General features: G+C 38.4%; 39 protein-coding genes and 1 other RNA gene (2 of these 40 only partly in view). 26 read left to right on the plus strand and 14 right to left on the minus strand.

Features of this window, described 5'->3' with window-relative positions; all coding sequences use genetic code 11:
- Nucleotides 1-101, minus strand: partial view of a DUF3817 domain-containing protein gene (locus tag DUT68_RS00285; protein ID WP_113634704.1) — the beginning only. Its footprint begins 199 nt before the window's first position; 101 of the gene's 300 nt are visible here — the first part of the coding sequence; the start codon lies at nt 99-101; its stop codon lies off the left edge, out of view.
- Between the two features lie 204 nt (nt 102-305).
- Here DUT68_RS00285 and DUT68_RS00290 point away from each other — a divergent pair, with 204 nt between their 5' ends.
- Entirely contained in the window at nt 306-536 is a 231-nt protein-coding gene (locus DUT68_RS00290; RefSeq protein ID WP_113634706.1) for a hypothetical protein, read from the plus strand.
- Between the two features lie 82 nt (nt 537-618).
- Here DUT68_RS00290 and fsa read toward each other — a convergent pair whose 3' ends face one another.
- Both fsa and ffs read right to left on the minus strand, forming a co-directional pair.
- Nucleotides 619-1,278, minus strand: coding sequence for a fructose-6-phosphate aldolase (gene fsa, locus DUT68_RS00295; protein ID WP_113634708.1), 660 nt, complete (start codon nt 1,276-1,278; stop codon nt 619-621).
- 90 nt (nt 1,279-1,368) lie between these two features.
- An RNA gene (ffs, locus tag DUT68_RS00300) (signal recognition particle sRNA small type) lies at nt 1,369-1,468 on the minus strand.
- A gap of 334 nt (nt 1,469-1,802) precedes the next feature.
- Here ffs and gltB point away from each other — a divergent pair.
- Nucleotides 1,803-6,311, plus strand: coding sequence for a glutamate synthase large subunit (gene gltB, locus DUT68_RS00305; RefSeq protein ID WP_113634710.1), 4,509 nt, complete (start codon nt 1,803-1,805; stop codon nt 6,309-6,311).
- Nucleotide 6,312: 1 nt separating this feature from the next.
- Nucleotides 6,313-7,782 carry a glutamate synthase subunit beta gene (locus DUT68_RS00310; protein ID WP_113634712.1) on the plus strand — a complete coding sequence of 490 codons (1,470 nt, stop codon included), beginning with the start codon at nt 6,313-6,315 and terminating at the stop codon, nt 7,780-7,782.
- Nucleotides 7,783-7,993: 211 nt separating this feature from the next.
- Here the strand turns inward: DUT68_RS00310 and DUT68_RS00315 are convergent, their stop codons facing one another.
- Together DUT68_RS00315 and queA are read right to left on the minus strand one after the other, a co-directional pair.
- On the minus strand, nt 7,994-8,671 hold the full coding sequence (locus tag DUT68_RS00315) for a 2-C-methyl-D-erythritol 4-phosphate cytidylyltransferase (protein WP_113634714.1): 678 nt from the start codon (nt 8,669-8,671) through the stop codon (nt 7,994-7,996).
- Between the two features lie 114 nt (nt 8,672-8,785).
- Nucleotides 8,786-9,835, minus strand: coding sequence for a tRNA preQ1(34) S-adenosylmethionine ribosyltransferase-isomerase QueA (queA, locus tag DUT68_RS00320; protein WP_113634716.1), 1,050 nt, complete (start codon nt 9,833-9,835; stop codon nt 8,786-8,788).
- A 419-nt stretch (nt 9,836-10,254) separates the two neighbouring features.
- On the opposite strand from queA, the gene DUT68_RS00325 reads away from it, so the two are divergent.
- Nucleotides 10,255-11,499 carry an ABC transporter permease gene (locus DUT68_RS00325; protein WP_198659518.1) on the plus strand — a complete coding sequence of 415 codons (1,245 nt, stop codon included), beginning with the start codon at nt 10,255-10,257 and terminating at the stop codon, nt 11,497-11,499.
- A 196-nt stretch (nt 11,500-11,695) separates the two neighbouring features.
- Here DUT68_RS00325 and DUT68_RS00330 read toward each other — a convergent pair whose 3' ends face one another.
- Nucleotides 11,696-12,892 (minus strand): pyridoxal phosphate-dependent aminotransferase, encoded by a 1,197-nt coding sequence (locus DUT68_RS00330; protein ID WP_198659507.1) that lies wholly within the window; start codon nt 12,890-12,892, stop codon nt 11,696-11,698.
- Between the two features lie 196 nt (nt 12,893-13,088).
- Between DUT68_RS00330 and DUT68_RS00335 the strand changes: the two genes are divergently transcribed.
- The 3 genes from DUT68_RS00335 to DUT68_RS00345 are packed head-to-tail and all read left to right on the plus strand — an operon-like array spanning nt 13,089 to nt 15,404.
- Nucleotides 13,089-14,066, plus strand: coding sequence for a cation diffusion facilitator family transporter (locus DUT68_RS00335; protein WP_113634720.1), 978 nt, complete (start codon nt 13,089-13,091; stop codon nt 14,064-14,066).
- Entirely contained in the window at nt 14,063-14,506 is a 444-nt protein-coding gene (locus tag DUT68_RS00340) for an NUDIX domain-containing protein (protein WP_113634722.1), read from the plus strand. Before DUT68_RS00335 ends, DUT68_RS00340 begins: the two co-directional genes overlap by 4 nt.
- 4 nt (nt 14,507-14,510) lie before the next feature.
- Nucleotides 14,511-15,404 (plus strand): CPBP family intramembrane glutamic endopeptidase, encoded by an 894-nt coding sequence (locus DUT68_RS00345; protein ID WP_113634724.1) that lies wholly within the window; start codon nt 14,511-14,513, stop codon nt 15,402-15,404.
- Between the two features lie 41 nt (nt 15,405-15,445).
- Here DUT68_RS00345 and DUT68_RS00350 read toward each other — a convergent pair whose 3' ends face one another.
- The 3 genes from DUT68_RS00350 to DUT68_RS00360 form a co-directional block, all read right to left on the minus strand.
- Nucleotides 15,446-16,180 carry an MIP/aquaporin family protein gene (locus DUT68_RS00350; protein WP_113634725.1) on the minus strand — a complete coding sequence of 245 codons (735 nt, stop codon included), beginning with the start codon at nt 16,178-16,180 and terminating at the stop codon, nt 15,446-15,448.
- A gap of 72 nt (nt 16,181-16,252) precedes the next feature.
- Nucleotides 16,253-17,740, minus strand: a complete 1,488-nt coding sequence (gene glpK / locus DUT68_RS00355; protein WP_113634727.1) for a glycerol kinase GlpK — start codon at nt 17,738-17,740, stop codon at nt 16,253-16,255.
- 25 nt (nt 17,741-17,765) lie between these two features.
- The gene (locus DUT68_RS00360; RefSeq protein ID WP_113634728.1) at nt 17,766-19,361 is read right to left on the minus strand and encodes a glycerol-3-phosphate dehydrogenase/oxidase; all 1,596 of its coding nucleotides are present in this window, start codon (nt 19,359-19,361) and stop codon (nt 17,766-17,768) included.
- A gap of 149 nt (nt 19,362-19,510) precedes the next feature.
- Here DUT68_RS00360 and DUT68_RS00365 point away from each other — a divergent pair, with 149 nt between their 5' ends.
- The 10 genes from DUT68_RS00365 to DUT68_RS00410 all read left to right on the plus strand — a co-directional run bounded on the left by DUT68_RS00365 (nt 19,511) and on the right by DUT68_RS00410 (nt 35,380).
- A complete protein-coding gene (locus tag DUT68_RS00365) occupies nt 19,511-20,272 on the plus strand; it encodes a DeoR/GlpR family DNA-binding transcription regulator (RefSeq protein WP_113634730.1) in 762 nt (253 codons plus the stop codon).
- Nucleotides 20,273-20,635: 363 nt separating this feature from the next.
- Nucleotides 20,636-23,953 (plus strand): SusC/RagA family TonB-linked outer membrane protein, encoded by a 3,318-nt coding sequence (locus tag DUT68_RS00370; protein WP_237088222.1) that lies wholly within the window; start codon nt 20,636-20,638, stop codon nt 23,951-23,953.
- A gap of 10 nt (nt 23,954-23,963) precedes the next feature.
- Nucleotides 23,964-25,565: a SusD/RagB family nutrient-binding outer membrane lipoprotein gene (locus DUT68_RS00375; protein ID WP_113634732.1), complete on the plus strand. Its 1,602-nt coding sequence runs from the start codon at nt 23,964-23,966 to the stop codon at nt 25,563-25,565.
- A gap of 12 nt (nt 25,566-25,577) precedes the next feature.
- Complete coding sequence (locus tag DUT68_RS00380; RefSeq protein WP_113634733.1) at nt 25,578-27,155, plus strand: DUF5689 domain-containing protein; 1,578 nt, start codon at nt 25,578-25,580, stop codon at nt 27,153-27,155.
- An 85-nt stretch (nt 27,156-27,240) separates the two neighbouring features.
- Nucleotides 27,241-28,599, plus strand: a complete 1,359-nt coding sequence (locus tag DUT68_RS00385) for a fibronectin type III domain-containing protein (RefSeq protein ID WP_113634735.1) — start codon at nt 27,241-27,243, stop codon at nt 28,597-28,599.
- A 62-nt stretch (nt 28,600-28,661) separates the two neighbouring features.
- Nucleotides 28,662-30,917 (plus strand): phospholipase D-like domain-containing protein, encoded by a 2,256-nt coding sequence (locus tag DUT68_RS00390; protein ID WP_157960737.1) that lies wholly within the window; start codon nt 28,662-28,664, stop codon nt 30,915-30,917.
- Between the two features lie 13 nt (nt 30,918-30,930).
- A complete protein-coding gene (locus DUT68_RS00395) occupies nt 30,931-32,349 on the plus strand; it encodes a calcineurin-like phosphoesterase C-terminal domain-containing protein (RefSeq protein ID WP_113634738.1) in 1,419 nt (472 codons plus the stop codon).
- Nucleotides 32,350-32,377: 28 nt separating this feature from the next.
- Entirely contained in the window at nt 32,378-33,280 is a 903-nt protein-coding gene (locus DUT68_RS00400) for a glycerophosphodiester phosphodiesterase family protein (RefSeq protein WP_113634740.1), read from the plus strand.
- A gap of 60 nt (nt 33,281-33,340) precedes the next feature.
- Nucleotides 33,341-34,684: a glycerol-3-phosphate transporter gene (glpT, locus tag DUT68_RS00405; protein WP_113634742.1), complete on the plus strand. Its 1,344-nt coding sequence runs from the start codon at nt 33,341-33,343 to the stop codon at nt 34,682-34,684.
- Between the two features lie 9 nt (nt 34,685-34,693).
- A complete protein-coding gene (locus DUT68_RS00410) occupies nt 34,694-35,380 on the plus strand; it encodes a GDSL-type esterase/lipase family protein (protein ID WP_113634743.1) in 687 nt (228 codons plus the stop codon).
- A 69-nt stretch (nt 35,381-35,449) separates the two neighbouring features.
- Here the strand turns inward: DUT68_RS00410 and DUT68_RS00415 are convergent, their stop codons facing one another.
- Together DUT68_RS00415 and DUT68_RS00425 are read right to left on the minus strand one after the other, a co-directional pair.
- Nucleotides 35,450-35,872 carry a hypothetical protein gene (locus tag DUT68_RS00415; RefSeq protein ID WP_113634745.1) on the minus strand — a complete coding sequence of 141 codons (423 nt, stop codon included), beginning with the start codon at nt 35,870-35,872 and terminating at the stop codon, nt 35,450-35,452.
- Between the two features lie 478 nt (nt 35,873-36,350).
- Nucleotides 36,351-37,127 carry an XRE family transcriptional regulator gene (locus DUT68_RS00425; protein WP_113634748.1) on the minus strand — a complete coding sequence of 259 codons (777 nt, stop codon included), beginning with the start codon at nt 37,125-37,127 and terminating at the stop codon, nt 36,351-36,353.
- Nucleotides 37,128-37,259: 132 nt separating this feature from the next.
- On the opposite strand from DUT68_RS00425, the gene DUT68_RS00430 reads away from it, so the two are divergent.
- Nucleotides 37,260-37,601, plus strand: a complete 342-nt coding sequence (locus DUT68_RS00430) for a GIY-YIG nuclease family protein (RefSeq protein WP_113634749.1) — start codon at nt 37,260-37,262, stop codon at nt 37,599-37,601.
- A gap of 421 nt (nt 37,602-38,022) precedes the next feature.
- Here the strand turns inward: DUT68_RS00430 and DUT68_RS00435 are convergent, their stop codons facing one another.
- Both DUT68_RS00435 and DUT68_RS00440 read right to left on the minus strand, forming a co-directional pair.
- On the minus strand, nt 38,023-41,148 hold the full coding sequence (locus DUT68_RS00435) for a basic secretory protein-like protein (RefSeq protein ID WP_113634751.1): 3,126 nt from the start codon (nt 41,146-41,148) through the stop codon (nt 38,023-38,025).
- A gap of 45 nt (nt 41,149-41,193) precedes the next feature.
- Nucleotides 41,194-43,650, minus strand: a complete 2,457-nt coding sequence (locus DUT68_RS00440; protein WP_113634752.1) for a transglycosylase domain-containing protein — start codon at nt 43,648-43,650, stop codon at nt 41,194-41,196.
- Between the two features lie 361 nt (nt 43,651-44,011).
- Here DUT68_RS00440 and DUT68_RS00445 point away from each other — a divergent pair, with 361 nt between their 5' ends.
- The 3 genes from DUT68_RS00445 (at nt 44,012) to DUT68_RS00455 (ending at nt 47,669) form a co-directional block, all read left to right on the plus strand.
- A complete protein-coding gene (locus tag DUT68_RS00445) occupies nt 44,012-44,893 on the plus strand; it encodes a polyphosphate kinase 2 family protein (RefSeq protein ID WP_113635434.1) in 882 nt (293 codons plus the stop codon).
- A 243-nt stretch (nt 44,894-45,136) separates the two neighbouring features.
- Nucleotides 45,137-45,862 (plus strand): RluA family pseudouridine synthase, encoded by a 726-nt coding sequence (locus DUT68_RS00450; RefSeq protein WP_113634754.1) that lies wholly within the window; start codon nt 45,137-45,139, stop codon nt 45,860-45,862.
- Between the two features lie 22 nt (nt 45,863-45,884).
- Nucleotides 45,885-47,669, plus strand: a complete 1,785-nt coding sequence (locus DUT68_RS00455; RefSeq protein WP_113634756.1) for a chloride channel protein — start codon at nt 45,885-45,887, stop codon at nt 47,667-47,669.
- Here the strand turns inward: DUT68_RS00455 and DUT68_RS00460 are convergent.
- Nucleotides 47,666-49,522, minus strand: a complete 1,857-nt coding sequence (locus DUT68_RS00460; RefSeq protein WP_198659508.1) for a tetratricopeptide repeat-containing sensor histidine kinase — start codon at nt 49,520-49,522, stop codon at nt 47,666-47,668. The genes DUT68_RS00455 and DUT68_RS00460 overlap by 4 nt on opposite strands.
- Before the next feature lie 440 nt (nt 49,523-49,962).
- On the opposite strand from DUT68_RS00460, the gene DUT68_RS00465 reads away from it, so the two are divergent.
- From DUT68_RS00465 to DUT68_RS00485, 5 genes are all read left to right on the plus strand, one after another.
- The gene (locus tag DUT68_RS00465; protein WP_113634760.1) at nt 49,963-50,427 is read left to right on the plus strand and encodes a pyrophosphohydrolase domain-containing protein; all 465 of its coding nucleotides are present in this window, start codon (nt 49,963-49,965) and stop codon (nt 50,425-50,427) included.
- Between the two features lie 19 nt (nt 50,428-50,446).
- Nucleotides 50,447-50,908, plus strand: a complete 462-nt coding sequence (locus DUT68_RS00470; RefSeq protein WP_113634761.1) for a MaoC family dehydratase — start codon at nt 50,447-50,449, stop codon at nt 50,906-50,908.
- A gap of 124 nt (nt 50,909-51,032) precedes the next feature.
- The gene (locus DUT68_RS00475) at nt 51,033-52,949 is read left to right on the plus strand and encodes a 7TM diverse intracellular signaling domain-containing protein (RefSeq protein ID WP_113634763.1); all 1,917 of its coding nucleotides are present in this window, start codon (nt 51,033-51,035) and stop codon (nt 52,947-52,949) included.
- A gap of 285 nt (nt 52,950-53,234) precedes the next feature.
- The gene (locus DUT68_RS00480; RefSeq protein WP_113634764.1) at nt 53,235-56,423 is read left to right on the plus strand and encodes a SusC/RagA family TonB-linked outer membrane protein; all 3,189 of its coding nucleotides are present in this window, start codon (nt 53,235-53,237) and stop codon (nt 56,421-56,423) included.
- A gap of 1 nt (nt 56,424) precedes the next feature.
- On the plus strand, nt 56,425-57,671 hold the 5' portion of the coding sequence (locus DUT68_RS00485; protein WP_113634766.1) for a RagB/SusD family nutrient uptake outer membrane protein. It continues 475 nt past the right edge of the window; only the first 1,247 of its 1,722 coding nucleotides appear in the window; it begins with the start codon at nt 56,425-56,427; its stop codon lies off the right edge, out of view.

Below are 57,671 nucleotides of genomic sequence, written 5' to 3' on the forward strand. Positions count from 1 at the left end.
AGGTCGGCAAAATATTTAAGCGGCATAGCTATTAAAAGTAATACAATGTAGGAAATGCCCTCGGCCAGGGCAACTTTTCTGAAAAGGTGTAGTGATGACATAGAATTAACTTAAATTTTGGGCAAATGTACCATCTATCGGTTGCTTAGACGAAGTTGAGTTTTATTTTGACAATAGAGCAACTGTAGCTGTTTTGTCGCAAATAAGTTTTAATGATTAACCTCATTGTTCCAGAGCTTTGTTGCGTAACTTTTTATTGATGTTTCGTTAACATTAAGTTAACATTGGATTTCTAATTTTAACTTATGAACTATCCAGTATTTATTTTTCATGAGTTAGTGCTACGAGTTTCATATATCAACCGTAAAGTAGGTAGGTACATTTCTAGCACCATAGAGAATGGTATCTGTTTTATTGATACCACTAGCGGTAAAATTGCGGTAGCGCAAGAGTGGTTAGAAAAGCAATACCGAGATCCTAGCCAAATTTCATCTGATCAATTGGAGGAGCTTGCAGCTGGTTTCGAGGCCAAGTAAAAAAATATGCTTATAAAATAGGAAAGCCCTTAATTCATTAAATTAAGGGCTTTTTTTTGGTTATTGCTTAGTTATTGCTTTGTTATTTTCCCGCTGCTTTTGCATGATCTGCTAAGAAGGTAGCTAAACCACTATCGGTAAGTGGGTGCTTCAACAAACCGGTAATAGCAGCTAATGGAGCTGTAATTACATCTGCGCCAATTTTAGCACAGTTAACGATATGTAATGGCCCACGGATAGAAGCTGCTAAAATTTGAGTTTCAAAGCCGTAGTTGTCAAATATCAGTCTAATGTCTTCAATTAATGTTAGTCCGTCAGTAGAGATGTCATCTAATCTTCCCAAGAATGGAGAAACATAAGTAGCTCCAGCTTTTGCTGCCAACAATGCTTGTGCAGGAGAGAAGATTAATGTGCAATTGGTTCTGATTCCTTTGCTGCTGAAATATTTAATGGCTTTAAGGCCTTCTTTAATCATTGGTACCTTCACTACGATTTTAGGATTAAGCGCTGCTAAAGCTTCACCTTCCTTAACTATACCTTCGTAATCAGTAGAAATTACTTCTGCGCTTACGTTGTCATCAACAATATCGCAAATTGCTTTGTAGTGATTGATTACGTTTTCATCACCCGTAATACCTTCCTTAGCCATTAAGCTAGGGTTGGTGGTAACGCCGTCTAAAACGCCTAAATCTTGTGCTTCCTTAATTTGATCTAAGTTGGCAGTATCAATAAAAAATTTCATGCTATATAATGCTATAAATTGGTTAAAGGTTTCGAGGAAATTCGAGAATTATCATTTCCATAATTATGCTAACCTGAAAGGAAATGAAAAAAAGGGCAAGCAACTTTTATCGCACCGCTACAACCTTCTACCCTTGCTTTGTTCCCAACCTGGGGGAGTTCAAAGGGAGCTGGTCGTAAAAGACTTGCCCGGCACAAAGGTAGTAAAAGCAGTGGTTTTACAAAATATAAATTAGCTAAAATTTAAAGTTTTTTCAAGTTGTTTAAAGTCAGTTAGTTGTGTTGTGTAGGATATTGTCTGTTTGTTGTGAAATGTTGTTTTAAATCATTTAAACGCGTAAATGATATCTGTGTTGAATTACTAATATTTTAATTGGTATCGTTTTCTTTTATCATATTGATAATTTTAAATTTAATTTTTGCGTATAATATACTTTTTTGATAAAAATTTTATCATTTATGTAATTTTTACTTATTTTTTTGTATCTTAGTGTTCAATACACACTAACTACAACCAACTAATAAATGGAAAATTTAAATGTACAACAGGGTTTGTATCGCAGTAGTTTTGAACACGACGCTTGCGGTATAGGTTTTGTTGCCCATGTGAAAGGGAGAAAATCACATCAGAACATTTCAGATGCGCTGACCATTTTGGAGAATTTGGATCACCGTGGCGCATGTGGGGCTGAACCTAATACTGGAGATGGTGCCGGTATCATGATACAGGTTCCCCACGAATTTTTATTTGACGAATGTTTACGTACGGGTTTTAGTTTGCCAGCATATGGCGACTACGGCGTAGGCATGCTTTTTATGCCTAAGGAAATTAGGGCTAGAGAGGAATGTCGAGAAATTATTTATCGCACAGCTGAAAAATTGGGCTTTGAGGTGCTTGGTTTCAGAAAAGTTCAGGTAGATACCACGGATATTGGTCAGATGGCTTTATCGGTAGAACCTGAAATTGAACAAGTATTTGTTTCAAGGCCTTATCACGTTGCGGCTGGTGCTGATTTTGAACGTAAGTTATTTGTGCTAAAAACCTACGTTACGAAAACTATTTACAGTGCTGTTAAGGATAGCAAGCAGGATTTTTACATAGCGTCATTTTCGTCGCGAACCATTGTGTATAAAGGACAGCTTACTTCTTTGCAGGTGCGCACTTACTATACCGAGCTCAGCGATAAGCGGATGGTTTCGGCCTTTGGTTTGGTGCACTCTCGTTTTGCCACTAATACCTTCCCTTCTTGGCGTTTGGCGCAACCTTTTAGGCATATTGCCCACAATGGTGAAATCAATACGTTACAAGGAAATTTGAACTGGTTTCGCTCTAGTGTGAAATCATTTGCATCTCCATATTTTACTCCGGAGGAGTTGAACATGATTTTGCCAGTGATTGATGAAACGCAGTCAGATTCGGGATGTTTAGATAATGTAGTTGAATTGTTGTTGCATGCAGGCCGCTCGTTGCCGCATGTTTTAATGATGTTGATCCCTGAAGCTTGGGATGGAAATAAAGATATGGATCCTTTGAAAAGGGCGTTCTATCAGTTCCACGCTTCGTTAATGGAACCATGGGATGGTCCTGCCGCCATTGCATTTACTGATGGTAACTTAATTGGAGCAACCTTGGATAGAAATGGCCTCCGTCCTTCGCGTTATGCGTTAACTAGCGATGATCGTGTGATTATGGCATCTGAATCGGGAGCGGTTGAGATTGACCAAAGCACCGTGATTGAAAAGGGTAGGCTAACCCCTGGTAAAATGTTTGTAGTTGACATGGAGCAGGGGCGCATCATTAGTGATGAAGAGATTAAAAAACAAATTTGCGGTCGCCGACCATATGCAGATTGGATCAATCAATATCAAATTAAATTGGAAGAATTGCCTGAACCAAGGGTGATGTTTACCAATTTATCAGAAGAATCGATATTTAATTATCAGCAAGTTTTCGGTTATACCAGAGAAGATATCGACTTACTAATTAAGCCAATGGCTATTGAAGGTAAAGAGGCTATTGGTTCAATGGGTACTGATACACCTTTAGCGGTGCTATCTAAACAGCCTCAACACTTATCGTCTTATTTCAAGCAGTTGTTTGCTCAGGTAACCAACCCGCCAATTGATCCTATTCGTGAAAGAGTGGTAATGAGCTTGGCTGGATTTATGGGTAATAATGGCAACTTATTGGAAGAGAATCAGATGCAGTGCCATTGTGTGGGTATACCGCATCCAATTTTAACCAATCCGGAGCTAGAAAAACTAAGAAGTATCGATACGGGACTTTTCCAATCGAAAACTTTGCAGATGTATTTTAGGGCTGATGGTAAGTCGGGTTCACTACAAAAAGCTTTAGATCGTTTGTGCCGTTATGCAGTGGATGCTGTAGAGGACGGCTTTCAGGTGATCATTTTGAGTGATAGAGCTTTGGATTCTACCCATGCTGCAATTCCTTCTTTATTGGCGGTTTCTGCGGTTCATCACCACTTAATTAGAAAAGGCTACAGAGGTGCGGTAGGAATTGTAATTGAAGCTGGCGATGTTTGGGAAGTGCATCATTTTGCTACTTTAATTGGCTTTGGCGCAACGGCGGTAAATCCGTATTTGGCGCTTGAAACCATTAATACTTTCCAAAAGGAGAGTGGTTTAACGCAAGATAAGCTGAACTATAACTACATCAAATCTGTTAAAGATGGATTGTTGAAGATCTTCTCTAAAATGGGGATTTCTACACTTCAGTCGTACCATGGAGCACAGATTTTCGAAATTCTTGGTTTGAACCAACAAGTAGTGAATACTTACTTTACAGGAGCAGTTTCGCGTATTGGTGGCTTAGGCTTGGATGAAATTGCTCAAGAAGCTTTAATTAAGCATAATCGTATTTTCGGAAAGCATACACAAACCGAACATATTTTAACTGCTGGTGGTACTTATAAATGGAGAAGACGCGGGGAAAAACACTTGTTTAACCCAGAAACCATCCATTTGCTACAGAATGCAACCCGTAAAAATGATTTTGGTACATTTAAAAAGTACTCAAAGCTGGTTAACGAACAAACTACCCAAGCTTACACTATAAGAGGTCTATTTGATTTCAATTATAGTCGTCCTTCAGTGAGTATTGACGAGGTAGAGCCAATTGAGCAGATTTTGAGACGTTTTGCTACGGGAGCGATGTCTTTTGGATCAATATCTCACGAGGCGCACTCTACGTTAGCTATCGCGATGAATAGGATTGGTGGTAAAAGTAACACTGGCGAAGGTGGTGAGGATGAAATTCGTTACCAAACTTTAGCCAATGGCGACTCAATGCGTTCGGCAATTAAACAGATTGCTTCTGCTCGTTTTGGCGTAACCAGTTATTATTTAACCAATGCGGACGAGCTGCAAATCAAGATGGCTCAAGGTGCAAAACCTGGGGAAGGCGGTCAGCTGCCTGGTCACAAAGTGGATGATTGGATTGCAAAAGTTCGTCACTCTACGCCAGGTGTTGGTTTAATTTCGCCGCCACCACATCATGATATTTATTCTATCGAAGATTTAGCACAGCTGATTTACGATTTGAAAAATGCCAATCGTGCTGCTAGAATTAACGTGAAGTTGGTTTCTAAAGCTGGTGTTGGAACTATTGCAGCCGGTGTTGCTAAAGCGCATGCGGATGTCATTTTAGTATCGGGTTATGATGGTGGTACGGGCGCTTCGCCACTTACCTCTATACAGCACGCCGGTTTGCCTTGGGAACTAGGCTTGGCAGAAGCGCATCAAACATTAGTGAAAAATCGTTTGAGAAGCAGGGTAGTACTGCAAACTGATGGTCAGTTAAAAACAGGAAGAGACATTGTTATTGCAGCATTATTAGGCGCAGAAGAATGGGGTGTAGCTACTGCTGCATTGGTAACTACAGGATGTATTATGATGCGTAAATGTCATTTGAATACTTGTCCTGTAGGTGTAGCTACTCAAGATCCTAACTTGAGAAAACTATTTACTGGCGAAGCTGATCACGTAGTTAATTTATTTTATTTCTTGGCTCAAGAAGTAAGAGAATTAATGGCTGAATTAGGTTTCAGAACTGTGAATGAGATGATTGGACAGTCTGATTTGCTAAAGGTGAGAGAATTTGCTGAAGCAGATTGGAAGTTGAAATTTGTTGATTTATCGCCAATTTTATATAAAGAGCCAGCAAATGGACTTCCATTATATAATACTGAATCGCAAGATCATGGTTTAGATAAAGTGTTGGATCATCAATTGATTGCAGCTGCACAACCTGCCATCCAGAACAATGAACCTGTTTTCGCTAACTTCAACGTGAAAAACACCGATAGATCGATTGGAACGATGCTTTCTAACGAAATTTCCAAAGTACACAAAAGTGCTGGATTGCCACCGGATACCATCAATTTCAAATGTTTTGGTTCAGCAGGACAAAGTTTTGGAGCATTTTCTACTAAAGGTTTAACACTTACTTTGGAAGGTGAAGGTAACGACTATGTTGGTAAGGGACTTTCGGGAGCAAAATTGGTAGTGTACCCATTCGCTAATATTAACTACGTGCCGGAACAAAATATATTGATTGGAAACGTAGCGCTTTACGGTGCAACATCTGGCGAATTGTATGTGAGAGGTAAGGCTGGTGAGCGTTTTGCGGTACGTAATTCGGGAGCAACAGCAGTAGTTGAAGGTGTGGGCGACCACGGCTGCGAGTACATGACTGGCGGCGAAGTATTGGTGTTGGGAGATACTGGAAGCAATTTTGCAGCTGGAATGAGCGGTGGTATTGCTTGGATTTACGATACAAGTAAAACCTTTGCCAATAAATGTAATCCGGAGATGGTGGATTTAGATCCGCTGCAAGCCGAAGATGAGTCAAGAATCACCACTTTGTTGAAGAATCATTTGAGGTTAACCAATAGTAAAGTAGCAGAATTTATCTTAAGTGATTGGGAAAATCAATCTAGACATTTTGTGAAGGTTTTCCCTAGAGAATATAAAGCGGTTTTATTACAACGTCAACAAGTAAAAATTAACTAAGATGGGAAAAGTGACAGGATTTTTTGAATACGAAAGAGTTTCGCCTTCAAAACAAGCGCCTCAAGAGCGTTTAAAACATTACGATGAATTTGTTTCCTTGTTGCCATCTGATGAGTTGAATAAGCAATCAGGACGTTGTATGGATTGTGGAGTGCCTTTTTGCCAGTCGGGTTGCCCATTGGGTAATGTAATTCCAGAATTTAATGATGCCGTTTACCAAGGTAAATGGTTGCAAGCAGCGGAGATTTTGCTGAGTACAAATAATTTTCCAGAGTTTACAGGACGCATTTGCCCGGCGCCATGTGAAAGTGCGTGTGTATTGGGTATCAATAAGTCTCCAGTTTCTATTGAGGAAATTGAAAAGCATATCATTGAAATTGCTTTTGAAAAAGGTTATATCAAAGCTGATGCACCACTAATTCGTACCGGTAAAAAGGTTGCTGTGGTAGGTTCTGGGCCTGCTGGACTGGCTGCTGCCGCACAATTGAACAAGGCTGGCCACGAAGTGGTAGTTTTTGAGCGTGATGATGTGCCAGGAGGCTTACTACGTTATGGTATTCCAGATTTTAAACTACAAAAAGATGTAGTGGAAAGAAGGATCAAATTAATGGAAGAAGAGGGCGTTACTTTTCAATGTAATGCCAATGTGGGTGAAAACGTAGAAATAAGTACGTTGCTACGCGATTATCAGGCTATTGTGCTTGCGGGTGGTTCTACCATTCCTCGTGACTTACCTTTGCCGGGTCGTGAAGCTAAAGGTGTTCATTTTGCAATGGATTTCCTAAAACAGCAAAATAAACGTGTTGGTGGTCGCAAAGTGGAGGTTGAAGAGATTTTGGCTACAGATAAAAACGTTATTGTAATTGGTGGTGGTGATACGGGTTCCGATTGTATCGGTACTTCCAATCGCCATGGGGCTAAATCAGTTACACAATTTGAAATTATGCCTATGCCGCCTCAAATGCGTACTGCGCATATGCCTTGGCCAAGTTATCCGATGTTGTTGAAAGTGACGACTTCACATGAGGAAGGTGCGCAAAGAGCATGGTCGGTAAATACCAAAGAGTTTATCAAGGATGAAAACGGTAATTTAAAAGCATTGAAAGTGGTTAATGTGGAATGGGATATTGATGCTGCTACTGGTCGTCCTTTAGGTTTCAAAGAAGTTGAAGGAACTGAAAAGGAATATCCTTGCGAGTTGGTGCTATTGGCTATGGGTTTCTTGCATCCTCAAAAACAGGGCTTAATCGAAAAGTTAGGCGTTGATTTAGATGAAAGAGGTAATGTCAAAGCTATCGAAGGTCAGTATCAAACCAACATACCTAAAATTTTTGCCGCTGGCGATATGCGTAGAGGACAATCATTGGTGGTATGGGCTATATCCGAAGGTAGAGAAACCGCTAGAAAGGTAGACGAATACCTGATGGGTTTCAGCAAGTTGCCTTCTAAAGATGCGGTAGCATACGCATAAAGAATTTGCTTTTATACTTTTACAAACCAAGGTCCAGACGAATTTCGTTTGGGCCTTTTTTGAATTAATTACGCCCCTCTCTGCCTTCGGCATCTCTCCCCGTGGACGATAGAAGTGCTTTTGAAAGTTTGTATATTTTTCGTACCGGAGTTGCGGCAGCCGAGGTTCTGCGGCTTAAGGGAGATAGACTTACAAATATCTTGTAAATTCCTTAACCAGGAATATTATTTTTCATTAAAAAACTTGCCAACTCCAAATCCTCTGGGAAAGTGATTTTGATGTTGTTTCTGTTTCCTTCCACTAGGTTGATGGGAAATCCGGCTGCTTCAACTACGGAGGCATCATCGGTGAAAATAGGAGAGAAGGATTGTTGATAGGCGATACGTAGCTGTCCTAAATCGAAAGTCTGCGGTGTTTGAATAAGCACCAGCTTGTCGCGGTTTAAAATTTTACTTCCAGTAGCTTCAATTTCCCGTACAGAATCGCTTGGTTTAACCACAGGGATGGCATTGCCAACTTCTAAAGCGTGTTTGAATGTCGAAGTAATTAGGCTAGTATTTACTACCGGCCTAACAGCATCATGTATGGCAACCACGCCATCTTCTTTGATGGACATTAAGCCATTTCTTACAGAGTGAAAACGCTCTTTTCCTCCTTCAACTAAAGTATGCGGAATATTGAAATTGTATTTCTGACAAAGTTCCTTCCAATAGTCGTGATCGTCTTTTGAAAGTACTACGATAATTTCTGGCTGGACTTCGGAAAAATGAAAAGCCTGTAATGTATGCATCATCACAGGCTTTTCGTTAAGCAATAAAAATTGTTTGGCTACCGCAGTTTGCATCCTTTTACCCGATCCACCAGCGACAATTATTGCGTAAAATTTCATAATTATTAGTATTTAGCTAATAGTATTTAGTAATAGAACAGTTATAATGATAACTTATTTCTACGTTTTTTAGTATAATAAAGCACGCTAACTACTAAATACTTGTTTACTAAACTATATAATCAACATCGCATCTCCGTAGCTGTAGAAACGATATTTCTCTTTTACGGCTACTTCGTATGCATTCATGATATTTTCGTAACCACCAAAAGCTGATACCATCATCAATAAAGTAGACTCTGGTGTGTGGAAATTGGTGATCATTGAGTTTGCAATACTAAAATCGTAGGGAGGGAAGATGAACTTACTTGTCCAATCGTTAGCTGCCTTTAATGTTTTGTTTGCAGATACTGCAGATTCAATAGCACGCATTGAAGTAGTTCCAACGGCGCAAATTTTTCTTTTATCTTCGATTCCTTTGTTTACAATATCAGCATCTTTTTGCTCAATAATGAATTGCTCAGAATCCATTTTGTGTTTAGTTAAATCTTCCACTTCAACAGGGCGGAAAGTGCCCAAGCCAACGTGTAGGGTAACTTCCGCAAACTCCACACCTTTTAGCTCTAGGCGTTTCATTAATTCCCTACTAAAGTGTAAACCAGCAGTAGGAGCTGCTACAGCACCTTCGTGTTTTGCAAAAATGGTTTGGTAACGCTCTTTATCCTTTTCAGTAGCTTTACGCTTGATGTATTTAGGAAGTGGAGTTTCACCTAAAATTTCCACATTTCTTCTGAATTCTTCATCAGTTCCATCAAATAGGAAACGAATGGTACGACCACGAGAGGTGGTGTTATCTACAACTTCAGCAACTAATAAGTCATTATCACCGAAGTAAAGTTTATTGCCAACACGGATTTTACGAGCCGGATCAACCAACACATCCCATAAACGCAATTCTTTGTTCAATTCACGTAATAAAAATACTTCAATAGTAGCACCAGTTTTTTCCTTATTGCCGTACAAACGAGCTGGAAAAACTTTAGTGTTGTTAAGTATCATTACGTCTTTATCATCAAAATAACCCAACACATCTTTAAAGATTTTGTGTTCAATCTTGCCGGTGTCCTTGTGAACCACCATTAAACGAGCTTCGTCTCTTTCTTCAGCAGGATCGTTCGCTAGTAGCGAATCAGGTAAATTGAATTTGAATTGAGATAACTTCATATTTTCGGATATAGTAAATTAGGGCGCAAATTTATGAAATAAAATTTGGTTTTGGTAATTAAATGTCAGTCAAATACATGTAAGAATATGTAAGTGTAACTACATTTAGTTGTGCATTGTTTTATAGTAGTTATAAATAAAGAAAAAATACTTTACGCTTAGCTTAGATTGGTATCCTTACATGCAAATGGTTATGATTTTTTTGAATTTCGGTTATCGGGCATCATCTGCGTTTTGTCAGTCCTTAAAATTTTAAGAATCTGTTCCCGTACTTACCAAAGTATAGATTTACACCTAACGTAGTAATGACGAAACGCTTAAAAAAAACGGGCTTATTAGAAATAACGGAGATTCAATAATTTTTACTTTAACTGAACTAGGCTGTAACCTTTTTCATTACATTTGGTCTAACCGTTATGCTGCTAGTTTTTAGACTTATTGGAGAGAGTTTCAGATTTGCCTGGGATGCGCTTCGCCAAAATAAATTGCGTACATCGCTTTCTTTACTTGGAATTACCATTGGTATTTTCATTATCATAGCTGTGTTTACGGCGGTTGATACTATGCGCAATCAAATCCAATCTAGCGTAGATAAACTAGGATCGAACACCTTATTTGTACAAAAATGGCCTTGGATTTTCGGCGATAGCTATCCTTGGTGGAAATATATTAACCGTCCGGAACCATCTTACCGAGATTATTTAGCGCTAAAAGAAAGAATGGAAACCGCACAAGGTGTTTGTTTTGAAATTTCAGCCAGCAATCGTACGGTAAAGTACGGCAGTAGCTCGGTAGAGGGCATCAGTTTAAATGCAGCAACTTTTGAATACGATAAAACTTGGAATTTGGAGTTTGCCTCGGGCAGGTACTTTACGGAAAACGAAAGCCAGTCGGGGAGCCCGGTTTGTATTATGGGTGCTGAAGTAGCCGAGGGACTGTTTGGTAGCGCAGATCCGATTGGTAAACAGGTAAAAGTAATGGGAAGGCGGGTTACGGTGATAGGTGTTTTTAAGAAAGAAGGTGAGGATATGTTGGGCATGTCGCAGGATAAGAACGTACTGATTCCGATGTCGTTGGCAAGAGGTATTTTTGATGTAAGTAGTGAACGTTATAACCCTCAAGTAACGGTTAGGGGTAAGGAAAATATCAGTTTTGAAGAGGTTGAAGGTGAGCTAAAAGGGCAGATGCGGGCTATTAGAAGGATTAGCCCTGGACAAGAAGATGATTTTTCCCTCAATAAAACAACTATGCTCTCTAATCAGTTGGATATTATGTTTTCGGCAATTAACGTAGGTGGTTGGGTAATTGGTTTGTTTTCCATATTGGTAGGCGGTTTCGGTATTGCCAATATTATGTTCGTTTCAGTTAAAGAAAGGACAAATATCATCGGTATACAAAAATCCTTAGGGGCTAAAAATTACTTTATTTTATTTCAATTTATATTTGAAGCCATTGCCTTGTGTTTAATGGGTGGGCTATGTGGCTTATTTTTGGTATATGTAGGTGTGCTGCTAGTTTCTAACTTAACCGAATTTAAAGCAGCGCTATATTTTAGCAATGTGATGTTGGGAGTTGGTGTGTCGGTAGCTATTGGCATTATTTCTGGCTTTTGGCCTGCTTTTTCAGCGTCAAGGTTAGATCCGGTAGAAGCCATTAGAAGTTAGCACTTTACCAATTTGGTAACTAAGCCTGAGTAATTAAACGGGATAGAAGTGGTTAGCCCGCAATGTAGCGTAGCGTAATGAGGACTAAAAACGGATAGCCCGGCTGGCTGTAAATAGAAGCATTAGCTATGCTTTTCGAATAAAAAAAGCGCCCTGACATTAAATCACGGCGCTTTGTTATTTCTAACGGGTGCTGCTAGCTCAACTTGCCCAAAGCTTCTTTGATTCTTCTCAAAGCTTCTACCAAACTTTCGTCAGAAGCGGCGTAAGATAAACGGATGTAGTTGTCGTTACCGAAGCTGTCGCCGCCTACGGTAGCTACATGGCCAACATTTAAAAGATACAACGCTAAATCGCTTGAGTTTTTGATTACAATGCCGTCAGCATCTTTTTTACCGAAGAACGAGCTAATTTCTGGGAAGAAATAAAAAGCACCTTCAGGTAAGTTGGTTTTTACACCTGGAATATCTTTTAATAAGTCGTAAACCAATTGTCTGCGGCGGGCAAATGCTTTTTTCATTTCATTTACCGAATCTAAACCCTGCTCATAAGCTACGATACCAGCACGCTGTGCAATAGAACAAGTACCAGAGGTAGTTTGACCTTGTAGCTTATCGTTTGCAGCAGCAATTTCTTTGCTTGCAGCGATGTAACCTAGGCGCCATCCAGTCATAGCAAAGGCTTTAGAGAAACCATTAACAATGATTACGCGATCCTTAACGCTAGAGAATTGAGCAATAGATTCGTGTTTATCCACAAAATTGATGTGCTCGTAAATTTCATCTGATAGGATGAAGATATTAGGATGCTTTTCGAACACTTTTGCCAAAGCGGCCAGCTCATCTTTACTGTAAACGGTACCTGTTGGGTTATTTGGCGAAGAGAACATGAACAACTTACTTTTTGGAGTAATTGCCGCCTCTAACTGTTCAGGGGTAATTTTAAAATCACTCTCGATTGAAGTATTGATAAAAACAGACTTACCTTCGGCCAAGGTTACCATCTCTGAATACGAAACCCAGTATGGCGTAGGGATAATTACTTCATCGCCAGGATTAATTAAGGTAAGTATTACGTTAGAAAGTGATTGCTTAGCGCCTGTTGAAACCACAATTTGCGAAGCATCATAATCTAAATTGTTTTCAGTTTTAAGCTTGTTTACAATCGCTTGGCGCAGTTCTGGGTAGCCCGGTACTGGCGAGTAGCGTGTAAAGTTGTCGTCCAAAGCCTTTTTTGCAGCCTCTTTAACGTGGTTTGGTGTGTTAAAGTCTGGCTCGCCAACACTTAAACTAATTACATTTACGCCTTTTGCAGCTAACTCGCGACCCAATTTGGTCATTTTTAGCGTAGCTGATTCCGATAGGTTATTTATTCTGTCTGATAAAATACTCATGATTATTTTGTGAGATAGCAAATATAAAAACCTTATTTATAAAGCCCTAATAAAAGATGTCATTTTATGTTAATTGTGTAAGTTTAATTGGTTTTTATTGGAATTTTGACAATCTTTTTATCTATCGTTCGTTTTTTAAACAATTCACAAAAATCGGGTATTAAAGCGTTAGCTTTGCGGTTTAAATTCTATCGTTTTGACAAGTAATAAAAAGGCCATTTTATTGTCGCTTTGCGTAAGCATTTTATTGATGCTTGCAAAGTTTGTAGCATATTTCATTACCAATTCAAATGCTATTTTAACAGATGCTGCCGAGAGTATTGTAAATGTTTTGGCTAGTGGCTTTGCATTTTATAGTATTTACCTTGCTACGCTACCTAAAGATGAAAATCACCCGTATGGCCACGGAAAAGTAGAGTTTTTTTCTGCATTTGTGGAAGGAGTGCTCATTGGAATTGCCGGCTTTGTAATTTTGTCGAAATCCATTTACAGCTTGTTTAATGGCAATGAAGTATCGGATTTGTACAATGGAGCCTTGATTATTGGTGCTACAGGAGTGATTAACATGATGGTAGGTTTGTACCTTATTAGAACTGGTAAGGCGAACAAATCGCTCACACTGGAGGCTGATGGTAAGCATTTGCTAACTGATGCAGTGAGTAGTGCGGGTTTGGTTGCAGGGATTATTATAATTCAGCTCACCCAAATTTTATGGCTAGATAGTGTTATTTCCATTGGTTTGGGATTGTATATTGTTTTTAATGGCTACAAGCTTACTAGGCGCTCGGTAGGAGGGTTGATGGATGAAAGCAATTTGGAGCTCGTAAAAGGCGTGGTAGAGGTGTTGCAGGAAAATCGTCAGCCGAGTTGGATTGATATACACAATTTGAGAGCGCAGCAATACGGAGCAGATTTACACATTGATTGCCACGTTACTTTGCCTTATTATTTTGATTTAAACGCAGTACATAAAGAAATATCAGATATCGATCGCTTGATTAACCAATCGTTGGAGCATCGAACAGAGTTGTTTATTCATGCTGATCCGTGTTTGCCTGCTTGTTGTCATTACTGCAAAATGGCTAATTGCCCAGTACGTGCCGAAGCGTTTAGGGGAGAAATTAAATGGGATATGGAAAACGTCACTAAAAATCAAAAGCATTTTATTCAGTGAGTTATTTTAACATTAGAGTTTACGGTTTGCTAATTAACGAGCAAAATGAGTTATTGCTTAGCGATGAGTTTGCAGCTGGAATGCATTTTACGAAATTTCCTGGTGGTGGCTTGGAGTTTGGAGAGGGTTTGATTGACGGTTTGAAACGGGAGTTTATGGAGGAATGCGAAGCAGAGATAGAGGTGTTAAGCCATTTTTACACCACCGATTTTTTTGAAAAATCATCTTTCAACGACAGTCAGGTGTTGAGCGTTTATTACTTAGTGAAGCCTATAAAACCTTTAAACCTCAGCTTTAAAACTGCGCTTTTTGATTTTGATGAAGGGAAGGAACAAAGTTTCAGGTGGATCAAATTAGCGGATGTCACCGCAGATGATGTGACGTTTAGGACAGACAAAACGGTAGTTGATTTATTGAAAACCCATTTCAGCTCGAAGTAATTGTATGGAAAATCTTACGCCAGTATTTAGGGTAGTTCTTTTCTTTTTTTTATGTGTAATATGCTTGGTTCCCTTTGTTTGGCTGGCGGATATGAATGTGTTGCCTCCAGCTCAAAGCGAATTACTAGCGGATATGTCATCGGAGCTATGTATTGTGCTGGCTACTTTGGGCGGCTTGATGATGATGTTTCAGTTGTTTCCGTTTCTAAATTTTTATGCGGTATTTATTCGTGGTAAAGCTGCTTTTGCAGGGGCATTGAAAGGTACTTTACTTGGCGGTTTAGCGGTTACAGTGTGCTCAGTGGCGCTATATGTTAGCGGATTGGTGGTGTTTAAACCTCAAAACATTTTACCATTGATTTTTGCATTATACGTTGTTTACTACTTACTAATAGCGCTTACCGAAGAATTTTTGTTTAGGAGTTTTGTACTGCTGGCCTTTGCTGAGCGCTATGCGCTTTGGTTTGCCTGTTTTTTTAACGGTTTGTTGTTTATGTTGGTGCATGCCGCCAATCCTAACGTAAGCCCAATTGGTTTGGCAAATATTTTTTTGGTAGGGATGCTTTTTTGCATTTATACCTTACAAAAGCAAAATATTTTTTGGGCTGTAGGAATCCATTTTGGTTGGAACTTGGTACAGGGGTTGGTTTTCGGCTATCATGTGAGTGGAATTACAGTGCCTGGCATTTTACAGGCAAGCCCTCAAGGATTAAGCTACCTTTCTGGCGGTGGTTTTGGTATGGAAGGATCATTGTTTTGTACCGCTTTGTTAATTTGCTGGCTCGCTTGGCTAGTGATCAGAAAGGGGTGGGGAATAGTTGAGATTTCTGATCCCAAGCTTTTGGAAGAATTGATGGTAGAAGAGGGTGATCTTCAAAAAAAGATGAACCAAGATTAATGCTAAGAAGCTTAATGCAACCCAGCAAACAATAACGTTAATTAGCCAATTTTTAAGTAAAGATGTAGTAATGCCGCTAAAGAAGCACCAATAATTGGTCCTATCACCGGAATCCAAGCGTAAGGCCAATTGCTACTGCCTTTACCTTTCATTGGGATGATGCTGTGTACTATGCGTGGCCCCAAATCTCTAGCTGGATTTATAGCATAGCCAGTTGTACCTCCCAAGCTTAAACCAATTACCCAAACTAAAAAAGTAACTGGAAGTGCGCCAACGGAACCCAATCCAATTGGGGTTTTTTCATTCCCAAATTCGGCTCCGGTGATGTAGAAAATCACGAAAATTAAAACGAAAGTGCCTACAATCTCTGAAAACAGGTTAGATGTTTTATTTAAAATTGCTGGGCCAGTGGCAAACGGAGCAGCTTTCAAGCCTGCATCAGCGGTAGCATCAAAATGGTCTTTGTAGAAAATCCATACTAAAAAAGAGCCAGTCATAGCGCCACCTAATTGTGCTAAAATATAAAAAGGAACCTTTGCCCATTCAAACATATTCGCTATTGCCAAGGCTAAGGTAACTGCAGGATTTAAGTGAGCACCACTGTGAGGCCCGGCAACTACTACAGCTACAAAAACAGCCAAAGCCCACGCCGTTGTGATGACTATCCAGCCACTATTTTGACCTTTAGTGTCTTTTAATACCACGTTGGCTACCACGCCGTTACCTAAAAGGATCATGATAGCTGTAGCTATAAATTCTGCAATATAACTGTTCATTTTAGTTTGGTTATTTTTTGGTTTTGCAATGTTGTAGCATATCGTTAGCTAATTTAACGATTAGACACCTAATTATTCCGCATTTGCGATAGCTGCTTTCACTGCTTTTTTCCAGCCATCTATGCGTTTACTATTGTCTATATCTTTCTCAGCTATAAAGGTTTGGTCAATTTTCCATTGAGATTTGATCTCTTCGATATCCTTCCAAAATCCAGTAGCTAAACCGGCCAAATATGCTGCGCCAATGGCCGTCACTTCGGTTACAACCGGTCTAATCACTTTACTTTTTAATAAATCAGCTTGAAACTGCATTAATAAGTTGTTCGCCGTTGCGCCGCCATCCACTCTTAATTCCGCAATTTCTGTATCTGCATCAGCTTGCATGGCATTTAACACATCCATAGTTTGGTAGGCAATACTTTCTATGGCTGCCCTTGCAATATGTGCTTTGTTAGTCCCTCTGGTTATACCTGTAATGGTTCCTCTCGCTTCCTGATTCCAGTAGGGGGCGCCCAGTCCTGCAAATGCCGGTACAATATAAACACCTTGCGTATCGCTTACTTGTGTAGCTAATTTCTCTACATCGGCAGATTTTTGAATAATGCCAAGTTCATCTCGAAGCCATTGTACAATAGCGCCAGCTATAAAAATACTGCCCTCTAAAGCATAGTTCACTTTTCCGTTGATTTTCCATGCTATGGTGGTCAATAAATTATTTGATGATGTTTTAGCTTGCTCTCCAATGTTCATTAGCATGAAGCAACCTGTGCCGTAAGTATTTTTTACCATGCCAGGTTCAGTACACATTTGACCAAACAAAGCTGATTGCTGATCGCCGGCTATACCCGCTATTGGAAGTTGCACTGCCAGAATGTTGCCCGCTGTATGACCATAAACTTCACTTGATGATTTCACCTCAGGCAACATCGAACTTGGAATGCCAAACAAATCCAAAAGCTCTTGGTCCCAAGATAATTCGTGAATATTGTAAATCATGGTTCTAGAGGCGTTGCTAACATCGGTTACGTGAACTTTTCCGCCGGTTAAATTCCAAATTAACCAGCTGTCTATGGTTCCGAAAGCCAGCTCGCCCTTGTCCGCTTTTTCCCTTGCACCATCTACATTTTCCAACATCCATTTCACTTTGGTTGCAGAAAAATAGGAGTCGATGATTAAGCCAGTTTTATCTTGGATCTTTTTTGCTAAACCTTGTTTTTTGATTTCATTGCAGTAGCTTGATGTCCTCCTATCTTGCCAAACTATCGCATTATGGATAGGTTTTCCCGTGTTGCGATCCCAAACCACAGTAGTTTCGCGTTGGTTGGTAATCCCTATGGCGTCAATATCTTTAGCGTTTAAACTGGCCTTTGCAATTACTTCAGTAGCTACCGCCAGTTGTGTCGACCAAATTTCACTTGGATTGTGCTCAACCCAACCAGCTTGCGGATAAATCTGGGTAAATTCTTTCTGTGCTATTGCTACAATTTCTCCCGAATGGTCGAAAATAATAGCACGCGAACTTGTAGTCCCTTGATCTAGAGATAAAATGTACTTGCTCATAGCTGTTTATATTTGGCCGAAGCTACTAAACTGCAAGTGCAGCTTGTTCTTCTACTTTGTTTTTCGTTTTGTAAGTATAACCTTCCGCTAATTTAGTAAAAGATTTCACTTGTTCTTCTTCCCATTGTTTGGTAGCGCCTGTTTCTTTCGCCATAATTGCTGCTACAGTACTGCTCATTTCAATGGCGGCTTCCGCATCAATAATTAGTATCCTCATGCGTCTGCTCAAAATATCCTCAACTGTTTCGGCCATTTCATTTCTAACGCTCCAAACTACTTCTGCCTGTGTATGAGGAAAATTAGGATGTAGTTTTTCTTTCAACTGCGGATTTTCCAGCATCAGCTTTTCAATTGCATTTCTGTCTGATCCGTAAATATTAAGATAGCTATCTCCAGTATTATTTTGGCAACCATGTACCGGTAATTTTTCGGTAGGGCAGGCCGTAAAGTTTAATCCACCTTCTTTAATGGCTAAGTCAACTGTTTCTTCGGCCATCCGGCGATAAGTTGTCCATTTACCACCAGTAATTGTAATTAAGCCTTTAGCTGATACCATTAATTTGTGATCTCTACTGATTTCCTTGGTGCTATTTGGATTGCTATCGCTCGGCGCTGCCAAAGGCCTAAGTCCCGAGAAAACACTCAAAATGTCTGCTTCCGTTGGCTTTGTTTTAAAATAAGTGCCAGCAGTATTTAAGATAAAATTGGTTTCTTCTTTCAAGGCCCTAGGCTCTAAGCTGTGTTCGTTCAAAGGGGTATCGGTAGTTCCAACTAGCAAATGATCATGCCATTGCACTGCAAAAAGTACCCTGCCATCTGAGGTTTTTGGAATCATCAGTGCCGAATTACTGTTTAAGAACTCCTTTTTAAGTACAATGTGCACACCCTGACTAGGTCTTACGGTTTTCTTCGCTTTCGAATCGTTCATTTTCAAAATGTCGTCAACAAAAACTCCTGTGGCATTAATAATTACCTTGCCGTAAAAGCTGTAACTTTCGTTGGTGATGCAGTCGGTTGCGCTAACGCCTTTTACTGTTTCGCCATCCTTAATTAAGTTGGTTACTTTCATATAGTTTACCAGCTTCGCTCCCTGTTCCTTAGCTGTTTGTGCAATGTTTATCGCTAATCTTGCATCGTCAAACCTTCCATCAAAATACCTGATAGCACCTTTTAAGCCCTTCTCTTTTATTCCGGGCATGGTTTTCAGTGTTTCTTTTTTAGAGAAATATTTTGAAGTGCCAAAACTGAAGCGGCCAGCTAACCAATCGTAAAGTTTTAAGCCAATAAGATATTTTGCGACAGAAAACCAATCGTAGCAAGGAATGATGAACTCTTCTTTATGCACTAAATGAGCTGCATTTTTTTGCATTAAACCGCGTTCTTTCAAAGCGTGTTTCACTAATGCAATATCACCTTGCGCTAAATATCTTACACCGCCGTGCACCAGTTTTGTACTTCTGCTTGATGTACCTTTAGCGTAATCGGCCTGTTCAATTAGTAATGTTTTTAGTCCTCTGCTCGCCGCATCTAAAGCTGTACCCAATCCTGTGGCACCTCCGCCTATGATGATTATATCCCATTCGGACTTATCTATTAAGTTATGATTATGAATTCTCTGCATAATTAAATGTAATAAAACGAAACAATAAGCAATTATACGTAATACAATTCGAAATATTTGAAATTTATTCGAAATATTTTAATTAAGTAAATATGGATTGCGTTTTTATATTAATTGTTAACTTGCGATTAAATATGAACGCTATGAGTATGACACTTGCCGAGAGGCATCAATTTATTCTAAATCGTATACAGCAAGATCAATATATCAACGTTGTTGAGCTATGTAAAGAGTTGAAGGTTTCTTCGGTAACTATTAGAAAGGATTTAAAGCTTTTAGAAGATAAACACTTGCTTTTTAGAACGCATGGTGGTGCAACATTGAACAACCCATACACTGTAGATAGGCCCGTTACTGAAAAGGAAAAGATCCAGTCTGCGGAAAAGAATAAAATAGGAATGGCTGCAGCTAAGTTGCTGAAAGCTAACGACTCCATTGTGGTGGCTTCTGGAACTACCTTGCTTTATTTTGCAAAAAATGTTCCCTCAGGTTTAAATCTAACGGTGGTTACCTCATCTTTAATTATATCGATGGAATTTTTAAGGGCGCCAGAGGTGGAAGTGATTCAGTTAGGTGGGCTATTAAGAAAAAGTTCTTCGTCTGTGATGGGTTCTTACGCAGAGCAGGTGCTTTCGGATTTTTACTTTAATACTTTGTTTTTAGGGGTTGATGGTATAGACTTGGAGCATGGTTTTACCACTACTAATGCAATGGAGGCGCATCTGAACCGTCAAATGATTAAAGTTTCGCAAAAAGTAGTGGTGCTTGCGGATTCAACTAAGTTTGGTAAACGAGGTTTCGGCAAAATCTGCGGTTTTGAAGATGTAGATCAAATCATTACCGATAAAGGGATATCGCAACAAATGATTAACCATTTGGAAGGGCTTGGTATTACGGTTACTATAGTTTAGTTTTTTGCAATAAACAAATATGAGGCACGAGTTTTCGTGCCTTTTTTGTTTCGTTTCGTTTTGTGTTGCAATCTTTTTCCAATATCCTGTTTTATTTTTATCGCCTCAAACCGTGTTAAATACCCTTTTAGTGCAAATAATTAAAGGTTTATTTTGATAAATGTGAAATTATTTTTAGTTTCACTTTGTTTTGTATTATACTTGTAATTCATTTAATGATGCAAAATTAAATGAATTGTAATTGCGAATTGTTTCATATAGTTAATGTTTAGTTAATATTCATTTAACACAAGCAGGGTACTTTTGCGACAATTCGGGAAAATTATAATTAGAAACTAGTAAATAACCCGATATAAATTAATTATGAACAAAACAATTACTAAAAGGGCAGGCATGTTACAACATGCTCCGGAGTGTGCCAGCATTCCGAAACCGCAACTTTCTGTAATGAGTAACCTGAAAAGGCTAGCGTTGAGAAATGTAGGAAGTATTGCATTTCTATTGGCGTTGTTCCTGCAGGTTTTGCCATTGCAAGATGTAGTTGCTCAAACGCAATCACAAAACATTACAGTTAAAGGTAGGGTGGTAGATGACAGTGATAACAGCGGTGTGCCGGGGGTAAGTATTGCCGATAACAACAAAAAGGTATTAGGCCTTACTGATGTGAACGGTGGCTTTACCATCACTATCGCTAAAGGTACCACTGTTAACTTTACGATGATTGGTTACGCTGTAGTTAGCAGAACTTTTTCTGCCGCTCAAACCGATGTTGCTATCAGGCTAAAATCCTCTACTAATGAATTAAACACGGTTGTGGTTACGGCATTAGGTATTAAAAGAGAGCAAAAAGCACTTGGATACGCAGTGACAACAGTTGATAGTACTCAAATTACCAACGCGGTAGCAAGTAACTGGACAGATGCACTTTCTGGTAAGGTTGCTGGTTTAAACTTGGTACGTAACGGAGGGCCTGCAGGCTCTAACAAAATCATATTACGTGGTGAGAATAACTTGACTGGTGATAATGAGGCTTTGATTGTAATTGATGGGGTAGTAGCTAGTAGTAGTTCTAGACGTACTGCTGCAACAGGCGGTGGCGTTTATGGTACTTCTGGTGATATTATGCCTGCGGATTTTGGTAGTGGTCTAAACGACTTAAATCCTGATGATATTGAAAGTGTAAGTGTTTTAAAAGGCCCTGCTGCATCAGCACTTTATGGTCAACGTGGTGCAAATGGAGCTATCATTATCACTACAAAATCAGCAAGTAAAGATAAAAAGACTTTAGGGATAACTTTTACATCTAACAGTACTTGGGAAGATATTAACCGTAGGCCAGATAGACAAAGCGAATATGGGCAAGGCCAGTTTGGTGTATCCTACTTTTCATATGGTGCAACGGCTGACGGCGCTAGTACAAATGCTACAAGTGCATCGTGGGGAGCACCTTTTACACCTGGTGCAATGTTTTACCAATATGATCCAGCTACACAAGCTAGAGGTTTGGAAAGAACTCCTTGGGTAGCTTACGGAGATCCGATAGACGCATTTTTTATTACAGGATTTCAGTCGAATAACTCAGTGAGTTTAGATGGTACCTATAAAAAAGTGGGTATGAGGTTATCGGCAAGTCATGGAAGTAACGAGTGGATTGTACCTAACACTGGTTTAGAAAGAACTACCGTAGCTTTTAATGCTAACACTAACTTAACTAAAAAATTAAGCATCAATATTAAAGCACAGTACAGCAACAGAAATAGTGATAACTTACCAGCTACGGGTTATGGTAACCAATCATTAATGTACTGGTTCATGTTTGCTCAACCAAACGTAAATACGGATTGGTATAGAGATTATTGGGTAAGAGGCCAGGAATTGAGAAGATTGGTGAATATTACTACTACCAACCCTGAAAGTCCTTATGCAATCTCTGACCTTTATTTAAATGGCCAGCGCAGAAATGGTTGGTTAGGTAATATCCAAGCAAACTATAAATTCACTAAAGAGTTGAGTTTAATGGTTAGAGCTTCTGGCGACTTTAACAAAGATGTTCGTGAAACCAGACGTCCTTGGGATGCTTCAGGTAATAGATTTGCACAAGGTTCATACCGTGTAAATAACATTCGTTCTTACGAAATCAACGCCGATTTCATGTTGAAATATGAAAAGAAGGTTTCAAAAGATTTTAATGTAGCAGCAAGTTTTGGCGGAAGTCAAATGCGCAATGAATATAATAGGTTAGAAGTGAGAGCTGATGGATTGGTTGAGCCTGGAGTATACATGCTAAGCAACAACCAAAATCCACTAATTTACGTTCCGGATACAGCTAGGTACAGGATCAACAGTTTATATGCTACTGCATCGTTGTCTTATAAAAACTACTTATTCATAGATTTAACTGGTCGTCAAGATTGGAATAGTACATTAGCAACATTAACTAGAAAGGACAATGTAGGTTTCTTCTATCCTTCTGCTAGTTTATCTTTTGTAGCTTCTGATTATTGGACACTTCCAAAAACAATCAGCTTTGCTAAACTAAGAGCTTCATTAGCTCAAGTAGGTAGTGGTAGCACAACTCCTTACCGTACGGTATATAATTATTTAATTGCTGCTGATGGTGTTTATCCTGATGGGGCAATGACTAATCCAACCGTTCTGCCAAATCCTGACCTAAAACCTTTGATTACAACAACCGTAGAAGTTGGTTTAGATTTGAAGTTATTTAAAAACAGGTTAAACTTCGATTTAGCAATGTATGCTGGTAACACAAAAAATCAAATCTTAAATCGTATCGTTGATCGTTCTACAGGTTATAACGTAGGTGTGTTTAACGTAGGTAGGGTTGATAATAAAGGTATAGAGTTAGCGGTAAACGGAACACCGATCAAAAGCAAAAACTTCTCTTGGACATTGAACGGTACGTTCACTGCAAACAGAAATAAAATTAAAGAGCTTGCAGATACTTCTGTAGTATTAAGAACAGGAGCATTGGGCGGTGGGCAAGTAGTTGCCACTGTTGGAGGTAGCATGGGTGATATGTATGGTAGAGGTTTCTTAAGATCTCCAGATGGACAAATCGTTTTTGACGCTACTACAGGTTATGCAAGGCCAACTGCTGATCTTATCTACTTGGGTAATACTATCCCTCAATTTAGATTCAGTTTTGGTACTGGTATGAGCTACAAACAAATCAGTATGAATGTGTTGTTCGATGCGCAATTTGGTGCGGTTGGACATTCACTGACATTCTCTCGTATGGCATCATTGGGTAAACTTAAATTAACCTTGCCAGGCCGATACAATGGTGTAATTGGTCAGGGTGTAATACAAAATGCTGATGGTAGCTATCGTCCTAACGATGTAGTGGCTACTAACTTAGAAAGTTACTATACCGCACTTTATGGATCTGATCAAGCTGAAGGAAGTATTTTCAGAACTGATTACTTAAAGTTCAGAGAAGCGAATATTACTTATGCTTTTAACAAAAGGTTCTTAAAAAGAATTGGCTTTAATAAGTTAACAATTGGTGCCTTTGGCCGTGATTTGTTTATCTGGTCACCATGGCCAGCATTCGATCCTGAGTTCGGTACCTTGGCAGGTTCTGATATTCAACAAGGTTTCGAAACAGGTCAATTGCCTTCCACAAGGACAATGGGAGTTCGTTTAGTTGTAGGTATCTAATATTAAGGATATGAAAAAGAATAATAAAATAACGATATATGCCTTATTAGCGATCATTGGTTTTAATACTTCATGTACTAAAGATTTTAATGAAGTAAATACCGATCCAATAGGTAAATCAGAGGTGGAAGCCTATCAATTGATGACATTTCCACTGGTTAATGTATTAAATGCAAATTTAGTTCGTAACCGCAACTTCAATAATGAGTTGATGCAGGTTACTGTAGATAGGAATGATGCAGAGGGAAGGGTTTTTAGATATGATGTAAGAAGAACTTGGGCCGACTTGACATGGAATGCCTGGTATGTGAACTTAACTGACTTAAAGGATATGTACAGTGTAGCCAGCGATCCAGCAAAGGCTAACAAGACCTATCAAGGAGTTCCGTTGTTAAACAAATCTTACCAGGGAATTTCATTAATTACTCAAAGTTGGGTTTATTCGCTATTGACAGATACATATGGTGATGTGCCTTACTCAGAAGCAAATGACGGGAAGGATGGGAATTATCAGCCAAAATTCGATAGACAGAAGGATATCTATTTGGATATGTTCCAAAAATTGGAAACTGCAAATAACTTGCTTAAAGATGGTACAATCATTCTTTCAACTAGTGATCCTGTATTTAAAGGGGATGTAGCTAAATGGAGAAGACTTGGAAATTCTCTTTATCTACGCCTATTGCTTCGTGTATCTGGTAAAGCCGAGATAGCAAGTATAGCAATTGCTAAAATTAAGGAGATGGTGGACACTAATCCAGCAAACTACCCAATAATGGAGAACAATACCCACACAGCAAGAATACTATGGAATGGTACCAATAGTACAACAGCTGCTTTCTCTTCACCATTAATGGCAGGAGTTAGACCGGTGGATTTTAGAAGCCCAGGTATTGCAGAGTTTTTTATCAATAACTTGGTGGTGTGGAATGATCCACGTATCCAAGCGGCTTACGGTCGTAGTGGCGTTAACCGTTTTGGTATACGTCCAGGAACAAGTGGTTACGTAGGTATTCCAAGTGGATATGCTCCAGGTACAGCGGTAAATGTTGAATCTAGGTTTTATTCTGAAGGCGAAACCAATAGTCCATTAACGTTACAAACAGATGCTAATACCGGTATTATAATGAATTGTGCTGAAGTTGATTTTATTTTGGCAGAAGCTGCTGCAAAAGGATGGATTAACGGTTCGGCTCAAAACTACTACTATAAAGGTATAGCTGATGCCATCAACTACTGGATTCCAACAATCATGACCGGTGGTGCAACAGATCCAATGGTATTAAGCTATGTTGATGCTGCGGATATTGAATGGAATAACGCCTTGCCTTTGTCGAATCAGACACCGGGAGCATTAAGTAAGATGTTACTAATTCATCAGCAAAAATACTATGCGTTATTTTTAGTTGACTTTCAACAATGGTTTGAGTACAGAAGAACTTCTTATCCAATTATACCTAAAGGAGCAGGATTGGCCAATGGCGGCCGTATGCCAGCTCGTTTAAATTATCCATTAGTTACACAATCAACTAACCCAAGTAGTTATAAGGATGCCGTAGCAGCACAAGGTGCCGACGATATCAATACCTTAGTTTGGTGGCAAAAACCATAATATTTATTGATTATGAAAAAGACATTAATTAACATTTGTGTTATCGCTACCACAGTTGCAGCGATAGTAGGTTGTAAGAGAGATACCGATTACGTACAAAGTATACCAAGTCCGTTTATCTCTAACTTCGACTTGAAAAAGTCCTTTAAAGAAACAGATTTAACTTTAACGGGCGATTTATTGAAAGGTGCAAATTCAATTAAAGGAGTGGTAGTTTCTGATTACGCGTCAGGAAATTCGCCTTCAGGTTTGCTTATCGTGCAAAACTCAAGGATGGTGGGTAATGGTATTGACTCAGTGAGAGGAGTAGCCGTTAATATCGGAGCCGACGCAGCAAAATATGCGCTTGGAGATTCGGTGCATATTAAAATAGAAGGTGCTGTAATGAAGCGTGTAGATGGTATATTGCAGATTACTGGCGTTCCTACCTCTGCAGTAAATAGAGTGGCTTCGGGTAAAGTAATTAAAGTGCCGGTAGTGAATGCGTCACAATTACTTGCATCCCCTAAGGCTTATGAAAGTACGCTAATTACATTGAGTAATACTGTTGTTGAACCAGAGCCAGGGCCAAGCGAAACTTTTGCCGGCGATAAAATTGTGAATGATGGTTTCGGTAAAGTGACACTACATACAGAAGCAAATGCGGTATTTGCCAACGAAAAGCTTCCTCCAAGTGCAAACTTTACTGGTGTGGTTTACTTCAAGCAGCAAAGTGGAGTTGCGGTGCCTCAATTATGGATTCGAAGACTCGATGATTCCTTTGAATTACCGTTGATTAAACCTTCGGCTGTAATTATAACCGGTTACTTGCCAGATCCTCCGGGAACAGATGCTTCTTCAACAGCACAGTATGAATACATCCAATTGATGGCTACTAAAGACATCGATTTTGGTCAAACTCCTTATTCAGTAGTAACTACAAATAATGCTGGTGCAAATACTCCAGCTGGCTTTCCTACTAACGGGTGGGCAACTGGTGGTTTACGTACTTATAAAATTAACCTTTCTAGTGGAACAGTGAGAAAAGGTCAATTTTTTTATGTTGGTGGAACAACCAAACGCATTTGGGGAGCTAACTCAACGCTAATGACTAACGCCAACTGGATTGCAGCTATTAACTATGTATCCTTGGCTGGCGCCGGATTTGGAGATGGAACTGCGAACCTACTTGCGAATAGCGGTAACGTAGCTGGTATCGCTGTTTTTGAGGGAACTAACGTCACAGTATCATCAGTTCCATTAGATGTGATGATGTACGGTGGTTCTACAGCTGTTTCGGGATCTGTATATTCGCCAGGACCGCCTGAAGTTGGATATAGAATTACTAATACAGATTATTATACTACCATTAACCCATCTACCAGACAAACGCAAAATTTCTATGGTGGAGGTAGTAATGTAAACAGACTTGGATTTCAAATCACTCAGGCAAATCCAACTGGAGGAAGTTTCGTGAGATTGGGTGGCGTTTATGATGCTACTAGCGGAAGATGGAGAACTGGACGAGCTTTGTCAAACTTTACAATGGCTTTAACTACCCAAGTAGCCGACTTAGAAACAGGGGCTGGTGTAACAACCTTAGAAAATTAACCATACAGCAAATAGCCAACGAGAAATACTCGTTGGCTATTGTTTTAAGTTACTAAATCATTAAACAAACCAAAAATTAAAATATATGAAAAAACTTTTACTTACTTTTTCTTTAGCCGCAATGCTGTTGTCAGCTAAAGCACAAATCATTATTACTGGTATTATGGCCGATCCATCCGGTACAGATGCTAGCGCATCAGTTGGAATAAAGGCATACGAATATGCTCAGTTTAAAGCTACCCAAAACATTGATTTTTCGGTAACTCCATACTCAGTTGTATTTTTATATGAAACCACTACCACACCACTTCCAGATTTAGGTTGGGCTTCTGGCAGTCAAGGGCTAACATTTCAGTTTAGTTTAACGTCGGGTACGGTAAGCAAAGGTGAATTTTTTTATGTTGGTGGTGATGGGCAGAAAATTTGGGGATCTACCTCAACGGATATCAGCTCATCAAAATGGATTAGGAGTTTTGACTATGCAAAAGTAGCTGGTGATAATTCAAATGGGGTGGTGAAGACTGCTCTTTTAGGAAACTCAACTAGGGCTAATGGTATAGCAGTTTTTTCTGGTACTAATGTATTGGAAAGTAGCATTCCTTTAGATGTTATCTTTTTTGGTAGCGTTGGTACGAATCATTATTCAGCCGGACCTCCAGAGAAAGGTTACAGAATTACCAACAATGATTTCTTTGCTGTTTCTTCGGGGGAGTTTTTTAATAAGGGAACTAATGTAAATACAATAGCGCTTAGCGCCGCTGCAGATTTAGGCAAGTTTATAAAGTTTGGAGGCGATTTTAATTCCACCACTGGCACTTGGAATTCACCACGTGTTGCTACGCTTGTTACACTTACTAATGCTTCAACAATCTCGGATATCGAAACTGGTGTTGGCATCACCACTCTTCCTGTTTCCTTAACTAACTTCACCGCTAAAGCCAATAAACAAGGTTCAATTAATTTAGCATGGTCAACAGCATCGGAGCAAAATAACTCTCATTTTGAAATTACACGTTCAGCAGATGGGAAAGCATTTAGCAAGATTGACCAAGTGGCAGGAGCAAACAATTCATCAAGCATTAAAAATTATAGTTATACCGATGCAAATCCAATTGCAGGCGTAAATTACTACCAGCTTAAACAAGTTGATTTTGATGGCACTTCCGCTTTATCTAAAGTGGTTTCGGCGAAGGCAGGTTTAGGTACCAACAACTTAACAGTAGCCATTTCAGCAAACAAATCATCAATTAAAGCAAACTATAATGCTTTAAGTAGTGGTAAGGCAACATTTGCAGTATATACAGTTTCTGGTGCTAAGGTTTCAAGTGTGGAGCAAAATGTAACTGCTGGTAACAACCAAGTTGATTTGGCTGTGTCGCTTGGAAACTCGTTGCACATATTAAAAGTAACACAAGGAACAGAAAGCATTTCTGTTAAGTTTTAAAAGGTAACATTTATCCGTTTGCAAGGGAGATCACACATCTCCCTTGTTTGTTTAAAAATGTAATGAGAAGATTTTTATATAGTTTATTACTTGTATTTACCAGCTTAACTGCATTCAGTCAGGCCAATTTACAAAGTTTACCGCAGGTACTTTTTACTGCTCCAGGGGCGGTAGCCAAAGGTAGTTCATCACCTATTATTTTAAATAAGATTATTGAATTGGTTGATAATACACCCGCTAATGATACCATTTCGATGTCGATATATATGTTTAATTACGACCCCTTAATCACTGCAATTAAAAATGCGGATACAAGAGGTGTAATTTTGCGTTTAATTATTGATAATAGCAGAACTGATAGTCAGGATGTAAATGCAAGTACTTTTACTAAGCTCTCTACATTGTCATCAAATGCTGAAGTCGTTTCATTTAATAGCGATGCCAGTACCAGCTCAATCAACCACACTAAATTTGTACTTTTTTCAAGGGTAAATACTACAAGTGGTTTACAATCTAAAATTCTGGTACAAAGTTCTCACAACTTTACCAGCTCCGATTCAAAAAAACTTCAAGATGCCATCATTTTTAACCATGTTGGCCTGTACAATTCTTTTTGGAAATATTTTAACGAGATAAAAACACGTACACCAAGCGGAATGGCGGGTTATACTTATACCGAATATACGGATGCTGCCGCTGGAATTAAAGCCTGTTTCTTACCAAGGCGAGGAACAAGTCAGCCAGATAACATCATTGATATTTTGAATAGCATCAGCAATGTCTCTACAGCAAAAATAAGAGTGGGCATGTCCGACTGGGTGGTGAGCAGATTAAACGTTGCTCAGAAATTAACCCAATTGAGTGCCGCCGGTGCTAGAGTAGAAGTAGTAGTTAAAAATAAAATAGATCCAGAAATTCAAACAGAGCTGGCGAAGCTCAACAATACTGGTGGCTATTTAAAAATGTACAACTTAGTGAATGATGATGATCCGACAGTTAACATACATGCTAAATTTATGGTAATTGAGGGAACAATAAATGGAGTTGCCAATACGCAAATGGTAGTAACGGGTTCTCATAATTTCACTACAAATGCTTTACGCTACAATAATGAAATTTTAATGGTGCTAACCAATTCGCCTTTATTTAACGCTTATGCTACTTACTTTGATAACATCAAGTACATTGATCCACCAGTTTCTGTAGCACGTTGGAATTTCAGGGGGTTGGTTGGAAATGAAGCAAGTGTTGCTGCTGCGGCTACTGCAAGTGGCATTACCGCAGATCCAGTTACCAGAGGTAGTGGCTATAATACCAGTAATACGCTAGGGAATGGTTTTAGTTCTGCCGTTACATCTTTTTCTACGTCATCATTAACAAAAGCCAAAACTAATAATGAGTTTTTCCAATTTGCACTAAACGTAAATTTAACTGGTGATAATGTATTGTCTTTATACGCTATCGATGCCCGCATAAGGAGAAGTGGCAACGGAAATAACAATTTCATTTGGGCTTACAGCTTAGATGGCAATAATTATACAGACGTACCTTCCTCTGCAACAACTTTTACTGATAGCGACGATGCTGGAATTTTTAGACCAACGGTAGATTTGCGTAGCATTGCTGCTTTGCAGGCACTTGCTGGTGGTACAAAAGTTTACTTCCGACTGTACGGTTGGGGGGCAACCACTTCCGGCGGCTCTTTCGCGTTCGGCCGCTCAGCTACTAGCACCGAGGCTACGCTTGATGTAAGCGGCGTTAGCTACAATGTGCTTCCTGTTCAGCTTAACACATTCACTGCTAAAGCCCAAAACAATAAGGTGAAAGTAGAATGGCAAACCCTTTCTGAAAAACATAATGCTAGCTTTACATTGTTAAGGTCGGCTGAAGCAGCTAAAAATTATAACCAAGTTTATTTGACATCAGGTCAAGACACAAAATCAACCCTTACAACTTATCAATTCGATGATTTAAATCCGTTAAACGGAGCAAATTATTATAAGTTAATACAAACTGATTTAGATGGCAATCAGCAAGTTTATGGGCCAATTACAGCAAAAGTTGGATTGGTTGCAAAAAATACCATCACTACCTTTGCTTTAGCTAATACGGTTGAAGTTAAGGTAAACTTTGATCAGCAAGCTAGCGGTCAATTAGCACTTTACAACATCAATGGCAGTAGGTTAACTACAGCTAATGTACAGTTGCATACTGGTGTAAATTCTTTCTCTATCCCAGCAAATATTACAGCGGGAGTATATCTCATTAAATTAACAACTCAAGCCGATATCATCGTTAATAAATTCGTAAAAAACTAGTACGTTAAAACTCATGAACCGTAGAATTTTTCTTGAACGATTTGGACTGTTAGCCACGGGTATGGTGGTTAGTCTAAAATCTAACGCCTTTAACCAACTTAAACACGGTAACGTTATCACCGGACAGGTAACTGATGGTAAAAATCCAATTGCAAACGCTGTTGTGTCTGATGGTTTTGCTGTAGTAAAAACCGATGCCAATGGCCGTTACGCTATTACCTTAGGCGAAAAATCGGAGTTTGTTTTTTTAAGCACTCCTTCAGGTTATGATTTTAAGACTGATGTGGGAAGTATCAACCGCCAATATGAAACCTTAGGTGCAAGAAACGAATTGAATTTTACACTCAAAAAATTAAAGCAAGACGATAATAAGCATCATTTTATCATATGGGCAGATCCTCAAGTAAAAAACAAAAAAGATGTTGCCCAAATGATGGAAACTTCTGTACCTGACGTTAAGCGTTTGTTAAAGGAGTTGGGTAGTAAGGCGCTAGTGCATGGTATTGGTGTGGGTGATTTAGTTTGGGATGCTTTGCCTTTGTTTGATGATTATAATAAAGCGGTTGAGCAAATGGGAATCCCGTTTTTCCAATGCTTAGGTAACCATGATATGGATTATCGCCAAGGCGGAGATGAAACTTCTGACAGAACATTCAAGAAATATTATGGGCCAACTTATTACTCTTTCAACAGAGGAAAAGCACACTATATTGTATTGGACGACGTGAGGTATTTAGGTGAGGACAGGAAATACGATGGCTACATTACTGAAGAACAACTAGCTTGGATGGAAAAGGATCTTCAGCACATTTCAAAAGATGCGCTAGTTATTATCAATGCACATATCCCTATCCACAATGGTGTTAAAAATAATAGTGCATTTTATGCTTTGTTAAAAGGTTTTAAAAATGTTCACGTGATGTCTGGTCACACGCATTATAACGTTAATGTGATTAAAGAAGGGGTTTTTGAGCATAATCATGGTGCCGTTTGTGGTGCTTGGTGGACTGGCCCTATTTGTAGCGATGGTACGCCTCGTGGTTATGGTGTTTACGAAGTTACGGGCAATCAGCTAAAGTGGTACTACAAAGGAACTGATATGGATAGGAAATATCAGTTAACCATAGATATTGAACCTTTAACCGGTAATAACCGTATCATTGCTAATGTTTGGAACTACGACCCTGAGTGGAAGGTGGAATGCTTTTTAGATGGACAGCCAATAGCCCTGGAGATGATGAAGGGTTACGATCCGGAATCGGTAAGACTTTACAAAGGTGATAAATTACCGCAAGGTAGAACTTTTGCCGAACCAACCAGAACAGAGCATTTGTTTATGGCTCATTGCAGCTCTTCGGTTAAGGTGGTAAAGGTAGTAGCAACAGATCGCTTCGGTGAGAAATTTACAGCCGAAAAGAAAGTGAATTCCTAGATATTATAAATATTTAATAAATCATAAAATGAAAAGACTTTTCTATCCGTTAGGGATATTGATTATAGGGTTAAATGCCTGTTCGGTTAATAAAGCTGTAAAAATGAATGAAGTTAAATTTCCAAGTTTCAGCGCCGAAGCACACAGGGGAGGAAGGGGCTTAGTGCCTGAAAACACCATATTGGCAATGAAAGATGCCATGAGCTATCCAGCGGTTACTACATTGGAAATGGATACTCACATCACCAAAGATGGCAAAGTGGTAGTTACTCACGATGATTACCTGAGCCCAGGTTTTATGTTAACGCCTGATGGAAAAGAAATACCTGCTTCGGATGCTAAAAAGTACAATGTTTTTAAAATGAATTACGATGAGTTGCGCAGGTTTGATATTGGCACTAAGCCACATAAAGAGTTTCCTCAGCAACGAAAAGTAAAAACTTATCTTCCGTTACTGGCCGATTTGATTGATAGTGTTCAAGCTGAAATTAAAACAAAGGGCAAAAAGCAATATTTTTATAACATCGAAACCAAATGTAGTGCAAAAGGCGATGGCGTAACCAATCCAACACCTGATGTTTTTGTAAAACTACTCATGGAAGTAATTCAGGCTAAAAAAATTGAAAATTACGTGGTAGTCCAATCGTTTGATAAACGCACTATACAAATTTTGCATAAGGAATATCCGCATATCAGAACTTCATTTTTGGTGAGCAATAAAAAATCTTATGAAGAAAATATGGCTGATTTAGGTTTCAAGCCTTTTATTTTAAGTCCAGCATACAATATGGTAGATGCCGATTTGATAAAAAAGGCCCATGCCGATGGGGTCAAAGTTATACCTTGGACTGCCAACACGCCTGAGGAAATTAGCCGTTTAAAATCTTTAGGCGTTGATGGTTTGATCACCGATTATACTAACTTACTGTAAACTAACTTTAATTATACCAGCTCCTTCAAGAAAAAATGGAGCTGTCAACTAACCAAAATAATGAGTTTTAAATTATTTCAACCGCCAGCGCATCAACCGCTAATAGAAAAGGATAAAATTGATCCTGTGTACAAGAAAATGCGCTTGCAGGTTTTTTTAGGGATTTTTTTGGGCTACGCCGGATATTACTTCGTACGTAAAAACTTTTCCCTAGCCATGCCTAATTTAAAGGAGCAGGGTTTCGATGAGTCGGATTTGGGTTTGGCACTTTCGGGTGTGTCTATTGCTTACGGTTTAAGTAAGTTTTTAATGGGTAATTTGTCCGATAGGAGCAATGCTAGGTATTTTATGGTAGCGGGTTTGGTGCTTTCTGCACTTACCATGATTGCTATGGGAACCTTGCCAATTGCTACATCGTCAATTGCGGTAATGTTTATCCTGCTATTCTTAAACGGATGGTTCCAAGGTATGGGTTGGCCACCTTCGGGACGGGTAATGGTACACTGGTTTTCAATTAAAGAACGAGGCAGATGGATGTCTATTTGGAATTTAGCGCATAATGTTGGTGGAGCTTTGGCGCCTCAAATTACTTTATTGGCCGTGTTCTTATTTGGTACATGGCAAAGCAAGTTGTTTTTGCCGGGTGTAGCTTCGCTTTTAATTGCAGTTGTAGCGTTTATCTTTATTAGAGATACGCCACAATCAGTTGGCTTGCCATCTATCGAAGAATACAAAAATGATTACCCTGCTAACTACACCAAGGAGCATGAAAAGGAATTATCTGCTAAGGAAATTTTTGTGAAGTATGTGCTCAATAACAAAATGCTGTGGTACATTGCTATTGCTAATGCTTTTGTGTACTTGGTTCGGTACGGTGTTGGCGATTGGGCGCCTACTTACCTGAAAAACGTAAGGGGCTTCTCTGAATCTGAAGCTAGTTTTGGCGTTTCTTATTTTGAGTTGGCCGGTATTCCAGGAACGCTGTTATGTGGTTGGTTAAGTGATAAAGTTTTCAAAGGCCGCAGAGCCCCAGCAACCATTTTATTCATGCTGATCATTGGTGTAGCACTGCTGTTATACTGGAAAGCACCAAACGACAGTCACTTGTTAATCAACGGCGCTTTAATCGCTATCGGTTTTTTAATTTATGGGCCAGTAATGTTAATTGGTGTACAAGCATTGGATTTGGCGCCTAAAAAAGCTGCTGGAACTTCTGCTGGTTTCACAGGCTTATTTGGTTACTTCTTAGGTACAGCGCTTTTTGCAAACGTAGGTATTGGTAAACTCATCACCAATTTTGGTTGGGATGCCTCGTTCATTGTGCTATTGTTAGCTTGTGTATTGGCTATTATTTTTACTGCTTTTACCTGGAATAGAGAGAAACGAAATTTAGCAAACAGATAATTAGAAACGATGAAAGTAACGATCAAAAATTTAATTCTTTGCCTAGGCTTCATCACGTTAAGCCTAGGAGTTTACGCTCAAACAAAGCCTTATGATACCACTTATCGCCCAGCGAAGTATAAGGAATTAGTAGAAAAATTTAATGCTGATCCAAAAAGCAAAAACGATTATATTTTTTTAGGAAACAGTATCACTGCTGGAACCGATTGGTCTAAACTGCTTAATTTACCACAAGCAAAAAATCGTGGTATTTCTGGTGATATTACTTTTGGTGTGTTGGAACGATTGCAAGAAGTTATTGACCGCAAGCCGGCCAAAGTTTTTGTTTTAATTGGTATTAATGATGTTTCTAGGAATATTCCAGATAGTTTGATTTTAAGAAACTATAAAACAATCATCAAACGTATTAGAGAGGGATCTAAGAAAACCCAAATTTACTTTTACACTTTGCTTCCAGTAAACGCATCATTCGAGAAATTTAAAAATCACTATGGTAAAGATGAGCATATTCTTTACTTGAATGATGAGATTAGGAAGTTTACTGCTAAAAATGTAACTGTAATTGATTTGTATCCCCATTTTTTAGACGCGGATAAAAAGCTAAAAGCCGAGCTTACTAAAGATGGTCTGCATTTGATACCTGCTGGTTACGAAGTTTGGAAAGATGTTTTGATTAAAGGCGGTTACTTGAAGTAGCCCTATTGTAAACTAAAAAATCCCACAATTTGTGGGATTTTTTAGTTATAAACCTAAATAGAAAATATACTAGTTGTTGTTTTCTTCCGCTTTAGGAGCTTTATTAGCTCTGCCCTTACGATCTCTCATTCTTTCTTTAAGCTTACCTTTCATTTCTTCTTTGGATGCAGCATATGTTTTTTGTTGCTCAGGGGTCAAAACAGCGTTGATTTTTTCGTCATGCGCTTTCATGGCCGCTTTTCTTTCCTCTATTTTTCCCTTCATCTTTTCCACGTCGCTTTTGCGCAATTCATCCTGTTGTTTAATTCTATCAAGTTCAATTTGTTTGATTTTCGATTTTTGATCATCATTTAAACTTAACTTGGTTTGCATCGCTGTAGCTAATTTTTCAGCTTTTTCGTCTGGACTAAGTTTTACTCTGTCGTTTTTCTGTGCGTAGCTAGCTGTAATTCCTAATACAGCAAAAGCTAAAGTGAACAATAATTTTCTCATCTTTTAAATTTTTAATTGAACGAAAGACACGCTCTCGTAAAGGTTTCATTGTTGATGATAAGATTTAAAAGCAGGGAAGAGGTTTAAAAAGCAGCATGTTAAAAAATGTTAACAAAGCAGGATTTGGACTTTAGAACATCGACAACATCATTAGAAGTGCTTTTAAATAGAACCTAATATGCAGTTGCAACGCTCTTATTTTACTTATAGCACAGTTTTTAAATTAAGATTTACGAAGTTTTTAAAACATCGTAAATCTGTTTCTCATGGCTGCTATAGCAATAGTTATAAATGAAATGTTGTTAGGTGATTTATTTAGACTTTTCCTTCTAAGCAACCCAAAAAAACTCATCATTAAGTATTTCTGCAAAGAGCTTTTGTCTATTGGCGGAATTTTAGAATTGGATCTAAACTTACGCCTAGCGAAGTTTTCGAAACTTCGCTAGGCTTAGTTGAGTATAAATACTTTTAAAAGCCACTAATTTTTATTTAGCTGCGAAATAGATTTCTGCATCTGCGCCATCATGTTCGACAAAGTCTCAATGGTTGGTTCTGGCGTAGGTTCAGGAAGCGATGTTGATAGGTAAGCCTTCGCTTTCCAGATTTCTAGAATATCATCTGCAGGAACGGAATAAGCATCGTAGATTTTGTTGTCAGAGACAAGTTTCAATTCCCTGTCCTCCTTAAACTTATTGCCTGCTCTCTTGTAAACTACACCTTCATTTTTACTGATAATTACATAAGTATCTCCAACCTTAACATCATTCCAGTTGTCCAAATACTCTCCAATAATGATACTTCCAGGTTGTATAGGCAACATCGAATCTCCTTTAATTTCGAAGGCCCTATAAGTGCCTTGTTTTAGAGAGGGAATAGGTAGTTGAAATTTAGGCAGGTCTTGTATATACTGTGGATCTGAAAAACCATTAAGGTAACCTGCGCTTGCCTTTACTGGAACCAATTCGATGTTTTCATTGTCGTCTTTATCTACCGATATGCTCAATACCCTCAAGTTAGAACCTTGACTTTTTGGTTTTGGTTTCCAGTTGTCATTAATTTTTTCATTGATGAACTCATCAATAGTTAATTCAAAGTATTCTGCTATTTTTTTTAGTAAATCGTATTTCGGTTCTGCTCTGTCTTCTTCATATGCGCCAATTAAAGAACGCTTAATTTCCATGTTATCAGCGAACTGCTGTTGCGTTAAACCTTTTTTCTTGCGAAGGTATTTTAGATTGCTAGAGATATTAGACATACAAAATAATTTAAAATAAATTTGTTTTTACTAAAATTGTTAGTATTATTGTGCCAATAAAATTAGTAATTATAATTTGAATCGCCAAATAATATCTAATATAATTAGTTTTTAACCATTAAATGTGTAGCTATGAGAAAAATAGTTTATATCGTAACAGACAGGAATCGTACAACTTTGCATGTTGGCATGAGTGCTGATTTGATTAAGACCTTGGATTTCTATAAAAAGATGCCAAACCTATTTTTTGATAGTGCGCAGCAGCTAACACGTTTGGTTTATTTTGAGGAATTTAGAACTGAAGCTCAGGCTTTATCTAGGTTTAAAACAGTGAGTAGATTTACGAGAGCGCAAAAGGAACGCCTAGTGCGCTCGTGTAACCCAGATTGGATTGATTTGACTGCAGGTCTAGATTACGAAAATATGTACATGCAAAAAGTGAACAACCAATCGTTATTGCCATTGGCAGTTTAAGGTCTGGCAACTGTTTTTAGCCACAAATGCACAGATTATTTTTGCATCAACGTGGTTATACTTTGTTATCTCGAATTTATTTCGGGATACTAAAGCTTTGCATTTGACTTGTTGGTTGTTCCGCAGTTCTACTTTCAAATAGGAATTGGGATATTTAACAGGCTCCGTGTATTGGTTGATTTTTAAAATATACAGGAGGAGCCACAGATGCACAGATTATTTGCGTCAATGGTACTTCGTCATTTCGGTTTCCGTTTAATAACGACAAGGGCAGTAGTATCACTTTCCTAATAGTTATAAGTCTTTATGTATCTATATGACAAAAAGCATATAGATACATCATTTCCTTTTTTCTTTAATAACGTAAATTATTATTGATTATCGCTGGTTTTTACTTCAACTTCTTGCTTTCGAATTAATCCTACCAACCCGGAGCAAAAGTTAATCCGAATACACCACCTTTAACATCTTTTCTAGTAAATGGAAAAGCATAGTAAGGTTCCAAAATCATTGCTCCAAATAAATTCACCCTCACCGAAACACCCGCACTTAAAGCTGGTACACGTTCAATTAAATAAGGCTCTCCATTTGGATAGTAGCCAACTCTAGTGGTTGACGGTGCACTTTTGAACTTAACTTCAGTATCTTCAGTCCATGCTACGCCAGCATCAAAAAACAAGTTTAAATCTGTAAACAAGAAATTAGATGGAATTTGAGCCAACTTTTTAGGGCCAGTAAAAGGCAATCTCAATTCGAAATTAAAAATAGCCAATTTGCTTCCCGAAAGCTGGTTAATGTCAAAGCTGCCGCTATTTACGGTTTGGTTGTTATAAAACGAATTAGGCTCGTAACCTCTAATCAAGTAATTGTAGCCTGCGTAAAGCGGATAAAGATTTTCTCCATCTCTACCTAAACGCATGTAGCTGTAACCACGTAAAGCTAATGTAACTGGCTTAAAGCGGAAGTATTTTCTTAAATCAGCAGTAACGGCTGAAAAATTGAAATCACCGAAATACTTTTCGGCACCAATACGATACCTAAAACCATCCAAAGGTGCAGTAACTCCAAATATGGAATTATCTCCAACAAAATACGCGTTGGTTTGGAAAATACTGAAAGGTCTTAATTGCGTACCTAAAGAGCTTTCTATTTCTTCTGCGCTCACTTTTTCTCGATCTGAACCTGCGTAACCCACTACGGTATTGCCGCTCAATAAATAGTAGTTATTGAAACGGTCTACTCGGTAACTGTATCTTGAAACTGCGCCTCCAAGTTCAAATCGGTGAACTTTATTAAAAGGATAGGCCGCAAATGCCTGTACTTGGTCTTCAAAAGTCCTTAAAATATTGGTGCGATCTACTAAATAATCTGATCCGTTTTGATTTACAACGTCCCTAGTTAAAAAACCTGTGATGTATGGTATGTGTGAAACCGAACCTCCCCAGTTGATACGGCTTGCTTGGTTGATGTAGGCTGCCATACCGCCAAAATCTTGGATTTCTCCATTAATTGCAAGGTTCGCAACAATTTGGTTCTGCCCAACAATATCGCTGAACATGCCCATAACGCCGCCTTGTAAACCTGTGCCAAAACGGCTGGTACTTACACCTACGCCACCGCTGTTAGCAAGGTAATCCAAACGGAATTTTGGTCGGTAAGGTACATTTTTTAGCGAATCAGCAGGCGTACGTTCAAACCTGCTGAAATTAGTGAGGTTAGAATTAATGATATTCACACCTAATGTTTCTTTAGGTGGTAAAACGGCAGCGTTAAAGTTAACGTCATTTGCTTCTACTTCTTTAGCCCTAAAATTGCTGTAAGCGGAGTTATAAAGTGTGTAACGCTGGTAGCGATAGTAACTGTAAACGATATCATCATTTCTTGAAACAGTAATAGCAGGGGCAAATTCGGTGATACCACTTATACCCGTAAAATAATCTGTAAGTTGTTTTAAGTTACTGTTCTCTAAATTATACTCATACAGATTTCTAAAGCCATCTCTGTTTGATAAGAAGAAAAGGCGCTTGCTGTCACCAGAAAATTGAGCGTTCAAATTGTTAGCTCCAGGAAAAACTGGAACATTAGTTAACGATTTGCCTTCAATATCGTAAATAGTTAAGTTGATTGGATTAACGGCATTGAAATTTCCAGCTTGTATAGCAGCCCTATCCGACGAAAAAACTATTTTCTTGCCATCCGGAGAATAACTAGGGGCATAGTCTGAATACTCATCGTTTGTAATTTGAGTAACTTTTTTGGTATCAAGGTTGTATGAGAAAATATCGCTTTGCCCTTCAACCAAACCAGAAAAAGCAATGTCTTTACCATTTGGCGACCAAGTCAAATTACCAAACTGCTCAACCTGTTCCATGCCGGTGCGTAATACCGTGCTTCCATTGTCAATATTAATAATGAGCAATTGGTTACGACCTTTACTAAATATACTAAATGCAAACTGCTTGCCATCTGGCGACCAAGCACCAGCGGATTCTAGGAAGTTAAAGTCATCAATATGTGAGTTGGAAATTTGGCTGCTCAGCTTACGGATAATTTTTCCTGTTTTAGCATCAGCAAGAAATAAATCAATACCAAATAAATCTTTTTCAGATAGGAATGCAAGATATTTACCATCGGGGCTAATTGCCGGTGCCACGTTCATGTTTCCAGCATTTTTATTGTCGATAATTTTAGCACCTGAGATTTTAATTTGCGAACTATCTGCTTTTAACATAGGTCGGTAATGCTTCTCTATCGCATTTTTCCACAAACCAGATATCGTCCTGTCATCATATCCAAATGTATACCTCAAGCCATTTTCGTAACCAAATCTGGCAGTAGCTTTAAATAAAGGTACAATGGTGGTATCTCCATAAACAGAGCCAATGAAAGTCCAAAATGCCTGCCCGTAACGATAAGGGAAGTATTTGTTGGAGTTGGTAAGGTCCTTTAATGATGGAATATCTCTATTCAGCAAGGCATCTCTCATCCACATTGATGTAAAGGCGTCCTTTTTTCCTACGGAGAGATATTCTGCCATACCTTCCACCATCCAAAGTGGGGTTTGACCAACTGCTTCCAAAGGGATCGAGTCTTTTTCTAATAGTAAGTGGTATTGAAAAGCGTGTACCAGCTCATGCCCTAAAACGTGTCTGGTTTGGCTTCCAAGCTCCATAACTGGCATAATTACCCTGTTTTTAAAGGCTTCTGTAACACCACCTGTTCCGATGCCAATTTCGCCCTGTAATGCCGTAGTTTGCTGGAAATCAGGATGATTGTTGTATAGAATGATAGGATTCTTTTTGAAAAAGGTATCTCTAAAAACCTCTTGGTGCATTTTGTACCAAGTTTCGGCATCTTGAGCAAATTTCTTTAATAACTTCTCATTTTTTAGATAGTAATAAATCTCAAAATGGGGAGTTTGCAATACCTTAAACTTCTCGTTCTTGTAACGAACCTTATTTTGTCCGAAGTATTGGGCTTGAGCAGTAGCTAAGCTCATTAAAGTAACAATGGCGATTAAGATAGACTGTTTTAGGATTCTATTCATATCTGGTGATGATTGGGACAAGTCATTATAAAATTACTGAAAATACTAGTTATCGTTTTTTTTCTTTTCCTTCTCTTTTTCTCGTTCCTCTTTACGTTGTTTTCTCTTCAGTTCTCGTTCTTCTTTTTTGGTTAAGGGAACAGCTGCTGCAGGTTCCTGTTTAGTTGTGTTTTCCGTAGGTTTTTTCTCCTCTACTTTTGTTGCAGGCTGTTCCACTTTAATTGGTTCAGGCTCAATCGTAGGATCGCCAATTTCAAGCGAATCAACTAACGTAGAGTCGGTTGAAACAGTATCAACTTGCTGGCGTGGGGTAGGGCAGTTATAGGTACGTGTAATTTCAGTTTTTGGTTTAGGAAACTGTCCGTAAGTGTAGCCGCTGTTAGGGTCATCATACACCTTTACCATAAACTTAGCGAAAATAGGAAGTGCAGTTCTAGAGCCTTCACCCTGTTCACCATTTTTGAAGTGTGCTGTTCTTTCATCACAGCCTACCCAAACTCCCGTTACCAAATCTTTGGTGATGCCCATGTACCAGGCATCTACATAATCTGAAGAAGTACCTGTTTTACCGCCAATTTGATTGTTCTTTTTAAACAAATCATTCCATTCCCATAACGCTTGCGATGTTCCTCGAGGTTCTTCTATACTGCCCCTAAACATGTAAAGCATTAACCAAGCAATTTCTTCGGTTAAAGCACGCTTAAATTTAGGTGCAAATTCTTCTATGACATTATCGTTTTGGTCGGTGATTTTTTCAACTAATATTGGCTCTACCTTATTTCCTTCATTTAAAAAAGTGCCGTAGGCTTTCACCATTTCGTAAACAGTTACATCGTTTGAGCCTAAACTAACAGAAGGTACCGATTCTAATTTGCTATCAATACCGCATTCATGCGCCCATTTTACCACGTTATCCCAGCCTACTTTTTCGGTTACCTGTGCGGTTACGGTATTTACAGAGCGGCCCATTGCCCAACGTAGTGACATATCTTGGTAAGAATAGCTCCAGTCGGCATTTTTAGGCTCCCAATATTTGGTTTCACCTTTATCTTGATAGGCAATTCTAACCGGTTTGTCTGTAAATTTATCACAAGGACTCATGCCACTTTCCAAAGCAGCTAGGTAAGCAAATGGTTTAAAGGTTGAGCCAGCTTGTCTTTTAGACTGATTTACATGGTCATATTTGAAAAATTTATGGTCTATGCCACCAATCCATACCTTAATTTTTCCGGTGCGGGGCTCTAAAGTCATCATACCGGTGTTTAAAATTTTCCCGTAATAACGAATGGAGTCCATGGTTGAAAATAAGGTATCTCGATCGCCTTTATAGGTGAAGATTTTCATTTTCTTTTTCTTGTTGAAATAAGCCTCAACAGAATCGGGCTGGTTAGCAAACTTTTTTTGTAGTAAGGCATAAATAGGTAATGATTTTTTTGCCCTATCGGGATAATCAACCTTTTTTCTTTCGCTATCTTCCCAAGGATCTTCGTTGCCCCATACGCTATAAAATCTGCGTTGAAGAATGCGCATTTGATCTTTTACCGCTTCTTCCGCATAGCCTTGTAGTTTAGAGTCGATGGTAGTGTAAATTTTTAGCCCATCTTCATATAAATTGTAGTTGTTTTCCTCGCACCATTTTTCAAGGTATTTATCCACCGCTGTTCTTAAATAGGAGTCATTTTCACTTCCTTCATCTTCAGCTCCAACCTCAATGCCAATAGGTTTGGTTTTGTAGTTTTCCAAATCTGCTTTTGACAAATAGTTGTATTTGTTCATTTGAGAAAGCACTACATTACGTCGCTCTAGCGATTTTTCTGGATTTTTAATAGGGTTGTATGATGTAGTAGCCTTTAACATACCTACTAGTAGTGCCGCTTGCGGTACGTTTAATTGACTAGCTTCTTTGTTGAAATAGATTCGAGATGCTGTTTTAATGCCGTAAGTATTGTTTCCAAACGATACGGTGTTAAGGTACATGGTGATAATATCGTTTTTGGAGTAGTTGGATTCCAACTTTAGGGCCGTCATCCATTCCTTTAATTTGGCTACCACGGTGCGTACTACGGGTACTCGGCCGGCTAAACCAAACGACTTATTGTAACGTGTACGGTAAAGGTTTTTTGCCAATTGTTGCGTAATTGTGCTTGCTCCGCCTTCTTTTCCCATTCCAACTACAGCCCTTCCAACTGCTTGAATATCAATACCTGTATGTTTGTAGAAACGTACATCTTCGGTAGCAACCAATGCATTAATTACGTTTTTAGAAATATCATTGAAACTTACGGGAGTTCTGTTTTCCTTAAAATATCGCCCAATTAACTTGCCATCGGCGGTATACAATTCCGAACCTACACGCTGAGATGGTTTTTTAATATCAGTATAAGACGGTGAGTAACCGAAAAGCCATAAGAAGTTGATTTGGAGGGCGCAAAAGAAGATGATAATAAAATATATGAAGATAAGGGTAAACCGCAGGTACTTATTCTTGATTTCTTTAAACATGGTATAAAGATGTAAAAAACGATAAAAAAATGTCTGTTAAATTGTGTTAAAACAAACAGTACAAATTAACGTATTTAATTTACTTAATTTTAGAGATAACGTTAAAATTTTAGCCAATTGGGTATTTTATTACAAGGGTTGCATAATCTCATAAGTCAAATTATTACTTTGGCGGCGTGCTAAGCCGTGAGTGAGTTGTTATCTGTATAATTTTAAGATACGCTGCATCATAAAGCTCGTAATTTGGTGGATGAAACAAAGTGCTGATATGGTTGTTTTCATTTTCATCTGTTGTAGGCGTTTTGCTTACGATATTAAAACTTTAAAGAAGCTAAACCCTTATAGTTCAAATACATCTTTAATGAAAACAAACACTACTAAATACCGCGTTAAAGCTGGTGAAAAAATCAAGCTAAAAAATTTTGATACCACATATAAAGGACACTTAGAAAAACAGACTGGCAAGGTAGAATTGGCTATAGTAAAAGAAAACCTAGATCAATTTCAAGAAGTTTTTTATGCTGCAAATTCTAATGCCTTGCTAATTATTTTCCAGGCGATGGACGCCGCTGGCAAGGATAGTACCATTGAGCACGTAATGTCTGGCTTGAACCCACAAGGTTGCCAAGTATTTAGCTTTAAAACACCAACTGCTGAAGAATATGACCACGACTTTTTGTGGCGGCATTACAAGGCTTTGCCCGAAAGAGGTAGGATAGGCATACACAACCGCTCACATTATGAGAGTGTGCTAGTTTGTAAAGTGCATCCGGAATATGTGCTGAACGAACGTTTACCTGATTACGATAATCTGGATAAAATAGATCATGGATTTTGGAAAAGGCGATATGAAAGTATCCGTAATTTTGAAAGACATTTGACGGAAAATGGCATTACCGTATTGAAGTTTTTTTTACATGTGTCGAAAGATGAACAGAAGAAACGATTTTTAAAAAGAATTGAAAACCCCGCCAAGAACTGGAAATTTTCATCGAACGATGTAAAAGAACGAGCTTTTTGGGATAAATATATGAATGCCTACGAAGATGCAATAAGTGAAACTTCAACCGATTATGCACCTTGGTATGTGATTCCAGCTGATAAAAAATGGTACGCTAGGTTGGCTGTAAGTCAGGTTATTGCGGAAACATTGGAACAAATGAACTTAAAGTTTCCTGTTTTGAGCGACGATGAAAAGCGCAAGTTGGACGCAACCAAACAAGCACTATTAGCTGAAAAATAGCAAGATTTTACCTTGTTTATTTATTTGGCCATTTGAACTGGCATAGTAAAATAGCCCTGATAGGAGCCGATACCGCCCCGAGTGCAGGGTTGTGCTTGTGGGTTAGGGGCAGTAAAGGCGGATAGCAGGACGGGATTTGCCAAGAGAAACAGAAAATTGCGCTTCAAAGACTTATCAATTGAGAATTAAGCCCGCTATTTTGTAAATGTATTCGTATTTTTGCAGCTTTAAATCCTGATTCTTTTGAAATATCCCAATTTTAAAGACCTTATACTTTTTGAAAACGACGATTATATTGTAGTTAACAAACCGCCTTTTGTGGCTTCGTTGGATGAGCGTGGCGCCGCAGGTGCTGGAGAAATTAACATTTTGCGCCTAGCTAGACAATACACTGAGGACGCTCAAATTTGTCACCGATTGGATAAGGAAACATCTGGGGCTATTGTAATTGCAAAAAATCCGGAGGCCTACAGGAATTTGTCTATCCAATTTGAGAAGAGAAAAGTTAGTAAGATTTATCATGCTATTGTTGATGGGCAGTTTCAGTTTGACAATTTGTTTGTTGACCTGCCAATTTTAAACGAAGGCAACAAAAATGTAACTATTGATAGGCAGGATGGTAAACGAGCTGAAACCTATTTTAATTCTATAGGCTACTTTAAACACTATACTTTGGTTGAGTGCAAGCCAATTACGGGTAGAATGCACCAAATTAGGATACATTTGGCCACGCAACGTGCTGCTATTTGTGGCGATACCATGTATAGAGGGAAGCCGGTATTTTTGTCGAAAATTAAACGTGGCTACCGCTTAACGGATGAAGAAGAGCAGCCTATTATGAAACGTTTTGCGCTACATGCCAAACAAATTACGTTTAAAGGGGTTGATGGAAATGAGATCTTAGTTGAAGCACCCTATCCCAAAGATTTTGCAACGTTGCTTAAACTGCTTGAAAAGTTTGATAAGTAACCTTTAAATACAATTAAGCCTTATGTATATCAAGTTCGTAAATTTTGTTGACCAAATTAACCAATACAGGCAAAGTAAAATTTCGAACAAGAATTTCCTGATCATTGCAGCCATTATTGTAGGCGTTTTATCGGGTTTGGCGGCTTCCTTATTAAAAGGTATTACCCATAAAATTGAGCATTTTTTACAGACGGATTTGCAATGGCAATATAAGTACTATTTGTATTTGCTTTTTCCCGCCATTGGTATTTTGCTTTCGGTAATTTATGTGCGCCGTTTCATAAAAAAAGGCAAATTTGAAACAGGTTTAACACCTCTCCTTTACACCATTTCCAAAAAATCGAGCAAGGTAGAACCTCATAACAGTTATTCGCAGATTATTACTGCCGCTATTACGGTTGGTTTTGGAGGTTCAACCGGGTTGGAAGCACCTATAGCTACTAGCGGTGCTTCAATTGGATCAACCTTGGGCAGGTTTTTAGGCTTAAACTACAGAGAAATTACTTTGTTGTTGGCCTGCGGGGCGGCATCGGGTATTGCTGGTGCGTTTAATAGTCCAATTGCGGGAATTGTATTTGCTATTGAAATTCTTTTGCCCGAATTTACTATTCCAGCCTTTATTCCATTATTGTTATCAACTGCTACTGCAGCCGTTGTGGCACGGCTATTTTATACTGAGCAACTTTTCTTTTTGGTTACAGAAGGTTGGCAAATTAAGGCTTTAGGCTTTTACGTGATTCTTGCCGTGTTGGTAGGTTTGTATTCTATTTATTTTGGAAAGGTAAACAACGGCATTAAGGGTGCGTTTTATAAAATCAAAAATCCCTATCATAAAATTGCACTTGGTGGTTTATTGTTAGGCTTATTGATTTTTCTATTTCCAACGTTATATGGCGAAGGTTATATCACAATCAACAATTTGCTTAAAGGCGATTACAATTCGGTAATCAACAATAGTATTTTTTCGGAGTTTAGCGATATTCCTTTGGTGGTTATTGGGTTTTCTATTGCCACGGTAATGCTTAAATCGGTAGCAACGCTAATTACACTCTCGGCTGGGGGTAATGGGGGTACTTTTGCGCCAAGCTTAATTATTGGTGGTTTATTGGGCTTTATTGTAGCTTATTGCATTAATGTATCTGGCTTGGCACAGGTAAATACGTCTAATTTTATTGTGGCCGGAATGGCGGCTGCTTTAGGCTCGTTAATGCATGCACCCTTAACAGGGATATTTTTAATTGCTGAAATTACAGGTGGATATGTGTTGATGGTGCCTTTAATGATTACTACAGCAATAGCTTATCTGATTAATAGGAGTGTGAGTAAATATTCCATTTATACCAAAGCATTGGCTGAGAGGGGAGAGCTTTCACATCATTCGGATAAAGACACTACGGTGCTTAACATGATGAAATTGAAGCATTTAGTGGAACGAAATTACTTGGTTTTAAGCGAAGATGATTTATTTCAGGATAGTCTATCGGCTGTGCTTAAATCTAAACGTAATGTGATACCTGTAGTAGCTAATGATGGTAAGCTAAAAGGGGTGATTTATATTGAAATGGTGCTTGAGCATATGCTGCAAAGACAAAAAGAGGAATTAAAACTGCAAGATTTGATTCAACATGTGAGCCCTATAGTGGTAAGTGCCGATTTAAAGGCTGTTTTAAAGCAAATGGAACAGGAAAATGTTTGGCTATTGCCCGTTGTTGACCCATACGGCGCTTACATTGGAATGGTTTCCAAAACTTCTATCTTTAATAAATATCGCGACCTGTTAAACCAGCAGGCTGATTATTTGAGCTAAATAGGTAGTTCTACATAAAAAATTGTTCCACCACCTGGATTGTCCTTTAGCCATATTTTGCCATTATGATTTTCAATAATTTGTTTGGAAATGGAAAGGCCAATACCAAAGGGTTGCTCTCCGGCAGTGCCAGGTCGTTTTGCTTCGGTGAACATTTCAAATATCTTCTCCTTATCTTTTTCAGCAATTCCGATACCTTGATCGGCAATTGCAATTCTAACTGCACTACCTAATTTTTCGAGCACTATTTTTATGATGGTACCTTCAGGACTAAACTTGATGGAATTTACAATCAAGTTGTTGAATACTCGCCATATTTTTTCCCTACTGGCCATAATTTCGGCATTGCCGTGACTAACAAATGATACCCGCTGATTTTTATCATTTGCTTTGTAGTTGAGTAGTTCAGTGCATTGTCGCAACAACTGCCTAATGTCTACTTTTTCTTTGTGCAGCACTTCATTTTCAACAGCCAAACCCGAAGTTAGTAATTGATCAATCATCTCTACTGAATTTTCGCCAGAGGTAACGATTAGCTGTAGCATCTCTTTTTCATCATCATTAAAATTCTCCTCCATTAATAATAAGTTGGCAATTACCACCATGCCACTAATTGGATTTTTTAAGTCGTGTGCCATTATCTTCATCATTTTGGCATAGTCCTTATTTTTTTCCTCCAATTTTTTCATTGCTTTTTCCAACTGCCTGCTATATCTTGCCGTTTGTCGTTCGTTCTTTTTAGATTGTTTAGCATTTTTATGTGCTAGCAGGATGATAGGAATGAGCATTACGATAAAAATTCCCGAAAATATCAGGTACATTGTTTTATGCTCATTGAGCTCGGCAAGCAGTTTGAGATCTCGCTTCACCCTTACAGCCTCAAATTTAGAATTGAGGTCCATTTTTGCTAAATCATTACTTGCATTATTTAAGCTATCTGTTTGCTGAATGTACCTTTTAAGAAATTCACTGCCTTCCTTGAACTTATTTTGGGCGAAAAAAAACTCGCTTTTAGCTTTATTAAGGCGTGGTTTTAAATTATAATCATCAGTGTAATATTGGGTAATTAAGCTATCAGCCTTATTTAAAGCAATATTTGCCTTTGGGTAGTTTTTAAAATGGGTATAAACATTTGCCAGCTTAAGGTAAGTGGTGCTTTTACTGCGCTCTTCGCTATATGCATTAATCGCTACAGCTTCCTCCAACTTGGCTAATGCTTCTTCAAACTGTCCTTTTTTTGCCAGCACACCACCTAAATTATCTAAAAACACAATTTTGGATTGATTTAGCTGTGTTTGAGTGATGTTATGGTGGCTTTTTTCCTCGTCTAAATATGATAAGCCTCGTTTGTACAGTAACTGGGCACTATCTAAAACATTTGCTTTTTCGTAATAGTAGCCTGCGCTATTTAATGATGATTGCTTTAAGTATACGATATTATTTGCTCCCCAATTTTTAGACTGATTAAGTACGTTGAATGACTCGAGATAGTATGCTGCCGCTTGCCTATAACGGTGTTGCAAGCCGTAAATTTCAGCTATTTTAGTAGTGTAAGCAGCATAATCAATAGGATTTAAATTCTCGTTAACAAGAGATTTGATAATGAGGTAATATTCTAGCGCTTCACTTTCTCTGTTAAAGCTCAAATATACTTGGCTTTTTAATAATAGCGCATTAATGTAAGCATTCGGAAATTCTTGCTGTGTTTTAGGTTTGCTAAAAAGGCTTAAAGCTGTATCTGCATAACCAATTAGTGCTACTTTATCTTTGGTGGTTAGTCCTCTGTAATAGTAGTAATAACTTAAATTTTCAATGTCATCTTTCTTAATTTCTTTCTTTAATGTATCTAGCATTTTTGAAATTATGTCGCCGTCAACATTGTAAAAAAGGCTATCTAATAGGACGACTTTGTTATGCAAGGTCTGTGCTTCCTGTTCGTTGTTGCTTTTACAACTTGCTAATGTTACCACTAAAATTAAGATTATGGGTAGCATAGCGGTAGCCGATGAAATATTGACAAATATTTCACCGAGAGATTTGAGCGGTGTTTTCAATGGTACAGTTTGTTTGGTTATTCAAAATTATCAAACTTTTTATTTAATACAACTTTTTTGTTTTTATAAGTTATTTGTTTGCTATTGATAGTTAGTTACTTATGTTGCTTGTGTGTTGAGTTTTTATACGTTTGTAGAATAAAAATGAGCGTTTAAATAACTTGAGGTTTTTGAGTTGTTGATAATAAAATTTGTAATTCAACACAAAATATCAAACCTTCGCATCTTTATTATAAATTATGGAAGATTTAAAAGCGCTAAGCCAAGTAGCCGAATTTCATCAAACTTTTAAACATCCTATAGTTGTTGAAGCAGCTATTCCTTCTAAACAACGGAGTAAATTAAGGATAGATCTTATTGCTGAGGAGCTAAAAGAATTACAGGAAGCCGTAGATAATGATGATTTGGTAGAAGTTGCTGATGCACTTTGTGATTTGCAATACGTATTGGCAGGAGCAGTATTGGAGTTTGGTTTAGGCAACAAATTTAAAGCGCTGTTTGATGAGGTGCATCGTTCTAATATGAGTAAAGCCTGTAAAACAGTTGAAGAGGCCGAACAAACTATCGCTTATTACAAACAAAAAGATAATGTTGACGCTTATTATAAAGAAATTGAAGGGCTGTTTTTAGTGTATCGCAAGGGTGATGATAAAACTCTTAAGTCAATTAATTATTCGCCAGCTGATATAAAAGGCTTATTGTAACATTATAACCAAATATTTTATGATTAATATTAGTAGCCACGATGAGTTTGCCGCTTACTTGGGTAAAGAACTAGGCATTTCTCCATGGTATAAAATTGAACAGGAACAAATCAATAAATTTGCTGATGCAACGTTGGATCACCAATGGATTCACACTAACCCTGAAAAAGCAGCAACCGACAGCCCATTTAAAAAAACAATTGCTCATGGCTACCTAACCTTATCTTTGGTACCTTACTTATGGCAACAAATTGCAAAAATTAGCAATTTAAAAATGGAAATTAACTACGGCATTGATGGATTGAAATTTGCCCAAGCAGTAACGGTAGATAGCCAAATAAGATTGAAGGCGAGTTTAAAATCCATTGTGAATTTAAGAGGCGTTACTAAAGCCTGTATTGCAATGGTATTAGAAATTGAAGGAGAAGCTAAACCGGCATTTACTGGCGACGTATTATTTCTCTACCATTTCGATAATTAAAAATATTCAATTAATAACCCGAAATAGCCGATGTCACACTATCGGCTATTTTTTTTATATTTAACCTTGCCAAATAACTTTATGCCGGCTATTTAGCTGATGCTTAACTGTGAAAACTTAATCCATGCTGCTCCGATTTATAACTAGCTTGTTGTGCTTGTTTTGTTTTATTGCTGTTAAAAGCCAAACTCCAGTTACTTTTAATAAGGACAGTTACGAACATATTTTTAAGAATAAAGAGGTTGTAGCTTTAGAAGACAGTACTGGTAAATTAAGTTTTGATGTGATTTCCAGTAAAGCCTATCAAGATAAGTTTGTTCCCAACATCGACTATTATCCAAAAAACTACAACCGTAACGCCGCTTATTGGTACAGGATAAAGGTGAACTTTGAGGATAACTTGGACAAATCCTGCATCATCGAGTTTTTTGATCAGGTAACTGACTATATTGATGCTTACTTTCCCGATACTAATGGGAACTATGTACACGCCAATTCCGGTGCTGATCTGCCATTTAAACAGCGCTTATTTCAACATAAGAATTTTGAATTTTTAATAAAGAACACGCAAAAAGGAGATTATTACTATTATTTTAGGGTAAAATCCAAAGATAAAGTAAATGTAATTATCGTTTTTAGGACAATTGAGCGCTTTATCCAATACGGCTTAACCGAGTATTTAACTTATGGGCTGTTTTATGGAATGATTTTCATTTTCAGCTTTCATAATCTATTAATGTACTTGGCTGTACGTCGCCGCCAGTACCTTTACTATATTTTATACATATTAAGTGTTGGCCTATACGAAGTTTCTATTGATGGCATAGCCTACCAATATTTGTGGCCTCAGCATCCAGTATGGAATGAGTATGCCTACGGTATCGCGTTGTTTTGCATCAGTTCTTTCGCCATGATTTTTACCAAAGAGCTGCTACATGTTAAACAAAAAGCACCAGTATTTTTCAAGTTAATTAATATCACACTGCTTTTGCGTTTAGTGTTTTTCCTAGCTTGTTTATGCTATAATCCGGACTGGTTTAAATTCAAGTTTATTGAGTTTATTCCACTTTCAATTGGTTTTATTACGGGTATTTATATCCTTTGGAAAAAGAAATACCGACCAGCCCGTTTTTTTGTAGTAGGATATTCGTTCTTATTTTTAGGTTTTATCATCAAAATTGTACACATTTTGGGCTATGCTAGGCATATTCCGGGTGCTTTGGGCTATTATAGCTTGAGTTTTGGCTTTCTTTTAGAGATGATTTTCCTATCCTTTGCCATTGGCGACCAAGTCAGGATTTTGAAACGGAAAAAGGAAAATGCACAAAAACAAATTATCAAACAAATGCAGCTTAATGCAGAGATGAAAGATAATTTGAATAAACAATTGGAGGCGAAAGTTGAACAGCGCACTAAAGAAGTTAAGCAGCAGGCAGTAGCTTTAATGGAGCAAAATGAAACTATTGAAAAGCAGAATGACGAGTTGTTACAGAAAAACGAACTATTGCAGCATCAGGCGGAAGAAATTTCGAGAATGAACCTGCTATTGGAGAAAGACAACATCAACCTTAAAACTGATATTGAGAAAGTTACCAATGCCCGAGTTAACGCAACCGAGCTTGATTTTGATGAGTTTAGTCAAAAATATCCCGATAAGGAGTCGTGCTATAAGTTTTTGGCAGAAATTAAATGGGAGCGTGGCTACGCTTGTTTAAAGTGCGGCAATACCAATTATTGCAACGGTAAAGTGCCTTATAACAGGCGCTGTACCAAATGCGCCTACGAAGAATCGGTGCTGCATGCAACAATTTTCGAAAATAACCGAATTCCAATTAATAAGGCCTTTTATTTGGTGTACTTGATGTACCATTCCAAAGGTGCTATTTCATCACACAAGCTATCTGAGAAGCTAGGTATTAGGCAAAGTACCTGCTGGGCTTATGCCGTAAAGGTTAAAAAAGTGATGGACGAAAGAAAAAAGGACTTAAAAGGAACGGGAAAATCTGGCTGGAGCAAGTTAGTGCTTGAAAAAAATAGCTAAAAGAGCATAAAAGTCCATTTTTCGCAAACGTTTTCGTATTTTTTTTCATCTAATTTTTGGTGTGTTCAAAGCGTATCAGCTTTACTAACTATTTGCATTGCATGATGCATTAAATCAGTTAGTTATCACTTTTTGATATTGAGATTTAAGCGTATTAAAATTTAAATAATACCTTAATTATCAGTTAATTACATGTTTTTATTTCTTGCAAATGAGTAGCTAACTGCTCTATATTTACGATGTCAAACTAATTGACATATAACCAATAAAAGCCAAATTAACTGTATGAGTAAAATTCTATCAAAAAGGATTTTGCAGAAGATGATGTTTACACTATTCTGGTGTATCATTCTGCAATTAGATGCTTCGGCGGTTACTTTTAAAGGAAGCAACGCTGTTGCGGCCCCAAGTAAATCTCGTCTAACGTTTTCTAAAACTAAAAAACCATTATTATTCGCCGACATTAAAGGAGTTGTAGTTGACACAAAAGGCTATCCGCTTCCTGGCGTTGGTGTTAAAGTAAAGGGAACAAAAAATGCCATTTCAACTGATGCTGACGGTAAGTTTTCGTTAAAAAATGTAGATCCAGAAGCAGTTTTAGTATTTACCAGTATTGGTTACAAGGAGCAAGAAATTGCTTTGAAAGGCCGCACAAGTTTGCAAGTTACCTTAGAAGAAGATGCAAAAGGCTTAGACGAAATCATTGTTGTTGGATACGGAACGCAGAAAAAAGCTAGCGTAACAGCTGCTATTTCTCAAATTGGTTCTGAAGAAATACTAAAATCTCCAACTCCAAACCCTACTAATAGTTTAATTGGAAGGCTGCCAGGTTTGGTAGCGGTACAAACCAGCGGTCAGCCCGGAGCAGATGCCTCAACAATTAGAATTAGAGGTATTGCTACGTTAAATTCAGCTTCTGCATCGGCTATTGTAGTGGTAGATGGAATTGAGCGACCGAGCTTTGCAGATGTTGATCCTAATGAAATAGAAACCGTATCAATTCTGAAAGATGCAGCTTCTACAGCCATTTATGGTTTAAAAGGTGCAAACGGTGTAATTGTAATCACTACCAAATCAGGAAAAGTTGGAAAACCAAAAGTAACCTACACAGGCAATTATGCAGCACAAACTTATACCGGTTTGGCCGTTGGCTTGCCAGCTTTGGAAAATGCACAATTGTTAAACCGAGCTTACTTAAATGATGGAAAAGCAGCTCCTTTTTCGGCTGATGCCATCCAAAAATTTGCAGATAAATCAGATCCCATTGGCTATCCTGATGTGCAATGGTTTGACTACCTCACCAGAAAATACTACTCACAAACACAGCATAATATCAATATCAACGGTGGTACTAAAATCGCAAAGTATTTTGTATCAGCTGGATATTCTTTTCAAGATGGTATTTTCAAAAAATTTGATTCGCCGTATGGCATCAATACCGTTCCAAACTATAATAGATACAACTTCAGGTCAAATATCGATTTAAGCTTGAGCAAGGATTTAACGGTAGGAATTAAGCTTGGCGGAAGGTTCGCTAACCGTTACCAACCTTCAGGTTTATTGTCATCTTCTGCGTTCTCATATGATACCATAGAAGGGATGATTTCGCGTATTTTACAGGTTCCTGCATATGCCTATCCGGTAACTTTGCCCGATGGTAGAATCACTGCCAATCCGAACATTGGTACTAATATCTGGAATCCATATGCTATTTTAACTAGATATGGTACGCGTAACGATAACATTAATACTATTGAGAGCACTTTTAACCTCGATTATAACCTAGGGTTTGTCACCAAAGGTTTAACTTTCAAAGCTATTTTTGGCTATGATTCTTACTATAACAACGTAGAAAGAAGAAATGCCAATTGGGCTGCCTGGGTTTTTAATCCTGTGACCAGAGAAGCAACGCTTTCTACCGATACAAGGAATAGGGATGAACCTTTAGGTGCAGTTCAGGACGGTGGCGTAACCTCCGGCAGTACCAATATGAATATTCAAACTTCATTTAACTACGGACGTACTTTCGGCAAGCATAATGTTAACGGGATGATACTAGGTAGGAGAGAACTGATTAGAACGGTTGGTGCATCTGCTTTTACTGCACCTCCAAGGGCAGCACAAGGTATTGCGGCAAGGTTTTTTTACGAGTATGATAACAGGTACATCGTAGAAGTTAACGGGACTTACAATGGTTCTGAAAATTTTGCTCCAGGCTTGAGGTACGGACTTTTCCCATCAGTTTCTGCTGGATGGACGTTAACAAACGAACCATTCTTTAAAAAGAACAATATTTTAAGTTATTTCAAACTTAGAGGTAGTTACGGTTTGGTTGGAAACGACAGGATTTCTGACCAAAGGTTCCTTTTCTTGACATCTTACACTGCTAATACCTCAACACCGTTTGGAAATCCACTTTCCATTACCAATTATCCAACGCTATGGATTGCGCCAACTGCTTTGGGTAACGATAAGGTAACTTGGGAAACTGGTTATAAACGCAATGTTGGTTTTGAAGCTAGGTTGTTTAAAGAGCATGTAAAACTAAACGTGGATTTATTTGATGAAAGAAGGAAAAACATCTTAACTGAAACTTTAAGTGGTCCAGATCTTTTTGGTCACCAATATCCTCGACTAAACGTAGGTGAAGTTTACAACAAAGGTTACGAGGTAGAGTTCGATTACCAAGCCACTGTTGGACAATTAACCCTTGGTTTGAACGCTCAAGTTGGTTATGCGAAAAATAGAATTGTAGAAAACGATGAACCTGATGGTTTACCAGACTATCAAGCTAGAAAAGGTAAAAGCGTAGGACAATTTATCGGATACAAAACCGATGGGTTTTACACTTCAGCTGAAGATATTGCCAATTCTCCAAAACAGCAAGGTTTTACGCCTATACCTGGTGATTTGAAGATTAAGGATTTAGACGGCGATGGACTAATTACTACCTTGGATCAAACTGCAATTGGCTATACTAACAACCCAGAATACGTGTATAGCTTTACTCCGAGGTTTTCCTACAAAGGTTTAACCCTTTCGGTAATGTTCCAAGGTGCTGCACACGTAAGTTCAAATGTGATCTTATCTGAGCAAAATAACGGACAGCAAATGTATCCGTTCATGCTAGAATCGTGGACACCTGAAAACGCTGCTACCGCTACTTGGCCTGCACTACACTCTAGAGGTACTGCATCTTTAAACTACGCTTTAAATGATTTCACGTTACAAAATGCAGCCTATTTAAAAATTAGAAATGTGGAATTGGCTTATTCGTTACCAAAATCATGGTCTACAGCGCTAAAGCTTAGTAATATTAGGGTATTTGTTAACGGGCAAAACTTATACACGTGGACTAAATTTAAGATGTATCTAGATCCAGAGAACTTAAATGTTGTGAACCAAACGTTCCCGCTGCAGTCCCTATATCCATCATCCAGAGTTTACAATTTTGGTTTAAACATTAACTTTTAAAATGATGAAAAAATATATCAAACCTATCATAGTTTTTTCCATTATCGTTGGCTTAACTTCTTGTAAAAAGAATTTCTTAGAGCGTACTCCAGGAGTAGCCATCAGCGAAGATGATATCTTTTCTAATCCGGCATTAGCCGCCAGATATGCAGACGATGCTTACAACTATCTAATCAATAAATATGTGAGATTTAACGACCACCGTGGTTGCGTGGCGCAAGCTTCTGATGAGGCCGTGTCTGGTAACTCCGAAGGTACGGTAACCTCATTAAACCGCGGTTTATATCACGAACACGCTACCATGGCCTCCCTAAATGATATTGGTGACATTTGGAAAAGAATGTATATGGGCATTGCGGTAGCTAATAAGATGTTAGCTAATATTTCTAAAGTACCGCCATCACCAAATGCAACGGTTCCTATTTTCGATCCAAAACGTGTGGAAGGCGAGATGAGATTTGTACGTGCTCTATCTTATTTCGAATTAACGAAAAGATTTGGAGGCGTTCCAATCGTAGATAAAGTGTATGGTGTTAATGATGACATTAACCTGCCAAGAAACACTTTTCAAGAGGTAACAAACTTCATTTTAAGTGATTTAGATATTGCGGTTACAAAATTGGGTACCGATGCAGATTATGGAGCTTCAAACTACGGACGCCCAACAATTGGTGCTGCACAGGCATTAAAAGCAAGAGTGTTATTATATGCGGCAAGCCCGTTAAATAACCCATCAAGTGATAAAAATAAATGGAAAGCAGCTGCTGATGCCGCCTTAGTGTTAATGGATGGTCGTTATGCTTTACAGGCTACTTATGAGGATATCCTTAATGTGCCCAATTCTCCAGAGTATATCATGATCAGAATCAAAGGCAATACGCCTTTAGCTGGCGAAATGATGCAGGATTTTTCTATGTCACCAGGCTCAGGTGGTGCGCAAGGTCAAATGAACCCAACGCAAAACCATGTCGATATGTACGAAATGGCCAACGGAAAGCCAATTACTGATCCAACTTCTGGTTACAATCCAGCTAACCCATACGTAGGCAGGGAACCTCGTTTTTATGCCAATATCATTTACAACGATATGCCTTGGCAAGGTCGCAGAATCGAAATGTGGTCGCAAATTACAGGTACTGGAACAGTTTACGGCAAAGATTGGGATCCTAGAAATATTACCTACACGGCCACAAGATACTATTGCAAAAAATACTGGCCAGAAGTATACAGGACTGTTGGCGGCAGCAC

Source organism: Pedobacter zeaxanthinifaciens, assembly GCF_003313335.1.
Taxonomy (GTDB): domain Bacteria; phylum Bacteroidota; class Bacteroidia; order Sphingobacteriales; family Sphingobacteriaceae; genus Pedobacter; species Pedobacter zeaxanthinifaciens.

Coding starts and splice junctions, on each gene's coding strand:
- DUT68_RS00290 (WP_113634706.1), top strand. CDS start 306: ATGAACTATCCAGTATTTATTTTTCATGAGTTAGTGCTACGAGTTTCA.
- fsa (WP_113634708.1), bottom strand. CDS start 1,278: ATGAAATTTTTTATTGATACTGCCAACTTAGATCAAATTAAGGAAGCA.
- gltB (WP_113634710.1), top strand. CDS start 1,803: ATGGAAAATTTAAATGTACAACAGGGTTTGTATCGCAGTAGTTTTGAA.
- DUT68_RS00310 (WP_113634712.1), top strand. CDS start 6,313: ATGGGAAAAGTGACAGGATTTTTTGAATACGAAAGAGTTTCGCCTTCA.
- DUT68_RS00315 (WP_113634714.1), bottom strand. CDS start 8,671: ATGAAATTTTACGCAATAATTGTCGCTGGTGGATCGGGTAAAAGGATG.
- queA (WP_113634716.1), bottom strand. CDS start 9,835: ATGAAGTTATCTCAATTCAAATTCAATTTACCTGATTCGCTACTAGCG.
- DUT68_RS00330 (WP_198659507.1), bottom strand. CDS start 12,892: ATGAGTATTTTATCAGACAGAATAAATAACCTATCGGAATCAGCTACG.
- DUT68_RS00345 (WP_113634724.1), top strand. CDS start 14,511: ATGGAAAATCTTACGCCAGTATTTAGGGTAGTTCTTTTCTTTTTTTTA.
- DUT68_RS00350 (WP_113634725.1), bottom strand. CDS start 16,180: ATGAACAGTTATATTGCAGAATTTATAGCTACAGCTATCATGATCCTT.
- glpK (WP_113634727.1), bottom strand. CDS start 17,740: ATGAGCAAGTACATTTTATCTCTAGATCAAGGGACTACAAGTTCGCGT.
- DUT68_RS00360 (WP_113634728.1), bottom strand. CDS start 19,361: ATGCAGAGAATTCATAATCATAACTTAATAGATAAGTCCGAATGGGAT.
- DUT68_RS00365 (WP_113634730.1), top strand. CDS start 19,511: ATGACACTTGCCGAGAGGCATCAATTTATTCTAAATCGTATACAGCAA.
- DUT68_RS00370 (WP_237088222.1), top strand. CDS start 20,636: ATGAACAAAACAATTACTAAAAGGGCAGGCATGTTACAACATGCTCCG.
- DUT68_RS00375 (WP_113634732.1), top strand. CDS start 23,964: ATGAAAAAGAATAATAAAATAACGATATATGCCTTATTAGCGATCATT.
- DUT68_RS00380 (WP_113634733.1), top strand. CDS start 25,578: ATGAAAAAGACATTAATTAACATTTGTGTTATCGCTACCACAGTTGCA.
- DUT68_RS00385 (WP_113634735.1), top strand. CDS start 27,241: ATGAAAAAACTTTTACTTACTTTTTCTTTAGCCGCAATGCTGTTGTCA.
- DUT68_RS00390 (WP_157960737.1), top strand. CDS start 28,662: ATGAGAAGATTTTTATATAGTTTATTACTTGTATTTACCAGCTTAACT.
- DUT68_RS00395 (WP_113634738.1), top strand. CDS start 30,931: ATGAACCGTAGAATTTTTCTTGAACGATTTGGACTGTTAGCCACGGGT.
- DUT68_RS00400 (WP_113634740.1), top strand. CDS start 32,378: ATGAAAAGACTTTTCTATCCGTTAGGGATATTGATTATAGGGTTAAAT.
- glpT (WP_113634742.1), top strand. CDS start 33,341: ATGAGTTTTAAATTATTTCAACCGCCAGCGCATCAACCGCTAATAGAA.
- DUT68_RS00410 (WP_113634743.1), top strand. CDS start 34,694: ATGAAAGTAACGATCAAAAATTTAATTCTTTGCCTAGGCTTCATCACG.
- DUT68_RS00415 (WP_113634745.1), bottom strand. CDS start 35,872: ATGAGAAAATTATTGTTCACTTTAGCTTTTGCTGTATTAGGAATTACA.
- DUT68_RS00425 (WP_113634748.1), bottom strand. CDS start 37,127: ATGTCTAATATCTCTAGCAATCTAAAATACCTTCGCAAGAAAAAAGGT.
- DUT68_RS00430 (WP_113634749.1), top strand. CDS start 37,260: ATGAGAAAAATAGTTTATATCGTAACAGACAGGAATCGTACAACTTTG.
- DUT68_RS00435 (WP_113634751.1), bottom strand. CDS start 41,148: ATGAATAGAATCCTAAAACAGTCTATCTTAATCGCCATTGTTACTTTA.
- DUT68_RS00440 (WP_113634752.1), bottom strand. CDS start 43,650: ATGTTTAAAGAAATCAAGAATAAGTACCTGCGGTTTACCCTTATCTTC.
- DUT68_RS00445 (WP_113635434.1), top strand. CDS start 44,012: ATGAAAACAAACACTACTAAATACCGCGTTAAAGCTGGTGAAAAAATC.
- DUT68_RS00455 (WP_113634756.1), top strand. CDS start 45,885: ATGTATATCAAGTTCGTAAATTTTGTTGACCAAATTAACCAATACAGG.
- DUT68_RS00460 (WP_198659508.1), bottom strand. CDS start 49,522: ATGCTAGATACATTAAAGAAAGAAATTAAGAAAGATGACATTGAAAAT.
- DUT68_RS00465 (WP_113634760.1), top strand. CDS start 49,963: ATGGAAGATTTAAAAGCGCTAAGCCAAGTAGCCGAATTTCATCAAACT.
- DUT68_RS00470 (WP_113634761.1), top strand. CDS start 50,447: ATGATTAATATTAGTAGCCACGATGAGTTTGCCGCTTACTTGGGTAAA.
- DUT68_RS00475 (WP_113634763.1), top strand. CDS start 51,033: ATGCTGCTCCGATTTATAACTAGCTTGTTGTGCTTGTTTTGTTTTATT.
- DUT68_RS00480 (WP_113634764.1), top strand. CDS start 53,235: ATGAGTAAAATTCTATCAAAAAGGATTTTGCAGAAGATGATGTTTACA.